Raw genomic sequence first — 54705 nt, 5'->3', positions numbered from 1 at the left:
CGCCGCGCCTCTTCGGGGGTCGCCGCACGCTCATCGCGCAACCGGTCGATCTCGCCGTGCAGGGCGAGCAGCGCCTTCAGCGCATCCGTCGGCATGCTCTTGGCGATGCGGAAGGGCTCGATCCCGAGCGCCTGGAACGTCTGCCCCCTCATGGCTCGCTCGAGGGCGATCTCGACCGCGCTGCGCTCATCGAGCGGCTCCCCCTCGAGCAGTGCGTCGATCGTGACGCCGAGAGCGCGCGCGATCGCCTGCAACTGCGTGAGCTTCGGCTCGCGCTTGCCGGTCTCGATCATCGACATCTGACTCGGTGCCCGGTCGACGGCCGCTGCCAGGTCATCGAGGGTCATCCCCCGTGCGGTGCGCAGCTGACGGATGCGCCGCCCGATCGTGAGGGCGTCGGCGTCTTCTTCGACCACTGAGGTGCTCATGCGGCCGATTCTGTCACAGAAACAGAATTTCAGCCGATCTTCTCCTGTTGATTGGCCAAGTTCGGGCCAGATCTTCACCCACAGTGGAAACACGCCACCCGGCTTCACGGTCCGGGCATCCAACGGAGGAGACACCATGACGAACACCGCTCAGAACCACACCCCGCGACCCGCAGGTCTGCGTGCCGGCGACCAGGTTCAGACGGCCGCCGAGCTCCGGGAGATCTGGGAGACGGATCCTCGCTGGGACGGCGTCGCGCGCACCTACTCGGCAGAGGACGTCATCCGCATCCGGGGCTCGGTGCGAGAAGACGCGACCCTGGCCCACCGCGGTGCCGAGAACCTCTGGAACCTGCTGCACACCGAGGACTACGTGCGGGCGCTCGGCGCCTACACGGGCGGCCAGGCCGTGCAGCAGGTGCGGGCGGGCCTCAAGGCCATCTACCTCTCCGGCTGGCAGGTCGCGGCCGACGGCAACCTCGCCGGCCAGACCTACCCCGACCAGTCGCTCTACCCCGCCAACTCGGTGCCGGCGGTCGTGCGTCGCATCAACAACGCGCTGATCCGCCAGGATCAGCTCGAGCATGCCGAGGGAGAGGTCACGCAGGACTGGCTCGCACCGATCGTCGCCGATGCCGAGGCGGGTTTCGGTGGGCCACTCAACGCCTATGAACTCGCGCAGTCGCTGATCCAGGCCGGAGCAGCCGCCATCCACTGGGAGGACCAGCTCGCGAGCGAGAAGAAGTGCGGCCACCTGGGCGGCAAGGTGCTCGTGCCGACTCAGCAGCACATCCGCACGCTGAACGCGGCGCGCCTCGCTGCCGACGTGTCGGGGGTGCCGACGGTCATCATCGCCAGGACGGATGCTCTCGCCGCCGACCTGCTGACGAGCGACGTCGACGAGCGCGACCAGCGGTTCACCACCGGCGAGCGCACGACTGAGGGCTTCTACCGCATCCAGCCCGGCATCGAATCGGTCATCAGCCGTGGCCTCGCGTTCGCGCCGTACGCCGATCTGCTGTGGGTCGAGACGGGCGAACCCGACATCGAGCTGGCCCGTGCTTTCGCCGCGGCCATCCACGAGCAGTTCCCCGGCAAGATGCTCGCCTACAACTGCTCCCCGAGCTTCAACTGGAAGCGTCACCTGTCGGACGCCGAGATCGCGACGTTCCAGCAGGAGCTGGCTGACCTGGGCTACAAGTTCCAGTTCATCACGCTCGCCGGCTTCCACGCCCTGAACCACTCGATGTTCGACCTCGCCCGCGGCTACGCCGATCGCGCCATGAGCGCGTACGTCGAGCTGCAGGAGGCCGAGTTCGCCGCAGAGGCGAACGGCTACACCGCCACCAAGCACCAGCGCGAGGCGGGCACCGGCTACTTCGACGTCATCTCGACCGCGCTCAACCCCGACAGCGCGACCCTCGCCCTCGCCGGTTCCACCGAAGCCGCGCAGTTCCACTAAGCCACTCCAAAGGACTCAGATCATGACCACTCCCACCGCTCCCCCGACGACCGCTCCCATCCAGACGACGCAGCAGGGCCCGGCGATCACCGTCACCGGCCCACTGCGAGAGCGCTATGACGAGATCCTCACCCCCGAGGCGATCGCGTTCCTCACCGAACTGCACCACCGCTTCGCCGCCCGCCGTCACGACCGGCTCGCCGACCGCATGCGCCGCCGGTTCGAGATCGGCAACGGGCACGACCCGCGCTTCCGCGACGACACCGCGCACATCCGCGCGGATGCCGACTGGCGGGTCGCGGGCCCCGGACCCGGGCTCGAAGACCGTCGGGTCGAGATCACCGGGCCCACCGACCCGAAGATGACGATCAACGCACTGAACTCCGGAGCGCGGGTGTGGCTCGCCGATCAGGAGGACGCCACGAGCCCCACCTGGAAGAACGTCGTCGAGGGTCAGCTGTCATTGCGCGACGCGATCCGCGGCGAGCTCTCCTTCACCGGTCCCGCGAGCGAATCGGGACCGGGCAGGGAGTACCGTGTCACCGCCGAGCGCACGCCGACGATCGTGATGCGCCCTCGCGGCTGGCACCTGCCCGAGAAGCACCTGCAGTTCACCGATCGCGCAGGGCGGCGCACCGCGGCTTCGGGGTCGCTCGTCGATTTCGGACTCTACTTCTTCCACAACGCGGAGGAGCTGATCGCGAACGGCCGCGGACCGTACTTCTACATCGCCAAGCTCGAATCGAGTGAAGAGGCGAAGCTGTGGGACGACGTGTTCTCGTTCAGCGAGGAGTACATCGGCATCCCCCATGGCACGATCCGCGCCACGGTGCTCATCGAGACTCTGCCGGCGGCGTTCGAGATGGACGAGATCCTCTACGAGCTGCGCGACCACTGCGCCGGCCTGAACGCCGGGCGCTGGGACTACATCTTCTCGATCATCAAGAACTACCGCGGCCGCGGTGCTCGCTTCGTTCTTCCCGACCGCAGCGAGGTGACCATGACGGTGCCGTTCATGCGGGCGTACACCGAGCTGCTCGTGCAGACCTGCCACAAGCGGGGCGCCTACGCGATCGGCGGCATGAGCGCCTTCATCCCGAACCGTCGCGACCCCGAGGTGACCGAGCGTGCGATCGAGAAGGTCTCGGCCGACAAGAAGCGCGAGGCCGGCGACGGCTTCGACGGCACGTGGGTGGCCCACCCCGACCTGATCCCGACGGCACAGGCCGAGTTCGACGCCGTGCTCGGCGACCGCCCGAATCAGGTCGATCGGCAGCGCCCCGAGGTCCTGGTGACCGCGTCGCAGCTGCTCGACCTGCACATCGGCCGTCCGATCACGGCTCAGGGCGTGCGCGACAACGTCTCTGTGGCGATCCGCTACCTCGAGGCGTGGTTGCGGGGGCTCGGTGCGGTGGCCATCGACAACCTGATGGAGGATGCAGCGACCGCGGAGATCAGCCGCTCGCAGGTGTGGCAGTGGATCCATCAGGACCGCTCCACCGAGGACGGCACACCGATCACCGCCGAGTACGTCGAGGGCCTGATCGTCGAGGTGCTCGGCGAGGTCGAGCGACGCGACGGCGACCGCTTCGACGACGCGGCGTCGGTGTTCCGCGACGTGGCGCTGCACGAGGAGTTCCCGGCGTTCCTGACGCTCGGCGCCTACAGCCGCTTCCTCGTCGAGGAGGCCTGACCCTCTCTGCACAGGGGCCCTTCGGATGCCGCGGTTCGGCATCCGAAGGGCCCCTGCCTACGCACATCGACGGCCGAGCCTTCTTCGATCCGCCCCTCGAGAACGGGCGTAGCCTGAGATCATGAGCGACGTCTGGTCCGACATCTCCTCCGAATTCCTGCACCTGTACCCGCGCGGCCGCCGACTGGTCGTCGTCGCCGGAGCGGATGCCGAGCGCTCACACCGAGCAGCGGACGACTTCGCCTCCGCCCTGACATCGGCAGGTCAGCAGGTCGAGCGGGCCGACAGCAGAGACGGCGACGAGCAGGCTCTGCGCGCCGCCGTCATCGCGCCGTTCCGAGCCTCGCCCGACAGCGGCGCCGTCCTGATCGTCTCGGGGCCGCCCGCGCTGCTCAGCACGACAGCGCGCGGACTCTGGAACTTCATCGTGTGGCAGCTCGCCGGCGACGAGGCGCCTCACTCGATCGCCTCTGCGATCGTCGATGTCTCAGATCCGGCGCATCCGACGCGGCGCTTCGCAGACTACTGCGCACTGCCCTCGTCGTTCGGCGCCTGACGGCGGCATCCGGCCTCGTTCGCGTGCGGAGCGCGGCGGTCGCTCCGGGTTTCGCGGGTGCCCCGGTCCCCCCGACCGAGGCACCCGCACGTCCGCCGGCGCTGTGCGCCGACGATCCGTAGTGCCCGACGCTCACGCGCCTTCCCCCGAGCTTCCGGACGGGCGATCCCGCCTCGTCCGGAAGCCGTGACGACCGGCGTATGGGAAGTCGCGGCTCCCGCACCACCTGCCGTCATGGCCCGCCTGGGGACACGGGCAGGTTCAGGTTATGCACGCACCCAGGCTGCCGGAAGCACCGCGGAGCGTCCCGTCACCGGATGAACGGACCCCGGCACGCTGTGCGACAGATGGCACCGGAATCGCGATCGGGTGTCGCTCTGCGCACCGCGCTCAGCGAGCACTTCACCTCGGCCCGAGACGCCGGTCTCGGGCAGGACACCCCCACGCTCAGCGCGGGCGCACGGCGCACGGCGCCGCAGACTCAGGCCGAGGGGCCCGACTGCTCGCCGCTCAGAAGCATCGCCTCGGCGAGGCGCGGGGGCTGCGTGCGTGCGGCCATCCGGAACGCACTCGGGCTCACCCCGACGTGACGGGTGAACTGGGCGCGAAGCGCTGCCGCATCCGCGAAACCCGACTGTGCCGCGACCGTCGCCAGATCCTGGGGCGGAGTGGACACCAGCTGCTCCCGTGCCGTCACCAACCGCCGGCGAAGCAGACGCGCGGCGAGACTCTCGTCCATCCCGGCGTACAGCCGGAAGAGCTGGCGACGGCTGACGTGCAGTTCCGCTGCGAGTTCCGCGATTCCGAATGCCGCATCCCGGTGGCGTCGTTCGATGATCCGATCCGCCGCAGCACGCACCAGACCGGCGCGATCCGTCTCGCCGTCACCGGGAAACTGGCGGAACAGACTGCGCACGAGCGCGACGAGCGCCGCTTCGGTGCCCGCCAGAGCTCCCTCGCCCTGATCGGGATCCTTCGCCCACTCGAACAGCATCCGCCCCAGGGCCGCTCCCGCAGCCCTGGTCAGCGGAGTATCGGGGAACATACCGGCTCCTGCCGCGAGCGCGTGCTGGTATCCCGGCACCGCGGAGACCGGCACGACCACACCGGTCGTCTCGCTCACCCCGAAGTGCTCGATCGATGACGCCCCCAGACTCGACATGAACCCCATCCGCCCGACGCTCATCAGCTGCACGCCCGCGGCGGTGCGCAACCGCTGCCCTCCCTGGTTCGACGTGCCGAGGATGATGATGTCCATGCCCTCCGGAGCACCGACCTCGTAGCTGACCGTGTGCGAGGTCTCGAGCGTGCTGTAGAGCATCGTGGCACCGATGGATCTGCGCAGCAGGGCAGCCTCGAACGCATCCGGATCAGCGGCGCTCATGGTGCCGAAGTTCGAGAGCTGCAGCATGCCGAGCGGGCCATCGAGTCGCATCACCTCGGCGGAGAACCACTCGGGCACCGTCGCGCCATCGCGCGCGCCCTCACCAGCGGCGGGCGGCACCCACAGTCCGCCCGAGAGTCGGCCCAGCCACGCGACCATCTCCGCATCATCGAGTGCTCGTGCCATCTCATCCCCCAGAGGGTGCGAGCCGCCTTCTGCGTGCGCCCCAGTCCCCGCCCTCACGATAATTGCGCGCGGTGAGGCACAGCAATATATACGTTCCTCGGAGCCTCAGCGGAACGATGCGGCGACCGAGTTGCGGTGGTAGTCGAACACGATGCTGGTGCGTGTCGACGCGACGCTGCTCTGCGCCGACAGGTGCTCGAGCACGAACTCTCGCATCTCCGACGAGTCAGCGACGGCGATGTGCAACAGGAAGTCGTCGTCTCCGCCGAGGAAGAAGACCTGGATCACCTGCGCCAGCGCCCGCACGCGATCGGCGAACTCGACGATGCTCTCGCGCCGGGCGCTCGGTCGAAGGCTGACGCCGATGATGGCCTGGAGGCCGGCGCCCAGCATCCGCTCGTCGACGCTCGCGTGGAAGCCGCTGATGACTCCCCGATCCACGAGTGCACGCAGTCGGGCGTGCGCCGTCGACGGTGCCACTCCGAGCTGGCCTGCGAGTTCTGCGTTGGTCATCCGCCCATCGGCACTCAGCAGCTGTACGATCCTCGCATCGACCGCGTCGAGTGCCGGCGCCCGAAGGGTGTTCGTCTGAGGGGCTTCGGATGACGTCTCCATGCGAATAATTATGCAGGATTCACGAGTGGGGCGAATGTTCTTCAGGCATTCTGTCGAATCATCGACGTTTCTGCGATTCTGAAATGCACTCACGCAACCGCAATCTGGAGGATCGATGAAGATCGGCGTGCCGACCGAGGTCAAGAACAACGAGAACCGCACCGCGCTCACCCCCGCGGGCGCCGACCGGCTGGTTCACGAGGGCCATCGCGTGCTCGTGCAGTCGGGAGCGGGCGTCGGATCCGGCATCTCCGATGAGGCCTACCGGACCGCAGGCGCCAAGATCGTCGCGACGGCCGAGGAGACCTGGGGCGAGGCAGACCTTCTCCTCAAGGTGAAGGAGCCGATCGCCCAGGAGTACGGCTTCCTGCGCTCCGACCTCACCCTCTTCACCTACCTGCATCTCGCCGCCGACCGGGCGCTGACGACTGCGCTCGTCGACGCGGGAACCACGGCCGTCGCCTATGAGACGGTGCAGCTGCCCGACCGCAGCCTGCCTCTGCTTGTGCCCATGAGCGAAATCGCCGGTCGTCTCTCCGTGACGATGGGCTCATACTCCCTCATGCGATCCGCCGGCGGACGCGGAGTGCTGATGGGCGGCATCGCCGGGACCCCTCGCGCCAAGACGGTCGTGATCGGCGGTGGCGTCGCCGGTGAGCATGCGGCAGCGAATGCCCTCGGCCTCGGATCCCAGGTGACGGTGATCGACATCTCGCTTCCGCGTCTGCGCGAGCTCGAGCACCGTTACGGCGGCGCCCTCGAGACCCGCGCGTCGAGCCGCTACGACATCGCCGAAGAGCTCGCGACGGCGGATCTGGTGATCGGATCCGTGCTGATCCCCGGTGCCGCCGCGCCGAAGCTCGTCACCGACGACATGGTCGCCGGGATGAAGCCGGGCTCGGTGCTCGTCGACATCGCGATCGACCAGGGCGGATGCTTCGAAGGTTCGCGTCCCACGACGCACGACGACCCCACCTTCGCGGTGCACGACTCGATCTACTACTGCGTCGCGAACATGCCGGGTGCCGTGCCCGAGACCGCCACCCGGGCACTGACCAACGCCACTCTCCCCTACGTCTCTGCCATCGCCGGCAAGGGCTGGGAGCGCGCGTCCGCAGAGGACGCCGCGCTCGCCAAGGGTCTCAACGTGCAGGGCGGACGCATCACACTCGATGCCGTCGCGAAGGCCCACGGCCTGACGTCCGCCTAACGCGCACGAACACGCAGAGAGGCGAAGACGCGTCGGTTCCGCGGCGAGCGCCGGAAAGAACCGCGATTCTTGACGGCATCCGACCCGTCATCGACCCGTCCCGCCCGAGTACGCTCGTAGTCGTGACCGAACGCGCTCCTCTCTCTCGCAAGCTCTCCGCCATCGCCGAATCCGCGACCCTCAAGGTCGATGCCAAGGCAAAGGCCCTCAAGGCCGAAGGCAAGCCCGTCATCTCGTATGCCGCGGGCGAACCCGACTTCGCGACGCCGCAGTTCATCGTCGACGCAGCGGCCGAGGCTCTCGCCGACCCGGCGAGCTACCGCTACACCCCGGCCCCGGGCCTTCCCGCTCTGCGGGAGGCGATCGCTGCGAAGACGCTGCGCGACTCGGGTCTCGAGGTGTCGCCGAGCCAGGTCATCGTGACGAACGGCGGCAAGCAGTCGGTCTACCAGGCGTTCCAGGCCGTGGTGAACCCGGGAGACGAGGTACTGCTGCCCGCTCCGTACTGGACCACCTACCCCGAGGCGATCCGCCTCGCCGACGGCACCCCCGTCGAGGTGTTCGCGGGCGCCGACCAGGACTACAAGGTCACGGTCGAGCAGCTCGAGGCGGCCCGCACCGAGCGCACGACCGCGCTGGTGTTCGTCTCCCCCTCGAACCCCACCGGCTCGGTGTACACGGCCGAGGAGACCACGGCCATCGGAGAGTGGGCTCTCGAGCACGGGATCTGGGTCATCTCCGACGAGATCTACCAGAACCTCACCTACGAGGGCGTCAAGGCGACCTCGATCGTCGAGGCCGTGCCCGAGGTGGCGGGTCAGACGATCCTCGTGAACGGCGTCGCGAAGACCTACGCCATGACCGGATGGCGCGTGGGCTGGATGGTCGGCCCCGCGGATGCCATCAAGGTCGCCGCCAATCTGCAGTCCCACCTGTCGAGCAACGTGAACAACGTCGCCCAGAAGGCCGCGATCGCCGCACTCAACGGCCCGCAGACCGAGGCCGAGCAGTTCCGCGAGGCATTCGACCGCCGTCGCCGCCTGATCGTCTCGGAGCTGTCGAAGATCGACGGACTCGTGGTGCCCAACCCGCTCGGCGCGTTCTACGTCTACCCCGACGTGCAGGGTCTGCTCGGTCGCACCTGGGGCGGCAAGACGCCGACCACATCGCTCGAACTCGCCGACCTCATCCTCGAGCAGGCCGAGGTGGCGGTCGTTCCCGGCGAGGCTTTCGGCCCATCCGGGTACATCCGCATGTCGTACGCGCTCGGCGACGACCAGCTTCTCGAGGGCGTGCAGCGCCTGCAGCGCCTGTTCAGCTGACGGGCGTTTCGTCTCGTCACGCCTCGTCGTGGAATCCGATCAGCCAGCGGATGCCGTAGCGATCGATGACCGTGCCGTCGTAGTCGCCCCAGGGGCGCTTCTGCAGGGCGTCGATCACTCGGCCCTCCTTCGAGAGCTGGTCGAACCAGCTGGTCAGCGTCGACGCATTCGCCGTACCGAGCAGCGAGAGGAACATCCCGCTCATCTGCACGGCGTCGTCGTCAGCACCGGCATCGGCACCCGCGAGTTCGACCGGGCCCGCGAGCTGCCCGTGCGCGATCGCATCCGCCGGCCCGTCGTGGCGTCCCGCGCCGGCGTAGTCGAGGAGCTGGAGCTCGCCCCCGAAGACCGAACGGTAGTGCTCCAGCGCTTCGGCCGCGTTGCCGGGGAACAGCAGGTAGGGGATCAGTCCGCTCATGCCGCGAGTGTACGGCCAACGGACGACGTTGTCAGTCGGGCACCATGCTGCGGTAGCGCCGCGGCTTGCCCTCGCCGAGGTCGATCAGGCGCGTGACCCGCCGCAACTCGATCTCGGCCCCGAGCAGTGCGTGCAGAGCCGCGCGGATGCCGGGCTCGTCCCCTCCCGCGATCACGGCGTGCACACGACCGGCGGCATCCTGGTCGATCGACCATCCCTGCGCACCGTGTGCCTGCAGATGCTGCGTGAGCTCGACACAGGGCACGAGTGTGCCGTCGCCGGCCCGGAACCGCGTGTTCTCCCGCCCCTCGAGGTCGGCGATCCCCACTGCCCCGTCATCGAGCCGCACCAGGCGCCCGTAATCACCCGTGCGGTATCTCACGAGCGGCAGCAGCGGGTTCTCTCCCGCGGTCACGACGATCTCGCCCATCGCCCCCGGCGGCAGCGCGACCTCGCGTCGAGGATCCCACACCTCGACGTGCACTCGGCGGTCGAGCACGCGGAACGGCCCGTCATCGGTGCGCGCGGCGATCGGGCGTGTCTCGTGCAACCCGTACACGTCGATCACGGGGCACTCGAACGCCGTCTCCAGCCGTGCGCGCAGCGCGGCCGACAGCGCCATCGCGCCGGAGAAGATGACGGCGGGATGCAGCACAGAGTCGAGTCCGGCGTCGAGCAGCTCGGCGAGACTCGTCGGGTGCCCGCTGAGGATCTGCGGATCCGCCTCGGCCAGGAATCGCGAGCGGGCGTCGAGACCGCTCCACGACATCGGATGCAGGTTGAGTCGTGCCATGGCCCGGTGCGCGAAGCTCGAGATCACGGACACATACGTGAAGGCCTGCCGCTGGAAGACGAGGTTCGCCACCGCCATGCGCTCGCCGTCGATCGTCACCGCGGCACCCGCAGACGCCGCGAGCGCGACGAGCAGGTGAAAGCCGCGCGCGACCTCCTCGACGTCATCGGGGATGAGCAGCGCTGCGCCGGTCGAGCCGGAACTCGTGCCGTGCAGCATCCGGGAGAGATCCACGTCGAGCGGCACGAAGGCCGCGAGGTCGTCGACGAGGTCCGTCCGCGAGATCGTGGGGAAGTCGTCGAGCGCGGAGTCAGCCGGCATCCCGCGATAGCGCAGCGTGCGTCGTGCGGTGGCGAGATGATCGATCAGCCAGTCGTCGGTCGACAGCGGATGCCGCACCCGCTGCACCTGTTCGGCGGTGAGTCGGTCGCCCGTGGCATGCGTCCAGCGCGGGGCGTCGGGGTGTTCTCGCCAGTGCGTCAACCGCACGATGCCTGCGGCGTCGAGCGTCGGCCAGCGCTCGGCGTCGGAGAGCACCGCGGCCTCCCCCGGTGCGTATTCGGCGAGCGCGAGCGCCCCGCTGAGGTCGGGATCACTCACTGGAGTACCGCGCAGCCGCTTCCTTGCGTCGCGCTTCGGCGAGCTTGCGGGCGATCTCGGCCCTGTGCCGGTGCCCCTCGAACGCATCGGCGAGCGCCCTGTTGCGAGCGAGCGAGTCGCAGGCCGCCAACAGCGAGGCGGCGGTCGCGGCGTCCTCGCCCGCCGGAAGGAATCCGCACCAGAGCAGGAAGGTGCGCGCGGCTTCGGTGCGCCGTTCATCGTCTGAGGTCCAGTCCGACGGCGACGCGACCGGGGCGACGCGCAGTGCGAGCGCGTCGACCGCGAGGCCGGCCCACCCGCTCGCGAGCGCCGGCTGCAGCGGCTCGATGACGCCTTCGCTGGCGACGAGCCACAGGCCGATCGCGGCGCCCTGGCGCACCCGCGGGTCGTCCTCGAACCTCGACGCGACGATCTGCCCGCCCAGGACGTCTCCGGCGAGCGCTCGGAGCGAGATGCGCTCGTCGAGGAACTCCTGCGGGATGCGGGAGATCCGCGCGGCGACGGACTCCAGCGCCGGCCCGGGCCTCGCCCGAGCCCAGGCGTCGACCTCTCCGTCTGCGCGCTCGCTCCAGGCGGCGAGAAGCGCCTCGGTGTCAGCCATGCAGCGCCGCCGCCAGCGCCGCGCACGCCGCGGGTGCCTCGGCCATCGTGCGGAGGTACACCACGTCGTAGCCGTCGCGTTCGGCGAGCGTCGCGACCTGGTGCCGGGGGTCCATGAGCACGAGCGTACCGGTCGTGAGCACCTCGCGAACGGCCCGGGCGACACCGGCATACGGCTCGTTGCCCACCCCGAACATCGACACCAGTCCGTCATCCGACAGCACCACCACGTGACGAGGCGCGCCTTCTCCGACCGCAGGAAGGCCGGCGTACCTGGCGGAGTAGAGATCGAGCGGGAACGACGTGGACCGACCGAAGTACAGCGCGATCGCGGCGATGATCTCGGACGGATCTCGGCCGAAGCGCGGCATCCCCGCCACATCGCCGGCTCCTGAGAAACTGGTCACCCTGACTCGGCCACCGCCGCGGAGGATCGAGAGAGCGAGGATCGTCCCCGCGAGCACTGCGGGCGAGCCCTGCCGCGGATGCGTCATGGAACCGGACGAGTCGATGTAGAGGTCGAGCTCGAGACTCGTCTCCTGCACGAGCGGTTCGTCGTCGAGCTCGGAGCGCCGGCGGGTGGTGACGCCGGGGATCACGGCGCCCGAGCGCATCGTCAGCGGCCAGTCGAGGTCGGCGAGCGCATCGCCCACCTCCCACAGCTCGTCAGGACCGGGGATGCCGCCCACCGGCTTCGCGGGTGCGGGGCGTGTGTACGGACGCACCCACCTGGCCGCCTCGTTGCGGTACCAGGCGGCGAGCACGGCATCCTCACCGCTCTCGCCGTACAGCGCGAGCGTCCGCGCGATCGTCAGACGCTGGCCGTCCTTGCGCGGCCCCGTCTTCGACGCCTCATCCGCGGAGTCCTCGCCATCGGGGTCGAGCATCATCCCCGGATGCCGCGGCAGGTCGTCTCGCAGCCGCTGGTCGGCGAGGATGCGACCGAGTTCCTCGGCTGTCGCCGGTGCGTCGTCGACGCCGCATCCACTGACCGGCGCCGACGGGCCGCTGTGCGCAGCCCCCTCCAGCTCGGCCAGGTACGGCGCGGCGATCACACCGAATCGGGCGGCGCCCGACACCGGGTCGGTGCCGAAGGTGCGCACGGTGTCGGCGATGAGTGCGGCGTCCACTCCGGGGTTGGTGGCGGTCGCGCCGGCGAGCTCGGCGGCCACCCGTGCGCTCTCGGCCTGCGCCGCACGCAGCAGGCGCTCCTTCTCGCGGTGCTTCTCGGGGATCCGGCTCAACGGCACGAGGTCGGTCTGCGTGATCGCCCGCGCCGGCCGCCTCGGCGGCTCGAGCGCGCAGAGGGTGCCGGCGGGCAGCTGCCACAGCAGCTCGTATGCCCGGCAGCACACCCACCACAGCCGGTCGGCGCTTCCCTCCGGCGCCGGATAGAGTGCACGGCCGAGGCGCACGATGCCCAGATCGCGGGTGGCGGTGGCCGTGCTCCCCGGCTCCGCGCGCTGCAGCTGCGCGAGGCGCGTGTTGACCAGCAGATCGCTCCACAGGTTCGACAGGCGTCGCGCGCCCTCCCCCGGGTTCGAGCGCAGCGACACGGCGGCGATCGCCTTGGCCATCTGATGGTCGATCTTCAGCGCATCGATCCGTGTGCTGGGGGCGAGCACGTGGTGGCCGATCTCGTGGGCGAACATGCTCCACAGTTCATCGGCCAGGCCGCGCTCGGCGAGATAGCGAGGGTCGACGGTCACCGACGGCGGGAACGAGAACCAGGCCGGTGCCCCGTGCTCGTCGGCGGCGCCCGGAAGCACCGCCGGGTCGTCGAGCCGCACCCGCCAGAGAGCCAGCGCGCGCTCCCACGCCGCGCGGGCGTCGTCGGTGAGCGGCACTCGATCAGCAGGATCCCTCACGCCGGCTCCCTGACGTGCACCCACGCGAGATGGGTGTCCGGTCCGATGACGATGCTCACCCCGTCGTCGCGGGAGCGCACCGTGCTCGGCGCCTCGGAGAGCGCGGAGAGCCGCGCGCCCCACGCATCGCTGTCGAGTCGCCACCACGAGCCCGCGACCAGGAAGGCGAAGGCTCCGGCATCCGCCAGGGTCTCGACGCGCTCGGGAGGCCGGATCCACGCACCTCCGATTCCGCGGAACCCGCCGACGGCGAGCACATACCCGCGCTGGTCGGCGCGACCGGGCCACCAGAAGCGATCCGCCCGCTGTCGGCGCCGGAACTCGTCGAGCACATCGACTCCGACTCCCAGCGTCGCTGAAGCGGCCAGACGCTGCTCGGGGCTGTCGAGATGCTCGAGACGATCGAGGGCGTCAGCGCGCAGACCGAGAGCGCCCGCGCGCCAGGCGGCGACCGCGACGAGATCGAGAGCCCGATCGCGAACGGTCACCGCCGCGGGATCCTGCGCCACGCCTGCGGCGAGCGCTCCGGCGAACAGGAGCGGATCACCGTGAGCGCCCCGCACCGAGATCGATGCGAGCGCGGAGTCGAGACCGGCGGCGGAGAGATCGGGCAGCTCTGCGGGAGGGAACGGCGCCTGGGCATTCGCCAGCTGCACGGGGACGCGATTCACCCGCGCAGCTCCTGCCAGCGCACATAGGCCGTATACCGCTGATGCAGGTACTTCAGCGCGATCACGTCGTCGAAGTCGCGTCCGTACAGCTTGCCCACCGTCGCGATCCGGCGCAGCTGGGCCTCGACGGCGGTGATGCGTCGAGACGCCTCGAGCGCCGGGAGGCCGTCGAGCCCGCGGTCGAACTCCGCGAGCAGGGCGGCGACCTCATCGTCGGATTCGCGCCCGAGCGCGTCGTACTGGCGACACGACTGCGTGAACAGGTCGGCCAGCCAGCTCACCGTGTCTGTGCTGAGCTCACGCTCCGCCCCGACATCGAACCGAGGATGAGTGGCGTTCGGCAGCAGCTTGCCTCGGAGCACGAACGGCAGCACCGCGGCGACGTCGTCGAGCTCGACGGCATCCGCGCCCCGGAACCACGCGATCGCCTTGGCATAGATGATGAGCGTCTGCAGGGCGCGCACCGACAGGCCGTTGCGGGTCTGCGCGCCGAGATCGATCTCGAGGTCGGCGCCGCTGTTCGCCTCGATCACCTCGCCCACCCGGCCACCAGCCGTGGTCACCACGTCTTTCGTGCGGTACTCGAAGCGGCGCCCGCCATGCTGCACGAACTCGAAGTGACTGAGGAAGAAACGCAGGCGCTCGCGCACGGCATCCGGAATCGGCACCCCGCGGATCTGCGCACGCATCTCGGTCTGCTCGGCCGGATCGAACGTCAGCTCGGCGGGCACATGCTCTTCGGGCTTCTCCCCCGCCTCGACGCGGGTGATCAGCTCGTCGAAGAACCGGCTGTTGAATCCGGCCGCCTGCACCGTCACGTCCATCCGGTCGCGGAGTGCCTGGATGACAGGGAAGGTGCCGCCGCCCGCGTCGTCGTTGGCCGTGAAGAACCAGCTCTCCACTCCGCCGTCCGGCGCGGTGCGGCGCATCTGATCGTGGCTCTCGACGTACCCCTCGGCCACCATCGTCAGCAGCGCCGACTGGGTCTTGGTGGGGATGCGGTTGTACTCGTCGATGATCTTGACGGGCAGCCCGAGCCACTCACGCCAGGCGATGCGGATGTCGGCGAGACGTTCGGCGGCGACCAGGTCGCGAGGAAGCGGGATGCCGACGAGATCGCTGACCGTCAACTGCGGCTGCCCCTGCTGCACGCTTCGCCGCACATCGTCGGAGGCTGTGCCGGCGAGCACGCCCATGAGCACGGCGACGGTGGTCTTGCCGCGCCCCGGTCCGCCGATGAGCAGGCACTTGCCGCCGACCGCGAAGGTGAGCAGCGGCACCAGGACGTTCGACGAGAACGACGCCTGCGTCGGAAGCGACACCGTGGCTCCGGCATCCCCGAGCCCGATCGACAGCGGCTCCGTGTGTGAGAACTCCATGTCGTAGTAGGGCGAGATGACGGCACGGTTGACGATCCAGTAATAGACCTGGCGCAGCTTCTCATCCAGCGGCACAGCGCCGCGCGCGACCGGGCGGAAGAGGTCTTCGGCTGTCAGAGATTCGACGCCGTGGCCGGTGCCGGGGTTCGTGGGTGATGCGGACACTCGGTTCCAGCGGTCGGGCATGCGATCATCCTAACGATGTCGATCGGGCGACCTGCTGGAGCGCCCGCTGCTCGTCGAGCGGCCGCGCCTCGAGCGGAACAGCGAAGCTCAGGTGTGCGGCGAGGAGAGGCTCGAGAGCGGATGCCGCGGCCTCGACCCGCGTCGGAACATCGCCCCGCACCTCGACCCACGGCACGTCCCGCGCGGCGAGCACGTCGCGGAAACGCTGCTGCATGTCGTGGCGGATGTGCTCCCCGTCGCGCAGGCCGTCCTGCTCGAAGGGGATCTCATCGCCGGTGAGCACGTAGAGGAGCGGTGGGTGCGCGGTGGCCGCCTCATGCAGGCGCGGCGCCACGGAACCGACGTAGCGCTCGTGCCACAGGGCGGTCGCGAGCACGTCCGTGTCGCAGACGAGAACCGGCACCGGCACCTGCCTGAGCGCATGCTGCTCGAGAGCGATCTGCCTGTCGACGATCAGGTCGAACTCGTCGCTGCGCCACGGCGCGGTCAGCCCGCCGACGCGGGTCACGGAGTGCTCACGGCCGTACTCCGACACCCAGAGCGTGCCCAGACGACCGGCGAGGGCCTCGGCGAGAGTCGTCGACCCGGTCGACTCCGCGCCCAGCACCACGACGCGCGCGGTCAGCCACGCGCGCACCGCCGGTGCGAGCTCGTGCCAGTTGCCGGCGACGTCGGCACGGATCGCCGTGCCCGAGACGGGATTGATCCGCCGCCCCTCGTCGATCTGCACCCACCGCGCATCGAGGCGCCTGGCCAGCTCGCCGCCATACGAGTCGCAGGAGAACACGGTGTCGACGGGACCGTCGAGCAGAGAAGCGATCAGCGCCATGTGCTCGTCCCACGCCGCCTCCGACTCGAAGTCGACCGGTGCATCGTCCATCGCTGCGACGACGCGCACTCCCGGGTGCGACTCTCGGATCCAGTCCGCTCGCACCGCCAACGGGATCGACTCGACCGACGCACCCAGCACCTGCACCGTGACCCGGTCGCTCTCTCGCTGCGCCTGACGGATCAGGTGCGAATGCCCGCCGTGGAAGGGATAGAACTTGCCGAGGACGAGACCGTGTCCGCTCATGCGCGTCGCCTCATCCTCGGGCGGGCGCCATGACCGCGGAGGTCTCTCGGTCGACAGCGGCCGCCTGACGCCACGAGCGGTAGCCGATCACGCACAGGGCGATGAAGAGCGCGTACAGCGCTGCGATGACCCAGAGCCCCGCGGCGATCGAGAGGCCGACGAAGGCGATGTCGACCAGGATCCACACGAACCAGTTCTCGATCCATTTGCGGTTCAGCATGTACTGCGCCACGAGGCTCGCGGCGGTGGTCGCGGCATCGGCGATCGCGACCTGCGAGTCGGTGAACGACATGAGCACCCACACCATCACGGCCGTGCCGGCGACTGCGGCGAGCGCGAGCCATGGCCACGCGCGACGAGGCGTGTTCACGACGTAGGTGCGGCTCTGCTCTGCGCCCCGCGTCCACCGCCACCACCCGTGCAGACCCATCAGCAGGTAGACGACCTGCAGCACCGAGGTCGCATAGAGCCCCGCGCCGATGAACACGATGAACAGCACCACGTTATTGGCGATGCCGATCGGGTAGTTCCAGACATTGCGTCGGCCGGCGAGCCACACGCAGATCGCGCCCGTGACGAAACCGAGAACCTGAGGCCACTCGGCCTGGAGCCACTCGAGCACGGGCCGCTACAGTTCGACGCCGAGCAGCACGGGCTCGGGCTGCAGCACGAGCCCGAACTCCGCATGGACGCGGCTCTGGATGAAGCGGGCGAGCTCAGAGACCTCGGCCGCCGTGGCTCCGCCCCGGTTGGTCAGGGCGAGAGCATGCTTGGTCGAGACGGATGCCCGCGACCTCGGCAGCTTGAAACCCTTGCGGATCCCGGCGTGCTCGATCAGCCAGGCGGCACTCACCTTCACATCCGGCGCCTCCGTCTTCGCGGCGGGCACGAAGCCCTCGTACGAGGCGAGCGGGATCACCGTGACGGTGTCGAGGTCGGGCGTCACCGGCCACCGCGGGCACTCGGGCGGCAGAGCGCGGGCCACGACCTCGGGCACGATCGCGTTCTGGAAGAACGAGCCGACGCCGTGCGTGTCGGGGTCGTTCTCGTCGAGCAGCATCCCCTTCGAGGCGCGGGTCGCGAGAATCCGCTCGCGCACCCAGGTGAGCGGCACAGGGGCGTCAGAGTCGAGACCCAGCGCCCTGCGCAGCTGCTCGCCGCGGACGACGCGCTCTTCGGCGACGAGCAGATCGACCGTGACCGACAGGATGACGGCCCGGCGCTGCGGCACACCGCCGTAGTGGTGCTTGAGCACAGAGGTTCGGAACCCGAGCCCGAGCTCGGACGCAGGGACGACAGACACCTCGCCCGTCGCCTCGTCGATCAGCTGGACCTCGACGAGGGTCTCCTGGATCTCCTGACCGTACGCACCGATGTTCTGCACCGGTGAGGCGCCGACGGTGCCCGGGATGCCGCTCATCGCCTCGAGTCCCGCATACCCGTGTTCCACGGCGTAGGCGACGAGATCGTCCCAGCCGTGACCGGCCTGCACACGAAGCCGGATACGTCCGGCGTGCGGCGACGGGAGCTCCTCGATGCCCCGGGTGAGGATGCGGATGACGGTGCCCTCGAACGGGTCGTCGCCGATGAACAGGTTGGAGCCGCCGCCGAGGACGAACCACTCCTCGCCGCGCGACCACACGTCGGTGAGCGCATCGATCAGCTCGGCGGAGGTCGACGCCTCGAGCATGCGCTCGGGAGCCCCACCTGTGCGGAGCGTCGTCAGGGTAGCCAGCTCGAGCGGTTCGACCTCGTGCACCACGCGGTCGCCCATCAGGCGGCGACGCGCAGCTGCGCCTTGACGAGCACCGTCGTCTCGCCGAACGTGACCTTGAGGTCGATGCGCGTCGATTCCTCGTCGACGGCGCCGACGGTGGCGGCGACGTGAAGGTCGGCTCCGTCTGCGGGATCGACCACGACCGGCTTGGTGAATCGCACGCCGTAGTCGATGATCCGCGCGCCCGGATCGAGAGCGGCGACGACCACCGACGAGGCGATGCCCATCGTGAGCATGCCGTGCGCGAGGACGCCGGGAAGGCCCACCTCGGCGGCGATGTCGTCACGGTAGTGGATCGGGTTGAAGTCGCCCGACGCCCCTGCGTACCGCACGAGCGACTCGCGGGTGATGTGCACCGTGCGCTCTGCGACGATGTCTCCGACAGCGAACGGCATCACTCTGCTCCTTCTTCCGCGCCGACCAGCAGCACGCTGGTGGCGGTGACGACATGCTCGCCGGCGGCATCCGTGATCTCGGCCGCACTGGTGATCATGGCGTTGCCCCCCATCATTCGGATGGCGGTCACCCGCAGCTTTCCGGTGAGCTCGTCGCCCGCGACGATCGGTCGGGAGTAGGTGAACTTCTGCTCGGCGTGGATCGTGCGCGCCAGCACGATGCCCGAGTCGGGTTCGGCGAGCAGCTGCTGCAGCGTGAGGTCTTGGATGACCATCGCGAAGGTCGGCGGTGCCACGACATCGGCGAATCCGGCCGCACGGGCGGCTTCGACATCGGTGTGCTGCGGAGCGTCGGCGAAGACAGCGCGCGCGAACTCGCGCACCTTCTCGCGGCCGACGAGGTAGGGGGACGTCGGCGGGAACTCCCGGCCGAGAAGATCTTGGTTCACTGCCACCCCTCGATCCTACCGAGCACCCGCGACAGGGCCGCCCTCAGTCCTTCTTCTTGCGCCCCTTGATCGCCTTCATCGCCATCTGCACCGCGATGACCACGAGGTAGGCCGCGAACAGCATGTTCCCCACCATCGGGTCGATCAGCGTTGCCAGCCACGCGCCGAGCGCGGTGGTCGTGCACGCGGACACTCCGACGATCGCCGCGGCGAGCAGGTCGACGTTGCGGTTGCGCAGGTTGCCGATCGTGCCCGAGATCGCGGTGGGGATCATCATGAGCAGCGATGTGCCCTTGGCGACGAGGTCGCTCGTGCCGAAGGCGAGCATCAGGATCGGCACGACGATCACACCGCCGCCGACCCCGATGAGCCCCGCGAGGATGCCCGTGGCGACGCCCACCACCACGAGGGCGAGCCCGTTGAGCAGCTGCAGCTCGAACTCCGCGTCGCGCGACGGCACGACCAGGAACAGGCTCACGATGACGACCACGAGGAAGCCGACGAAGAACCATCGCAGCACCGTCTGCGAGATCTTCGGCAGCATCCGGGTGCCGATCTGAGCGCCGACGACGGAGCCCGCTGCGAGGATCAACGCGGGGATCCAGGCGACGGAGTCATTGATCGCGTACGAGATGACGCCGACCGTCGCCGTCGGAACGATCGCCGCGAGCGACGTGCCGGCGCCGAGCCGCTGGTTGAAGTGCAGGAAGAGCACGAGCAGCGGAACGATCACCGTGCCGCCACCGACGCCGAAGAGGCCGGAGAGGAGGCCCGCGATCAGGCCGATGCCGATGAATGCCGTGTAGGCGCGAGGCCCTCTGCTCAGGGTCTCTGCATCAGTCACCGGATCAGCCTACTCGCAGGCCTCCGCCCCGTTCTGCCGTCAGACCTCGGAGTCGGCCCTGACAGGCACCGAGATCGACTCGGTCAACGCCTGCTCGTAGCGGCGCTGGCGTCGGCGCAACCACAGGCCGCCGACGATCAGGAGCGCCAGCAGGACGTACGCGGTCGCGGCGAACGGCTGCGCGACGAGCGTCGTCAGGTCTCCCTGGCTGAGCTGGAGCGCGCGACGCAGCTGCGCCTCGCCCATCGGCCCGAGGATCATGCCGACCACGAGAGGTGCGACCGGGAACCCGTACCTTCGCATGAAGAACCCGAGCACCCCGATGATCGTCAGGATGAGGATGTCGACCACCGAGTAGTTCAACGCATAGGCGCCGAAAGCGGCGAAGACGAGGATCCCCGCATAGAGGTACGGACGCGGGATCTGCAGGAGCTTCACCCACATGCCCACGAGCGGCAGGTTCAGCACGAGCAGGATGACGTTGCCGATGTAGAGGCTCGCGACGAGCGCCCAGACGAGATTCGACTGGCTCGTGAACAGCATCGGTCCGGGTTGCAGGCCGTACGACTGGAACGCCGTGAGGATGATCGCGGCGGTCGCCGTGGTCGGCAATCCGAGTGTCAGCAGTGGCACGAGCACCCCGGCGGCCGCGGCGTTGTTCGCGGACTCGGGCCCGGCGACGCCTTCGATCGCGCCGCGTCCGAACTCGGACTTGTGCTTCGAGAGCTTGCGCTCCGTCGCATACGAGAGGAAGGTCGCCACATCGGCCCCACCCGCGGGGATCGTGCCGATCGGGAAGCCGATCGCGGTGCCGCGCAGCCAGGGCTTCCACGAACGACGCCAGTCGTCCTTCTTCATCCAGCTGCGCCACCCCCGCGTGACGGGGATCACGTCGATCGCCCCGTGCCGCAGCCGTGCGGCGATGTACAGCGTCTCTCCGACCGCGAACAGCCCGACTGCCACCAGCACGATGTCGATGCCGTCTGCGAGGGGGAGCAGTCCGAGCGTGTAGCGCTGCTGCCCCGAGAGCCGGTCGGTTCCGACGAGGCCGAGGAACAGCCCCACGCCGAGCGAGAGGAGGCCGCGTGGAACGGACGACCCCATCAGCGCTCCGACGGTGATGAAGGCGACGACGATGAGTGCGACGTAGTCCGCCGGTCCGAGATTGACGGCGAACTGCGCGAGCACGGGGGCCAGCAGGGTGAGCCCGATGGTCGCGAGGGTTCCGGCGACGAACGACCCCAGCGCGGCAGTGGCGAGGGCCGCCGCGCCGCGTCCCATCTTGGCCATCTTGTTGCCCTCGATGGCCGTGACGATCGAGGCCGACTCCCCCGGGGTGTTCAGCAGGATGCTCGTGGTCGACCCGCCGTACATCCCGCCGTAGTAGATCCCCGCGAAGGTGATCAGGGCGGCCGCCGGTTCGAGCATGTAGGTGAGCGGCAGCAGCAGCGCCACCGTCATCGCGGGACCGATTCCGGGGAGCACGCCCACCGCCGTGCCGATGAGCACGCCGAGGAACGCGAAGACGAGGTACTGCGGCTGCAGCGCAGTCGCGAATCCCTCGAGGAGCAGAGACCAGCTGTCCATCAGAACATCCTCCCGAGCCAGCCCAGAGCAGGACCCCAGGGCAACGACAGCCCGAGCAGACCGCCGAAGACGACCTGGACGACGAGCGCGAGGGCGATTCCGACGCCGAAGGCGACCCACCACCGCTTCGCTCCCAGCGACCAGGCGACACCGCCGAACAGGATCGCGGCGGCCGGTGCCCAGCCGAGGGGTTCGATGAGGAAGAGGTGCGCCACGAGGAACGCGGCGATCTTCACGAGTGTGATCCAGTCGGTCGGGAGGGACTGATCGACGTCCTCCCCGTCCTCGGGAACACCCCTCTGGCCGCGAAGGATGCCGACGAGTACGGCCACCGCTGAGCCGAGAAGCAGGATCGCGACGAAGACCGGGAACACGGTCGGCCCGACCTGGGCGCCGACCGGGACATGGATGGAGAAGACTCCGATCAGGGCGAAGGCGCCCAGCGCGACCATCAGCAGCGCGAAGACGAGTTCGCCCACCGGCACGGGGCCGACGATGAGTGCGGACCGGCGTTCGCCGATCCGCACACCGTCGGGCCCGGAGGACCCGATACTCATGTCAGCCGACCAGACCGATGTTCTGCAGGGTCGCCGTGACCTCTTCGACGTTCCCCACGAGGAACTTGTCGAACTCGCCGCCCGTGAGGAACGCATCCGCCCAACCGCGCGTCTCGAGTTCGGCCGTCCAGGCCTCCGACTCATGCAGCTCCGTGACGATCCGCGTCAGCTCCTCGCGGTTCGCGTCAGCGATGTCTCCCGGTGCGATCACGCCGCGCCAGTTCGTCAGCACGACGTCGTAGCCCGCATCCGTGATCGTGGGCACGTCGGTCAGCTGCTCGACCGGCTCGTCCGATGACACCGCGAGAGCCTTCATCGTGCCCGCGTCGATGTGCTGCAGGAACTCGCCGACACCCGAGATGCCCGCGTCGACCTTGCCGCCCAGTATCAGCGACGTCGCCTCGCCGCCACCGGAGTTCGGCGTGTAGTTCAGCTTCTCGGCGATCTCGGCGCCGTCGAGTCCGGCCTCCTCGAGCATGAGCCCGGCGAGGATGTGGTCGGCGCCGCCGGCAGAACCACCGGTGATGGTCACCTCCTGTCCCTTGTCGACCACGTCGTCGATGAGATCCTCGAGCGTGTCGTACTCCGAGTCCGCCGGCACGACCACGACCAGCGGTTCGTCGGTCAGACGGGCGATGGCCGTCATGTCCTCGATGCGGACGGCCGAGGCGTTGGTCTCGACCGCGCCGACCATCACGAGCCCCATCACCATGAGGGTCGCCGGATTCTGCTCGTTCGCGAGCTGGGCGAGACCGACGGTGCCGCCGGCACCTCCGACGTTGGTGACCGGCGCCGAGCCGACGATGCCCTCCTCGGTGAGGAGCTGCGAAAGTGCGCGGCCGGTCTGGTCCCAGCCTCCGCCGGGGTCCGCGGGGACGACGATGTTCACGTCGCTGATCGTGACCGCCTCGTCCGCGGCGTCGTCGCCTGCGGGCTCGGTGCTGCCCGAGCACGACGTCAGTGCGAGTGCGGTTGCCGCGGCGAGTGCCACCGCCGTGCCGATGCGTGACTTCTTCATGTGCGCTCCTCCTTGAGCGTTCGTGGTGCTGTCCGTCCACCCTGGGAGGACGCCCGCCGCTGCTCAAGCTTCGGAAACCATTGGTCGCGTTCCGAAACTATTGGTCACGATCGCCTCTCGCCCCGCGTCGCGGCGCACGCGCACAGCGAGGAGAATGGGCGCGTGGCCTCGAAGATGACGCTCCGGGTGCAGCTGCTGGCTCTGCAGGCGCTGATCGTGTTCTTGGTGACCCTCGCCACCGGGATCGTCGCCGGTGCTCTGCAGGAGCAGGCGCTCCGCGAGGCCTACAAGGATCGGATGCAGGCTGTCGCCCAATCGATCGCGGCGCTTCCTCCCGTCCTCGATGCCTTCGACGACGTCGATCCGGCCACTGCGATCCAGCCGATCGCCGAGGTCATCCGCGAAGCGTCCGATCTCGCATACGTGGTCGTGGCGAACGCCGACGGCATCCGCTACTCCCACCCCCACCCCGACCGCATCGGCGAGCGGGTGTCGACGGATCCGTCGGTGCCGCTCTCGGGCGAGATCTACGTCGGCACCCAGACCGGCACACTCGGCACGTCCTGGCGCGTCAAGGTGCCGATCCGCGAGGACGATGGAGAGGTCATCGGCACGGCATCCGTCGGGATCCTCGAGTCGGAGCTCAACGAGGAGTTCACCGCCAACCTCACGTGGCTGATCTCGGCGATGCTCGCGGCCGCCGTGCTCGGCGTCTTCGGCTCGGCGTGGGTGACCTCGGTGATCAGACGACGGATCTACCGACTGGAGCCGCATCAGATCGCGGCCCTCGTGAAGAACCAGGAGACGACCCTGCATCGCCTCAGCGAGGGCGTCATCACCGTCAACGGCGCCGGCAGGATCACCCTCGCGAATGACGCCGCCGCGCGCCTGCTCGAGAAGGACTCAGGTGATCTCGACGACGCGGTCGCGGCCGACGTCCTCGACGAGGAGCTGCTCGAGGTGCTCAGGGTCGGCGAGAACGAGGGCCGACCGGTGATCGTCGGATCGCACGTCCTGGTGGCGCGCAGCACCGGGAGCCGCGTCGACGGCACGGATGTCGAGGCCACTCTGCTGCTGCGCGATCACACAGAGTTGCACGACGTGGTGCAGCGCGTCGAGGCTGCCGACGCGATCATCGCGTTCCGTCAGCGCTTCGGGCTCCCCAAGGGACTGAGCCCCGAAACCCTCGACCGGATCTCGTCGGCCCTCGCGGCTCGACCCGACGCCTCCGCCACCGACATCGGCGACGACCTGACCATCTCGCGCGTCAGCGCCAGGCGCTACCTCGAACACCTCGCGAGCACGGGGCGCGCGATCCGCACCCTCGACTACACGACGAAGGGTCGACCCGGCACACGGTATCGCGCAACCGGACCGGTGTGATCTCCGCGCAGGATCACGTCCGATCACCCTGGGACTCGATCTCCTCGTGTGCGACACTGGATCGCATCCGACGGCGTCGTCGATGACCCGGATCGAAGGAGATCTCATGGTGCGCAGCTCTTATCCCGATGTCGAGATCCCTGCGGTCTCGATCCACGACTTCCTGTTCGGTGACGTCGAAGAGGACCGGCTCGATGCGATCGCGATCGTCGACGGCATCAGCGGTTCGACGACGACCTATCGGCAGCTGATCGCGCAGATCGATCTCTTCGCGGGAGCCCTCGCCGCCCGCGGAGTGGGCGTCGGGACCACGGTGGGCGTCCTGTGCCCCAACATCCCCGCCTTCGCGACCGTCTTCCACGGCATCCTCCGCGCCGGGGCGACGGCCACCACGGTCAATTCCCTCTACACGCCCGATGAGATCGCCAACCAGCTGACGGATGCCGAGGCGACGTGGCTCATCACCGTCTCGCCGCTGCTCGCCTCTGCGAGTGCCGCCGCAGCCGCGGTCGGTCTCGACGACGACCACGTGATCGTCCTCGACGGTGCAGACGGGCATCCGTCGCTTCCCGATCTGCTCGGCGAGGGCCGCACCGCCCCCGACGTGAGCTTCGACCCGGCGACGCATCTCGCCGTGCTGCCCTACTCCTCCGGGACCACCGGTCGTCCCAAGGGCGTCATGCTCACGCACCGCAACCTGATCGCCAACGTCAGCCAGTGCCGCTCCACGATCTCGCTCGGAGATGACGACCGCGTGCTCGCCGTCCTGCCCTTCTTCCACATCTACGGCATGACGGTGCTGCTGAACTTCGCGCTGCGCCAGCGCGCAGCTCTCGTCACGATGCCCAGGTTCGACCTTGAGGACTTCCTCCGCGTCGTCCAGGAGCACCGGACCAGCTGGGTCTTCATCGCCCCGCCGATCGCCGTCGCCCTCGCGAAGCATCCGCTCGTCGACGAGTACGACACGTCGGCGATCAAGGTCGTCTTCTCGGGTGCCGCGCCTCTCGACGGCGCTCTGGCATCTGCGGTGGCGACACGCCTCGGCTGCACAGTGTGCCAGGGATACGGCATGACGGAGACGAGTCCGGTCACCCATGCGATCCCGTACGACCGACCGGACATCGACAGATCGTCGGTCGGCATGCTGCTCGCCGACACCGAGGCGCGGCTCGTCGCAGAAGACGGCAGCGACGTCGTCGCCCCGGATGACGGTGCGAGCGAACCCGGAGAGCTGCTGATCCGTGGCCCCCAGGTGATGGCCGGCTATCTGAACCGGCCGGATGCCACGGCCGAGATGCTCGACGCCGACGGCTGGCTGCATACCGGCGATGTCGCGACCGTGACGCACGACGGCATCTTCCGCATCGTCGATCGCCTCAAGGAGCTCATCAAGTACAAGGGCTACCAGGTGGCACCGGCGGTGCTCGAGGCGGTGCTGCTCGCGCATCCGTCGATCGCCGATGCAGCGGTCATCGGCGCCCCCGACTCAGACGGCCAAGAGGTGCCGAAGGCGTTCGTGGTGGTGCAGCAGGGCGCGGAGCTCGACGCGGATGCCGTGATGGCATACGTCGCGGCACACGTCGCACCTCACGAGAAGGTGCGTCAGGTCGAGTTCATCGACGCGATTCCGAAGTCGGCATCGGGGAAGATCCTGCGCAAGGACCTGCGCACACGCTGACTCCGGTGGCGCAGCAACGAAGAAGCCCGCCGTCCCTCTCGGGGCGGCGGGCTTCTCAGAACGAGCGAGGCGCTTACTCGGACTTCTTCTCGACAGCGTCCTCGGCGGCAGCCTCGGCTGCCTCTCCCTCGGCCTGCGACTCGGCGCCGGCGTCGGTGGTCTCCGCTGCGGGAGCCTCCTCTGCGGGAGCCTCCTCGACGACCTCGGCAGGCTTCTCAGCCTTGGCGGACTTCTTGGTGGACTTCGCCTTGGGGGTGACGGGCTCGAGAACGAGCTCGATCACGGCCATGGGAGCGTTGTCACCCTTGCGGTTGCCGACCTTCGTGATGCGGGTGTAGCCACCCTCACGGTCTGCGACGAGCGGAGCGATCTCGGTGAAGAGCACGTGTCCGGCGTCCTTGTTGGAACGCAGCACGGTCATCGCACGACGACGCGCGTGCAGGTCTCCGCGCTTGCCGAGCGTGATGAGACGCTCCGCGAGCGGACGCAGGCGCTTCGCCTTGGTCTCGGTCGTCTTGATCGACTTGTGGATGAAGAGCTGTGCCGCCATGTTGGCAAGCAGCAGACGCTCGTGTGCGGGGCCGCCTCCGAGGCGGGGACCCTTAGTGGGCTTGGGCATAATCGTCTAACTCCTGGTCAGAAAGGTCGGGTTTCAGAAGGACTCGTCTTCGCTGCCGCTGTAGAAGTGGGCGCCGTCGAAACCGGGCACCGAATCCTTGAGCGACAGACCGAGCGAGATGAGCTTGTCGCGCACCTCGTCGACCGACTTCTGGCCGAAATTGCGGATGTTCATGAGCTGCGTCTCCGACAGGGCGACGAGCTCGGAAACAGTGTTGATGCCCTCACGCTTCAGGCAGTTGTACGAGCGGACCGAGAGGTCGAGGTCCTCGATCGGCATCGACAGCTCGCTGGAGTTGACTGCCTCCACCGGCGCCGGGCCGATCTCGATGCCCTCAGCCTCGACGTTCAGCTCGCGAGCGAGACCGAACAGCTCGGTGAGCGTCTTCGCAGCCGAAGCGACGGCGTCACGGGGGCTGATGGCGGACTTGGTCTCGACGTCGAGGACGAGCTTGTCGAAGTCGGTGCGCTCACCCGCACGGGTGGCGTCGACGCGGTAGCTGACCTTGAGCACCGGCGAGTAGATCGAGTCGATCGGGATCTGACCGGCCTCGGCGTACTCGTTGCGGTTCTGCGTCGCCGAGACGTAGCCACGGCCACGCTCGATCGTGAGCTCGAGCTCGAACTTCGCGGTCTCGTTGAGCGTCGCGATGACGAGCTCGGGGTTCTGGACCTCGACACCGGCCGGAGCCGAGATGTCAGCGGCAGTCACTTCGCCCGAACCGGTCTTGCGCAGGTACGCCGTGATGGGCTCGTCGCGCTCCGACGAGACGACGAGCTGCTTGATGTTGAGGATGATCTCGGTGACATCCTCCTTCACGCCGGGGATGGTGCTGAACTCGTGCAGCACGCCGTCGATGCGAACGCTGGTGACCGCGGCGCCGGGGATCGACGACAGCAGGCTGCGACGGAGCGCATTGCCGATCGTGTATCCGAAGCCGGGCTCCAGAGGCTCGATGATGAACCGGCTACGGTTCTCGACGATCTTTTCCTCGGTCAGTGTGGGACGCTGTGCAATAAGCACTCTGTGTTCCTTTCGATCACATGCCCGCTATATGACATGTGGTGGGGTGAGGTTTTGAGTTTTGGGAGTCGATGCCCGCGCTGGCGGGCGTCGAGCCGCTCGGCCCCGAAGGACCGAGCGGCTCAACAAGCCGGATCAGACGCGGCGACGCTTCGGCGGGCGGCAGCCGTTGTGCGCCTGCGGGGTGACGTCCTGAATCGAGCCGACCTCGAGGCCGGCGGCCGTCAGCGAACGGATCGCGGTCTCGCGACCCGAGCCCGGTCCCTTGACGAAGACGTCGACCTTCTTGACGCCGTGCTCCTGCGCCTGACGGGCAGCCGACTCGGCTGCCAGACCAGCGGCGTAGGGGGTCGACTTGCGCGAGCCCTTGAAGCCCACGCCACCCGACGATGCCCAGCTGATGACAGCGCCGGACGGGTCGGTGATCGAAACGATGGTGTTGTTGAACGTCGACTTGATGTGGGCATGGCCCAGCGCGATGTTCTTCTTTTCCTTGCGGCGCGGCTTGCGCGCGGCGGCCTTGGGTGCAGCCATGAAAGTGTTCTCCTAGTCCCTGGGGGCCGCGCTTAGCGGGCCTTCTTCTTGCCTGCGACGGTGCGCTTCGGGCCCTTGCGGGTACGGGCGTTGGTCTTGGTGCGCTGACCACGGACCGGGAGGCCACGACGGTGGCGGACGCCCTCGTAGGAGCCGATCTCGACCTTGCGGCGGATGTCTGCGGCGACCTCGCGGCGCAGGTCACCCTCCACCTTGTAGTTGCCTTCGATGTAGTCGCGGAGGGCGATCAGCTGCTCATCGCTGAGGTCCTTCACGCGGATGCTCTCGTCGATCTCCGTTGCCTTGAGGATCTCGACCGAGCGGGTACGGCCGACGCCGTAGATGTAGGTAAGGGCGATCACCACGCGCTTATCGCGCGGGATGTCAACGCCGGCAAGACGTGCCATGCGGTTCTCCTGAGATTGGTAGAGGTGTGGAGCAGGAGCGGTGCTCGGGCCTCTGTCCCGAGGTGTCCTCCACTCGCGTGGAATCTGATCCTGCCGTTGTGTGTATTGAGTTGTGAGTCAGATCCGAAGAGTCCGCCGGCACGGCCGGCGGGCACTCAGCCCTGGCGCTGCTTGTGGCGCGGGTTGCTCTTGCAGATGACCATGACGCGGCCGTGACGGCGGATCACCTTGCAGTGATCGCACATGGGCTTGACGCTGGGGTTGACCTTCATGATGTTTCCTATTCGCTGTCTTCACCGGGCAGGCTGAGTGCCTGGGGTGTTACTTCTCGACCGATCAGCGGTAGCGGTAGACGATTCGTCCACGGGTCAGGTCGTAGGGGCTGAGCTCCACGACCACACGGTCTTCGGGGATGATGCGGATGTAGTTCTGCCGCATCTTGCCTGAGATCGTTGCAAGGACCTTGTGTCCGTTGGAGAGCTCAACGCGGAACATCGCGTTGGGCAGAGCCTCGGAGATCACGCCCTCGATCTCGATGACACCGTCTTTCTTAGCCATAGCCTCGCTGACGCTTCTGCAGACCGGTCGATCTGCGGTGGGTGATTGGATTGCGGTGCTTTCTGCCGATTCAGACACGCCGAATCAAGGCGCAAGGCACCAAGGATCTATGTTATCCGACAACGGGAGTTCCGGCAACCTGAGCAGGATGCCGGAACTCCCGTTGGACGAACGGCGAGGATCAGCCGAAGATCTTGGCGAACTCCGTGGCGATCTCGCTGTTCTCGATGCGGGTGCCGTTGATCTCGACGGTCGGCGTCCCCGAGATCTCGTGCACCTGGGTCTGCGAATCGGCGAACTTGTTGAAGGTGCCGTCGGCGATGCAGTCCGCAGCGGCACCGGCGCCCGCCTGCTCGGCGAGTGCGCTCAGCTCATCGGCGCTGAGTCCGGCGGAGTTCTCCTCCGGCTGGTTCGCGAACAGCAGGTTGAAGTAGTCGAGGGTCGAGTCGGGAGCTTCTTCGGCGACGCAGTACATCGAGCCGGCCGACAGCGAGGAGAACTCCCCCGTCGTGGAGAGACGGTTGAGGATCGACACGGGGTGGATGTTCAGCGTGATCTGGTTGTCAGCCGCGGCGGCCTGCAGCTGCTCGCCGTAGACGTCTTCGAACTGCCCGCACACGGGGCACATGAAGTCGACGTATGTGTCGATCTCGTCCTCGCCTGTTCCGAACGAGATCGCACCGGTCTCCTCGTTCACGATGGAGCTCTGCGGAGCCGTTCCCGGGGCGGTGGCCTGGTTGTTCAGGAACACGACGACGAACGCCAGCACGGCCAGAACGACCACCACTGCCGCCGAGACGCCGATCACGAACCAGTTGGTGTTGCTCTTCGCGGCTGCCATTGCTTTCCGTTTCTGTCGAGGCCCGCCCGCGGCGGGCCCGGCCTGAAGTCCTCGGGTGCATGCGCACCCATACACCCATTGTGCCCGGAGAAACCTATGTGCGCGTTGTGACCAGGTCGTGCCCCGCTCGCGACCGCCCCTGATTCGCGAGACCGACATCCTCGCACGAGAACCTCACCCTCGCACGAGACCCTCGCCCTCGCACGAGAGCCTCGCCCGTGCACCAGACCCTCATCCTCACACGAGACCCTCGCCCGCGCCGTGGGTCTCACCCCATCTCGTGGGTCTCACCCCATCTCATGGGCCTCACTCCATCCCGTGGGTCTCACCCGACGGTATAGGTCTCACGCGACCCCGCGCCTCCCCCCCAGCCCGAAGCCGGCATCCGTGCACGAGACCCTCGAGCACGACATGGGTTTCGTGCTGCACGGTCGGTCTCATGGCGTGCGAGCTGTGGGCGCACCGTGGGGGCGAATAGACGACCACCGACGACGGCTCCTGCACGGCACAGCATCCAGGACCACTCCCCCACAGCATCCGGGTCCGCCCGTGCACTCGTCTGCCCGCGCCCCAGCTCAGCGCAAAGGATGCAGTAATGCAGACTCTCGCAGATCGCGCCTTCGCCGCCTCGCCCGTACCACTGTTCATGAGTACGGAGATGCGGATGCTGGGGATGCGCGCAGCGAGCCCGCACCTGCAGCGGGTGCGCTCCGGCGTCTACGCGCGTCGCGACCTGTACGACGCGCTGCGCCCCTGGCAGCGCTACGCGGCGCGAGTGCATGCCTTCGTTCGCACGCATCCGGGTGCGGTCTTGTGTTTGGAGTCTGCGGCGGTGATGCACGGATTGCCGCACTTCGGCGAGACCGCCCTGATCCATGTGCTGGCGGATGCCGGCGAGAAGTCGCGACGATTCGGCGACGTCATGGTCCACTCCTCCGCGGACCCTCGTGGGGTGACCTCGATCGCCGGCATCCATTGCACCGACCTTCTCGACACGGCCGTCGATCTGACGAGAGTCCTGTCATCGGCGAAGGGATTGGCCGTCGCCGATGCGGCGATGTCCCCGTTCCAGGGCGGTGATGTGCGGCGCTCGACCGCTGACGAGGCTCTGTGCGGTCAGATGAACAGCCGCGGCCGCGCCCGCGCACGATGGGTCTGGACCAATGCAGACGAACGCTCGGAATCACCCGGCGAGAGCGTCAGCCGGGCAGTGATCGCGTGGTGCGGATTCGAGACACCGCAGCTGCAGACCGAGTTCACGCACGAGGGAACGAAAGACCGTGCAGACTTCTTCTTCCCGTCATGCCGGGTCATCGGCGAGGCGGACGGATGGGGCAAGTACCGCCTCGAGGATCCGAACGCTGCCGCTCAGCACCTCGCCGATGAGAAGCGCCGGGAGGACAGACTCCGTCGCAACGGGCATCCGGTCGCCCGCTGGGACCTCGCCGACGCGTGGAAAGTGGATCCGCTTCGCTCCGCGTTGGCAGCGGCCGGCGTGCCTCTCGTTCGGCCTCCGCAGGAGGGGATGCTCGCCTCGCTGCGACTCGCCCTGCGCGAGGCGCCGCGGCTGCGCCCCTGAGCCGCGCCGCACCCCTGACACACGCAGGCGAAATCACTCTCGCCGGGCGAGACCCGCGTTCTGCACATGGGTCTCGCGCACAAGCCACGGTCTCGCGCACTGACCCGGGCCCGTCCTGCCCTTCACACGGCGAGACCGGCATCCGTCGACGAAACCCACGTTCTGCGCCTGGGCCTCACGCACGATCATGGGTCTCGCGCACAAGCAACGGTCTCGCGCACTCGCCCTCGCGCACAAGCAACGGTCTCGCGCACTCGCCCTCGCGCACTAGCAACGGTCTCGACGCAGCAACAGACAGCGACAGCGCACGTCCGCGGCGTCGCCGCCGAGAGGTCAGGCGATCGGCGTCGGCGTGACGCCGAAGGGGGCGAGGCCTGCCGCTCCCCCATCGGGCGCGGTGAGCACCCAGATGCCGTCTTCGTGCAGCGCGACGGAGTGCTCCCAGTGCGATCCGTCGGTGCCGTCGACTGTGGAGACCGTCCAGTCGTCGTCCTCGACGAAGGTCTCGTCGCTGCCGGCGGTCACCATAGGCTCGATGGCCAGCACGAGACCCGGCTTCACCTCGGCGCCCGGATCAGGGGTGCGGTAGTTGAAGACGCTGGGCGCCTCATGCATCTTGCGGCCGATGCCGTGTCCGACGTACTCGCGAAGGATGCCGTAGGTCTGGCCCGAGACCGCTGACGGTCCCTGAGCCTCGATGTAGCCCTGGATCGCGGCGCCGATGTCACCCAGGTGGGAAGCAGACGCCATGGCGGCGATGCCGGCCCACATGGACCCTTCTGTCACGCGCGACAGCTCCTGGCGCTGGGAGACGATCTCGGGGCGGGTGTCGTCGGGCACGACCACGGTGATGGCACTGTCGCCGTTCCACCCCTGGAACTGCGCGCCGCAGTCGACCGAGACGATGTCGCCGGCCTGCAGGATCCGCTCGCCGGGGATGCCGTGCACGACCTCCTCGTTGACCGAGATGCAGGTGGTGTGGCGGTATCCGCGAACCAGCTGGAAGTTCGACTCCGCGCCACGGGCCAGGATCACGCGGTTGGCCTCGGCGTCGAGCTCGAGGGTCGTCACCCCCGGCCGGATCAGCGGCCGGACGGCATCCAGAGCCGCGGCCGTGATGAGGCCGGGTTCGACCATCGCGCGCAGCTGAGCCGCGTTCTTGTAGATCGACTTGCGGAACATCGTGCCGGTGTTCAGGCCGCGAGACGCAGGCCGCGAGCGACCAGAGCTGCGAACACGCGCTCGGTGATCTCGTCGAGCGAGCCGACGCCGTCGATGCGGTCGACGATGCCACGAGGGCCGTAGACCTCGAGGATCGGGGCCGTCTCGTGCTCGTAGATGTCGAGGCGGTGTGCGATGGCCTCGTCGGTGTCATCCGAACGACCCTGCTCTGCCGCACGGAGCTTCAACCGCTCGATGCTCTCTTCGCGAGGCACGTCGAGGAGGATGACAGCGTCGAGCGATTCGCCGCGACCGGCCAGGAAGGCGTCGAGGTGCTCGACCTGAGCAGCGTTGCGGGGATACCCGTCGAGCAGGAAGCCGTTCTCCGCGTCATCCTGAGACAGGCGATCGCGGACGATCTCGCTGGTCAGCTCGTCGGGAACGAGGTCGCCCTTGTCGAGGATGGCCGTGACCTGCTGGCCGAGCGGCGTCCCCTCCTTGATGTTGGCGCGGAAGATGTCTCCGGTCGAGACGACCGGGATGCCGTAGGACTCGGCGATGCGGACACCCTGGGTGCCCTTGCCCGAGCCCTGCGGACCGACGATGAGAAGACGAGCTGATCGAGTCATCGGAGGAGCCCTTCGTAGTGACGCTGCTGAAGCTGAGCATCGATCTGCTTGACCGTCTCGAGACCGACACCCACGATGATGAGGATCGACGCGCCGCCGAACGGGAAGTTCTGGTTGGCACCCACGGTGGCGAGAGCGATCAGCGGGATCAGCGCGATCAGGCCGAGGTAGATCGAGCCGGGCAGCGTGATGCGGGTGAGCACGTAGTCGAGGTACTCGGCGGTGGGACGACCGGCACGGATGCCGGGGATGAACCCGCCGTACTTCTTCATGTTGTCCGCGACCTCGACCGGGTTGAAGGTGATCGCGACGTAGAAGTACGTGAAGCCGATGATCAGCAGGAAGTAGACCGCCATGTAGATGGGGCTGTTGCCGGTCGTGAAGTTCGCGCTGATCCAGGTGACCCACGCCGCCGGCTCCGAGCCGTCCTGCGGGGTGTTGAACTGCGCGATGAGCGCCGGGATGTAGAGCAGCGACGAGGCGAAGATCACCGGGATCACGCCGGCCATGTTCACCTTGATCGGGATGTACGTGTTGGTGCCGCCGTAGGTGCGGCGACCGACCATGCGCTTGGCGTACTGCACCGGAATGCGGCGCTGCGACTGCTCGACGAACACGACGAGAGCCATGACGATGATTCCGACCAGGAGCACCAGGAGGAAGACCTCGAAGCCCTTGCTCTCCCAGATGAGCCACATGGCGCCGGGGAAGGTCGCGGCGATCGAGGTGAAGATCAGCAGCGACATGCCGTTGCCGATGCCCCGCTCGGTGACGAGCTCGGCGAACCACATGATCAGACCGGTACCGGCGGTCATCGTCATGATCATGAGCAGCTGCGCCCACCACACGTCGTTGGTGAGGAGGTTCTGGCAGGCGGCGATGTCGGTCGTGCCGAAGAGCTGGCCGCTGCGGGCCACCGTCACGAGCGTCGTCGACTGCAGCAGCGCCAGCGCGATCGTGAGGTAGCGCGTGTACTGGGTGAGGCGGGCCTGGCCGGCCTGACCCTCTTTGTGCAGAGCCTCGAAGTGAGGGATGACCACGCGGAGGAGCTGCGTGATGATCGTCGCGGTGATGTACGGCATGACGCCGAGCGCGAAGATCGAAAGCTGGAGGAGCGCGCCACCCGAGAACAGGTTGACGAGCCCGAGGAGTCCCTCTGTCCCGGAGTTCAGCGCGAGGCACTCTTCGACGTTCGGGAAGTTCACGAACGGAGCAGGCACATTCGAGCCGAGCCGATAGATGGCGATGATGGCGAGGGTGAAACCGATCTTCCGACGCAGGTCGGGCGTGCGGAAGATCCGCGCGATGGCGCTAAACAAGGACGTCCTCCTGAAAGGTTGCCGATCCCTGAAGGACGGCTGAAAGAACAGGCTAACCCATAAGAGGGGCCGGAGAATCTCCGACCCCTCTCATGAAGTGGTTACTTGACGGATCCGCCGGCCGCCACGATCTTCTGCTCGGCAGAACCCGAGACCTTGTCGACCGCTACGGTGAGCTTCACGGCGATGTCGCCGTTTCCGAGAACCTTGACCTTCTCGTTCTTGCGAACGGCACCCTTTGCGACCAGGTCGCCGATGGTGACGTCGCCACCCTTGGGGTACAGCTCCGCGAGCTTCTCCAGGTTCACGACCTGGTACTCGACGCGGAACGGGTTCTTGAACCCGCGCAGCTTCGGGGTGCGCATATGCAGCGGCATCTGCCCACCCTCGAATCCGACGCGAACGGTGTTGCGAGCCCTCGTGCCCTTGGTACCACGACCCGCAGTCTTACCCTTGGAGCCCTCACCGCGACCGACACGGGTCTTCGCGGTGTTGGATCCGGGGACCGGACGCAGGTGGTGCACCTTCAGCACGCCGGGGCGGGATGCCGGAGCATCCTTCTTCGGCGCAGCCTTCTTCGCAGCAGGCTTCTTGACGGCGTCGGCCTTCGCCGAAGACGCCTTTGCAGCTGCCTTCTTGGCGGCGGGCTTCTTCTCGGCTGCGGCCTTGGGAGCGGCAGCCTTCTTCGTGGCCTTCTCGGCCTCGACGGCTTCGTTCTTCTCAGCCATTAGTCGATCTCCTCAACCTTTACGAGGTGGGCGACGGTCTTGACGTAACCGCGCGTCTGCGCGTCGTCGGGGCGAACGGTGGTGTCACCGATGCGCTTCAGACCGAGGCTCCGCAGCGTGTCACGCTGGTTCTGCTTCTCGCTCACCTTGGACTTGACCTGCGTGACCTTCAGGCGCGCAGCCATCAGGCACCTACCTTCTGTGCGGCGATGGCGTCTGCCTCCGCACGGACGAGACGCGCGGGTGCGACCTGATCGAACTCGAGGCCACGACGTGCGGCGACCGCACGGGGCTCCTCGAGCATCTTCAGGGCGGTCACCGTCGCGTGCACGATGTTGATCGTGTTCGACGAGCCGAGCGACTTCGACAGCACGTCGTGGATACCGGCGCACTCGAGCACGGCGCGGACCGGACCACCGGCGATGACACCGGTACCGGCAGCGGCGGGACGAAGCAGGACGACGCCTGCTGCGGCCTCACCCTGCACGGGGTGCGGGATGGTGCTTCCGACGCGCGGAACGCGGAAGAAGTTGCGCTTGGCCTCTTCGACACCCTTCGAGATCGCCAGGGGGACCTCGCGAGCCTTGCCGTAGCCGACGCCCACCAGACCGTTGCCGTCACCGACGACCACGAGAGCGGTGAAGCTGAAGCGACGACCACCCTTCACGACCTTCGAGACGCGGTTGATGGTGACCACGCGCTCGAGGAACTGGTTGTCCCCACGGTCGCGGGAGTTGCGGTCACGGCCACCCTGGTTGCGGTCACCACGGCCACCGCCGCGGCGGTTGTCGCGCTGAGACGGCTCTGCCTGCGTGGTGCCGGTGGCAGTCTCGGAAGTGGCAGCTGCCGCTTCGGTCACTTCGTTCTCCTTGTTGTCACTCACAGTGCCAGACCCCCTTCGCGGGCGCCGTCGGCGATGGCGGCGACACGACCTGCGTAGCGGTTGCCGCCACGGTCGAACACTGCCTCGGAAACGCCGGCAGACTTCGCACGCTCGGCGAGAAGCTCGCCGACCTTGCGGGCCTTGGCGGTCTTGTCACCCTCGAGCGAGCGCAGGTCGGTCTCGAGCGTCGATGCCGACGCCACGGTGTGACCCTTGCTGTCGTCGACAAGCTGCACGAAGACGTGGCGAGCCGAGCGGTTGACGACGAGACGCGGACGCGACTCGGTGCCGACGACCTTCTTGCGAAGGCGGGCATGACGACGCGCGCGGGCGTCAGACTTTGACTTGAGAGCCATGGTTACTTACCACTCTTTCCGGCCTTGCGACGCACGATCTCGCCGGCGTAGCGCACGCCCTTGCCCTTGTACGGCTCGGGCTTGCGGATCTTGCGGATGTTCGCAGCTGCCTCGCCGACAGCCTGCTTGTCGATACCACTGACCGTGAGCTTGTTGGTGCCCTCGACCGTGAGCGTGATACCGGCGGGCGGGTCGATGAGGACCGGGTGCGAGAAGCCGAGAGCGAACTCGACCGAGCTGCCCTTCTGCGCCACTCGGTAACCGGTACCGACGACCTCGAGACCCTTGGTGTAGCCCTGGGTCACGCCGATGATGTTGTTGTTGATGAGCGTGCGGGTCAGGCCGTGAAGCGACCGGGACTCGCGCTCGTCGTCGGGACGGGTGACGAGAACCTGGTTCTCCTCGACCGCGACCTCGATGGGCTTGGCGACCGTCAGGGTGAGCTCACCCTTGGGGCCCTTCACCGCGACCTCACGGCCGTCGACCGAGATGGTCACGCCCGCGGGAACGTCGATGGGAAGTCGTCCAATACGCGACATTTTCGATTACCACACGTAGGCGAGAACTTCTCCGCCCACGCCCTTCTGCTCTGCCTGACGGTCGGTGAGAAGACCGGAGGAGGTGGACAGGATGGCCACGCCGAGTCCGCCGAGGACCCTGGGCAGCTCGGTGGACTTCGCGTACACGCGGAGGCCGGGCTTCGACACGCGCTTGATGCCCGCGATCGAGCGCTCACGGTTGGGGCCGTACTTCAGCTGCAGGGTGAGGTTCGTGCCGACGCGAGCGTCAGACGTCTCCCAACCGGCGATGTAGCCCTCCTGCTGGAGGATCTCGGCGATGTGCGTCTTGAGCTTGCTCGACGGCAGGGTCACGGAATCGTGATGCGCCGAGTTCGCGTTGCGCAGACGGGTCAGCAGATCTGCGACCGGGTCTGTCATTGTCATTGTTGTTTTCCTTTGTTCATGAGGTTCCGGCTGCCGTTACACGACAGACGGCCTGCGATGACACGCAATCTTCAATTGTACGGGATCGGGCGGGGCGCTGTGCGCCCCGCCCGAAACCGCTTACGCCTTGGCGTCTTCCGTACGGAAGGGGAAGCCGAGGTGACGCAGAAGCGCGCGACCTTCGTCGTCCGTCTTCGCGGTGGTGACGACAGTGATGTCGAAACCGCGAACGCGGTCGATCTTGTCCTGATCGATCTCGTGGAACACGCTCTGCTCCTGGAGACCGAAGGTGTAGTTGCCGTTCCCGTCGAACTGCTTGCCCGACAGACCGCGGAAGTCGCGGATGCGGGGCAGAGCGAGCGAGACGAGACGGTCCAGGAACTCCCACGCACGGTCACCGCGGAGGGTGACGTGTGCGCCGATGGCCTGGCCCTCGCGCAGCTTGAACTGCGCGATCGACTTGCGAGCCTTCGTGACGAGCGGCTTCTGACCGGTGATCTTGGTGAGATCGTCGATCGCGCCGTCGATCACCTTGCTGTCGCGGGCCGCTTCACCGACACCGGTGTTCACGACGACCTTGACCAGACCGGGGATCTGCATCACGTTGGTGTAGCCGAACTCATCCTGCAGCTTCTGCTGGATCTCGGCCTTGTACTTCGCCTTCAGGCGGGGCTGGATCTTGCCAGCCACCGCAGCGTCGGTGGTTGCCATCAGAGGTCCTTACCTGACTTCTTCGCGTACCGCACACGGACGGTGCGCTTGACGCCGTCCTTGGTCTGCTCCTCGACCCGGTGGCCGACCTTGGTCGGCTTCTTGGTCGAGGGGTCGACGAGTGCGACGTTCGAGATGTGGATGGAGGCCTCGACAGTCTCGAGGCCGCCCGTCTTGGTGCCACGCTGCGTCTGACCGACGCGCGTGTGCTTGGTGACGTAGTTCACGCCTTCGACGATGATGCGGTTCTTCTCGGCCAGGATCTCGAGGACCTTGCCCTGCTTGCCGCGATCTCCGCCACGCTCCTGCGTCGCTCCGGTGATGACCTGAACCAGGTCACCCTTCTTGATCTTCGCCATGACTTAAATAACCTCCGGCGCCAGCGAGACGATCTTCATGAACTTCTTGTCACGAAGCTCGCGACCGACCGGTCCGAAGATACGGGTGCCGCGAGGCTCCCCGTCGTTCTTCAGGATCACGGCGGCGTTCTCGTCGAACTTGATGTACGAGCCGTCGGGACGGCGCGTGGACTTGACCGTACGGACGATGACGGCCTTGACCACATCGCCCTTCTTGACGTTGCCGCCCGGGATCGCGTCCTTGACGGTCGCGATGATGGTGTCACCGAGACCGGCGTAACGGCGGCGCGAGCCACCGAGCACACGGATGGTGAGCAGTTCCTTCGCGCCGGTGTTGTCGGCGACCTTGAGGCGGGATTCCTGCTGGATCACTTGGCCTTCTCCAGAATCTCAACCAGACGCCAGCGCTTCGTGGCGCTGAGCGGGCGGGTCTCGTTGATCAGGACGAGGTCGCCGATGCCGGCGGAGTTCGCCTCATCGTGCGCCTTGACCTTCGAGGTGCGGCGGATGACCTTGCCGTAAAGCGGGTGCTTCACGCGGTCCTCGACCTCGACCACGATGGTCTTGTCCATCTTGTCGCTGATGACGTAGCCACGACGCGACTTGCGGTACCCACGGGCATCCGCATCGCGAACATCGTGTTCTGCGTGCTCAGCCTCGACGGCAGCTTCCTTCTTGGTGGCCATCACTCAGCCTCTTCCTTCACGGCGTCGTCGGCGGAGTCCGCCTTCTTCGCCTTCGACTTGGTCGCCTTCTTGGCCGGAGCCTCGACGGGAGCGGGCGTCGCGCGGATGCCCAGCTCACGTTCGCGGATCACGGTGTACAGGCGCGCGATGTCGCGCTTGACGGCGCGGATGCGGCCGTGGCTCTCCAGCTGGCCGGTGGCCGACTGGAAACGGAGGTTGAACAGCTCCTCCTTGGCCTTACGCAGCTCCTCAACGAGGCGCTGGTCTTCGAACGTGTCGAGCTCTGCCGGAGCGAGCTCCTTGGTGCCGATCGCCATTACGCGTCGCCCTCCTCGCGCTTGATGATGCGTGCCTTGAGAGGCAGCTTGTGAATGGCACGGGTCAGTGCCTCGCGAGCGAGTTCCTCGCTCACGCCTGAGACCTCGAAGAGGACGCGACCCGGCTTGACGTTGGCGACCCACCACTCGGGGGAACCCTTACCGGAACCCATGCGGGTCTCGGCAGGCTTCTTCGTGAGGGGACGGTCAGGGTAGATGTTGATCCACACCTTGCCGCCACGCTTGATGTGACGCGTGACCGCGATACGAGCGGACTCGATCTGACGGTTCGTCACGTAGGCAGGCGTGAGCGCCTGGATACCGTAGTCGCCGAAGGAGACCTTCGTGCCACCAGTCGCCTGGCCGCTGCGACCGGGGTGGTGCTGCTTACGGAACTTGACCTTGCGGGGAATAAGCATCAGGCAGACGCTCCTTCTGCGACAGGGGCCTCGTTGCGAGGCGCGCGGCGGCGGTCGCCACCACGGTCGTCGCGACGGGACTTCGGGGCGTTGGCCTGCTCGCGAGCAAGCTCCTTGTTGGTCAGGTCACCCTTGTAGATCCAGACCTTCACGCCGATGCGGCCGAAGGTGGTCTTCGCCTCGTAGAAGCCGTAGTCGATGTTCGCGCGCAGCGTGTGCAGCGGCACACGACCCTCGCGGTAGAACTCCGAGCGGCTCATCTCGGCGCCGCCGAGGCGGCCGGAGACCTGGATGCGGATGCCCTTGGCACCAGCGCGCTGCGCGCCCTGGAGACCCTTGCGCATCGCACGACGGAACGCCACGCGAGCAGAGAGCTGCTCGGCGATGCCCTGTGCGACGAGCTGAGCGTCGGCCTCGGGGTTCTTGACCTCGAGGATGTTCAGCTGGATCTGCTTGCCCGAGAGCTTCTCGAGGTCGCCGCGGATGCGCTCGGCCTCGGCGCCACGACGACCGATCACGATGCCCGGACGGGCGGTGTGGATGTCGACGCGGACGCGGTCACGGGTGCGCTCGATCTCGATGTTCGAGACACCGGCGCGGTCGAGCTGCGTCTTCAGCAGGTTGCGGATCTTGATGTCCTCGGCGACGTAGTCGGCGTAACGCTGACCCGGCTTCGTCGAGTCCGAGAACCAACGCGACACGTGGTCCGTGGTGATGCCGAGGCGGAAGCCGTACGGGTTTACTTTCTGTCCCATTACTTGCTCGCCTTCTTGTTGCTGTCGCTTGCAGCGGCCGGAGCCGCCTCAGGCGTCGAGAGCACGACCGTGATGTGGCTCGTGCGCTTCTTGATCTGGAAAGCGCGACCCTGTGCACGGGGGCGGAAACGCTTGAGCGTCGACCCCTCGTCTACGTAGGCGTTAGCCACGTACAGGTCCTGCTCGTCGAGGTATTCGCCGTCACGATCCGCCTTGACCTGCGCGTTGGCCATGGCCGACGCGACAAGCTTGTAGATCGGCTCACTGGCGCTCTGCTGTGCGAACTTCAGGATCGCCAGAGCCTCCTGGGCCTGCTTGCCCTTGATGAGCGCGACGACACGACGAGCCTTCTGAGGGGTCACGCGGATGTGTCGCACGCGTGCGATGGACTCCACCATTTCTCTCTCCTCTATCGCCACCGCGTCAGCGGCGGCGGCCCTTCTTGTCGTCCTTCTCGTGGCCGCGGAAGGTGCGGGTGGGCGCGAACTCGCCCAGTTTGTGGCCGACCATGGTCTCGGACACAAACACGGGGATGTGCTTGCGACCGTCGTGGACCGCGATCGTGTGACCCAGCATGGCCGGGATGATCATGGACCGGCGAGACCAGGTCTTGATGACGTTCTTGGTGCCGGCTTCGTTCTGCACGACCACCTTGCGAAGCAGGTGATCGTCGACGAAGGGGCCCTTCTTAAGACTGCGAGGCATCTTCTCTTACTCCTACTTACGCTTCTTGCCGGCGTTACGACGACGCACGATGTACTTGTCGCTTTCCTTGTTGGCGTGACGGGTACGACCCTCAGCCTGGCCCCACGGGGAGACGGGGTGACGTCCACCGGACGTCTTGCCCTCACCACCACCGTGCGGGTGGTCGACCGGGTTCATCGCGACACCACGGACGGTCGGGCGGACGCCCTTCCAGCGCATACGGCCGGCCTTGCCCCAGTTGATGTTCGACTGCTCGGCGTTGCCGACCTCGCCGATCGTCGCGCGGCAGCGCGAGTCGACGTTGCGGATCTCGCCCGAGGGCAGACGCAGCTGGGCGAAGTTGCCGTCCTTGGCGACGAGACGGACGGATGCACCGGCCGAACGCGCCATCTTCGCGCCGCCACCGGGACGGAGCTCGATCGCGTGGATGACGGTACCCGTCGGGATGTTCTTCAGCGGGAGGTTGTTGCCCGGCTTGATGTCGGCACCAGCACCCGACTCGATGACGTCGCCCTGCTTCAGCTTCGCCGGCGCGAGGATGTAGCGCTTCTCGCCGTCGAAGTAGTGCAGCAGCGCGATGCGAGCCGTGCGGTTGGGGTCGTACTCGATGTGAGCGACCCGGGCGTCGACGCCGTCCTTGTCATTGCGACGGAAGTCGATGACACGGTACTGGCGCTTGTGGCCACCACCGATGTGACGGGTCGTGATGCGGCCCTGGTTGTTGCGACCACCGGTCTTCGAGAGCGGGCGCAGCAGCGACTTCTCCGGCGTCGATCGGGTGATCTCGGCGAAGTCAGCCACCGACGAGCCGCGACGGCCCGGGGTCGTGGGCTTGTACTTGCGAATAGCCATTATTGTCCTTATCCCCCGGATCAGCCGATTGCCGTGAAGATGTCGATGGTGCCCGACTTCAGGGTCACGATGGCACGCTTGGTGTCCTTGCGCTTGCCTGCGCCGAAGCGGGTGCGACGAGCCTTGCCGACGCGGTTGAGGGTGTTGACCCCAGCGACCTTGACGCCGAAGATCTTCTCGATGGCGAGCTTGATCTCGGTCTTCGAAGCGCGCGGGTCGACGAGGAAGGTGTACTTGCCTTCGTCGATGAGCCCGTAGCTCTTCTCGGACACGACCGGCTTCAGGATGATGTCGCGCGGGTCCTTGTTCAGGGCCGTCTGGAGAACAGCTGCCTGCTCGCTCATGCGGAGACCTCCTGGTTGGCGCCGGACTTGGAGGCGATGAAGCCCTCGAGCGCGGCCTGGGTGAAGACGATGTCGTCGGAGACGAGCACGTCGTAGGCGTTGAGCTGGTCGAACGTCAGCACGTGCAGGTTCGACAGGTTGCGGATGCTCTTCAGCGTCACGTCGTCGTTGCGCTCGATGACGACGAGCACGTTCTTCGACGAGACGACGTTGGTGAGGAAGTTCACCGCGGTCTTGGTCGAAGGCGTGCCGTTGATGCCGAACGACGCGATGGCGTGGATGCGGTCTCCGCGGAAGCGGTCGCTGAGCGCGCCCAGAAGGGCGGCGGCGATCATCTTCTTGGGGGTGCGCTGCGAGTAGTCGCGCGGCTTGGGGCCGTGCACGATTCCACCGCCGGTCATGTGCGGCGCGCGGATCGAGCCCTGACGGGCGTTACCCGTGCCCTTCTGCTTGAAGGGCTTGCGGCCTGCACCCGAGACCTCACCGCGACGCTTGGTCGAGTGGGTTCCCTGGCGAGCCGCCGCGAGCTGCGCGACGACGACCTGGTGGATGAGCGGGATGTTCGTCTTGGCGTCGAACAGCGCGGCGGGAAGCTCGATCGAGCCAGCCTTCTTGCCGTCTGCGTTGAGGACGTCAAGCGCGAGAGTGGAGTCAGCCATGATCAGGCACCCTTCACTGCGTTGCGGACGTAGACGATACGGCCACGAGCACCGGGGACAGCGCCCTTGACGAGCAGCAGACCCTTCTCGATGTCGACGGCGTGCACCGTGAGGTTGAGGACGGTCACGCGCTCGCCACCCATACGGCCGGCCATGCGCATGCCCTTGAAGACGCGGCTCGGGGTCGACGATGCGCCGATCGAGCCGGGCTTGCGGTGGTTGCGGTGCGAACCGTGCGAAGCCGAGACGCCCTTGAAGTTGTGACGCTTCATGACACCGGCGAAGCCCTTGCCCTTGCTCGTGCCGACGACGTCGACGAGCTGGCCTGCTTCGAAGGTGCCGTCGACCGTGAGCTCCTGGCCCAGCGAGTAGTCGCCGGCATCCGCGGTGCGGATCTCGGTGACGTGACGACGCGGCGTGACGCCAGCGGCCTCGAAGTGAGCGGTCAGCGGCTTGTTCACCTTGCGCGGGTCGATCTGGCCGTAGGCGATCTGAACGGCGTTGTAGCCGTCCTTCTCGGGGGTACGGATCTGCGTGACCACGTTCGAGGCGAGCTCGATGACGGTGACGGGAACGAGCTTGCCGCTCTCGTTCCAGACCTGGGTCATACCGAGCTTGGTGCCCAGCATGCCCTTGGAAATCTTGGAGTTGATATCAACCATGGCCGACCTCAGAGCTTGATCTCGATGTTGACATCGGCAGGCAGGTCGAGACGCATCAGCGAGTCGACAGCCTTGGGCGTCGGGTCGATGATGTCGATCAGACGCTTGTGGGTGCGCATCTCGAAGTGCTCGCGGCTGTCCTTGTACTTGTGGGGCGACCGGATGACGCACACGACGTTCTTCTCGGTCGGCAGGGGCACGGGTCCGACGACCGTTGCGCCCGCGCGGGTCACCGTGTCGACGATCTTGCGTGCGGACGTGTCGATGACCTCATGGTCATACGACTTCAGGCGAATGCGGATCTTCTGTCCCGCCATTGTCTGCTCTCTCTCTTTAAGCGTCTTACCGACCTGGGCCGGGTGACCCAGGGGCATTGGACGCACGTCGGCGCTGTTCGCGCCTCGGCACTCAGACGGCTCTCGCGAGTCGATCTGCTGCACCACTGTTCTGCTGTCATCCCGCACGCCTCGCAGCGAGCGGGTTTCCGACCTCCGCCGCGCACGGCGAAGCCCTCGTGATGAAGATGTCGGGATCGTTCTGCCACCCGCGGCCTAGGTCCCTGCGCGTCTGCGCCGCCTATGCACTGTCGTGATGGTGATCCGGACACGCTGAGCACGCCGGAATGTCGAACCTGTCTATTCTGCCACGGCCGATTTCACTTGCGCAAACCCGGGCGTGTCGCGTTCGCTGTGCATCCCCTGGGCACGTCCGTCAGGAAGAGCGGGAGAGCGGGGCGAGGCATCCCCATGCCTCGCCCCGCTTGGGGAGGGCGTTCAGTGCGAGGGGGCACACCGAACGCGAGAAGCCCGGCGTGAAGGGACGCCGGGATCCTCGACCGAGGGCGCGGCGAAGCGACCGCCGCGCGGGCGGGATGACGTCAGAGCGCACAGAGTGCGCGCGTCGCACGATGATCCCCAAAATCGTTATCCCCAGTTTGACGCGGCGAACCGCGTGAGTTCAGGATGTCGAACCCCTTCGGCATCCCTGATCGCAAGTTCCCCAGGCGATCGTCATCCATTCTAAGGGGACGCCGCCCTGAAACGCGATACCGCCGGACGGAATACCTGGTGCCGGATGCAGAAGAGCGGCGGCTCCCCCGTCGGGAGGAGTCGCCGCTCTCGGTGCCAGTCGCGAGTTCTACTCGTTGCCGACGGCCTTGTCGGCGGTGTCGCGGATCTCGTCGATCTTGTCGGCGGCCCCGGGCGCGATCTTCTTGGCGAAGTCGGCGACGCCGTCGAGCACCTTGTCGCTGATGTCCTCGGCCTGCTCGCTCTTCACTGCCTCGGCGATCTTGTCCTTGTTCTGCTCGTACAGATCCTTGCCCTTGTTGACAGTCTCATCGATACCCATAGCGGGCCCCCTTGTATCCGTTCTGATGCGCCGGATCCCGACGCACGTTCATTCTGCACGCAACGGGTGGCCGGCGGAAGTATTTCAGAAGGCGGCCGTCGGTTCTACGAGACCCAGTAGTTCTTCTTGACCGTCACCTGCTGGATCCGAAGCCCCCCGTTCAGTGCACGGACCTCCGCGAACAGACGAATCGGGGCCGAGAGCGAGTAGGGAAGGGAGTAGTGCCCGTAGGTCGGTGAGTTCCTGGTCGTGGCTATCGTCCCGTGAATCTCGAGCGCCGGTTGAGGAGTGACGTTCGTGACCCCTCCACTCGCGTTGAGCGTCTCCGCCACCACTCGAACCTGGAAGCCTCTCGTGACACCGCTCGCGGTGAAGTAGATCGTGAGGTCGCCGGTCTCTTTGACTGTCGCGCTGCTGTGCGCGAGCCAGTACAGGTCTGCGGCGACCGGCACTCGAGTCCAGACGCCGACCGGCACTATGGCGTTCCACGAATAGGTGCTGGACTGATGAATGGGCACGGGGTCCTCCGGTTGGGCGTAGTTCTCGAAGTCGACGGAGTTGGTGAATCCCATCTGCAGCGGAGTACCGCCGATCCACAGGGACACGTGCACATGAGGGCCGTACCCGTTGTCGCTGCCGAAGCCGGACGCGCCCGAGTAGGCGATCACCTGTCCGCGCACGACACGCGAGCCCAGGGGCACCGTGCTCGATCGCAGATGCAGATAGCGGATGTAGTTGCCGTCGTCGGTGCGGAGCGCCAGGTAGCGTCCGGTCGCGGTCGTCGTGGAATCCTTGCGATCGACGATCACTCCGTCGGCGGCCGCCCGGATCTGCGTGCCGACGACGACCGCATAGTCGGTACCGGGCTCGCCGGATGGCGGATTCCGATTCTTATGCCCCTGCCAGGAGCTCGAGATGGGGACGTTGCCACAGGGCCGAAGGTAGGTTCCTGCCGCGGTCGCGCTGAGCCCCGGAGAGAACACGTCCCAGCCGACGGCGGATGCCCCGAGCGCAGTGCCCGCCGCTATCAGCATCACGCGCCGCGAGAAGATCGGCTGCGGCGTGTGGCTCCTCGAGGGCTCTACGTCCCCCGCGTCGCACACTAGCGATCGCCGCCTTCATTCTCGCCGCGGATCAGGTTCTGGATCTGCTCCTCCGGCAGCGGCTCGAGCGACGCCGATGACATGCCGAGCTCGGGTGCAGAGGGCGTACCGCCGATCGTGCACTGGGCCTGCGCCTCGAGCCCGGAGGCCTGCGCAGGAACCAGCACGAGCCATTCGGGCGAGACCAGTCGCTGCTCGATGCGGGTGTCTTCGATCGTGAAGGCGACGTCGGCCGGGAAGGCCGAGAGCGTCGCGTCGATGCAGATCTGCGCCAACTCCGCACTGGCGAATCCGCCGAAGTCGTCGGACGCGGTCGGCGTCGGCTCCGGGGCGACCGACGGCTCGGAGGTCGGCTGAGCGGTCGATGGCGTGGGGTCGGGAGTCGAAGCCGTCGAGGTCGGAACGGGGCTCGACGCGCCCGGAGCCGCAGCGCAGCCCGAGGCACCGCCGACGAGGAAGACGACCAGAGCACTCGCGGCGACACACCGGGCAAGGGGGGATCTCATGTTTTTGAATGTACCCAGCGACCGGCCTCAGCCGTGGATGCGACGCGGACAGTCGCCGGGAATCTTCGCGACCCGGACTCAGTGCGCCGTGGCACCGGGGGCGACCACCGTGCGCACCGTGCGGAACAGGATGATGAGGTCCTGCATGAGCGACCAGTTCTCGACGTAGTACAGGTCGAGGCGGATGGTCTCCTCCCACGACAGCGACGAGCGCCCGCTCACCTGCCAGAGTCCGCTCATGCCCGGCTTGACGAGCAGGCGGCGATGAGCGAAGTCGTCGTAGAGCGCGACCTCCGTGGCACGCTGCGGCCGCGGTCCGACGAGGCTCATGTGCCCGAGGAACACGTTCACCAGCTGAGGGAGCTCGTCGATGGAGTGTCTGCGGAAGAAGCGTCCGACCTTCGTGATGCGAGGGTCGTCGTTGATCTTGAACAACGGCGTGCCGGCGGCGCCCTGCAGATCGAGAAGCGTCGCCAGTTGGTCGTCGGCGTCGGCCACCATCGACCGGAACTTGAGCATGCCGAACGTATGTCCTCCGCGGCCGATCCGCTCCTGACGGAAGAAGATGCTGCCAGGTCCGTCGATGCGGATGGCGATAGCCGCGACGAGGAAGACCGGAGACAGGGCGACGAGGAGCAGCGAGGATCCGACGATGTCGAAGGCGCGCTTGAGGAAGCGCTTCGCGCCTTCCATGCGGGGGAAGTCGACGTGCACGAGGGGCAGACCGGCGACGGGAGTCGCATGCATGCGCGGCCCGGCGATATCCGTCAGCACCGGGGCCATGATGAGCTGGATGTCACGGTCAGACACCGAGTATCCCAGGCGGCGCATCGTCAGGGGGTCGAGGTCATCCGACCCGACGATGATCAGCGCATCGAAGCGCACCTCATCGAGCACCCGCTCGACGTTGGCGATGTCGCCCAGCACCTCGAAGCCCGAGATGTCGGCAGCGGAGGTGTTCTCGGTGATCACGCCGAGGATCTCGTACCCGCTGCTCTTCGCCCGCCGGATCTCGCGCCCGACGAGGGCCACCTTCGACGGCTCGCCGATCACGACCGCCCTGTGCAGATACTGCCCCGTCTTCTGCCGACCACGCAGCCACTGGCGGCACATCCATCGCGACAGCAGCAGAAGCACCAGACCGAGGGGGAAGACGACAGCGACGAGGGCGCGGGAGAGCTCCATCCCGAGGAAGAACGCGATCGCGACGGTGACCGCGAACACTCCGATCGACGCGTTGACGATGCGTCGGTATTCATCCGCTCCGTGCCCGACGGTGTGGCGGTCCCGCGAATCCGCCACGTCCAAGGCGATCAGCCAGAGGATGCCGATCGATGCGAGCACGACCAGGTACGACACTCGGGGTCCGCTGGGCCAGGACACACCGGTCAGAAGCCCGGGAAGCACGATGATCGCGGCGACGATCAGCGTGACCAGCACGACCACCACGTCGTTGTAGAAGAGGCGACTCGCGTAGAGCCGAGTCCACGCTGCTCGCCGCATCTTCTTCACACGAACCTGGGCGGTGCTCGTCGACTCACGCGGGGCGCTGAAGCCACCGTGCTCGACTTGAACGACGACGACTCTCACCCCCCTCGGCTGTACTGACGCCAGAACGCGAGCAAGTATATCGGTCTGCCCGGAATCGGGGACAGGCCTCAGCCGGAGCAGCCGTCCGTGACGACGGGCTTCGCGCCCCGCACCATCGGGTTGGTCCTCACCTCGAGAGGGCCGTAGTCGTCATCGCCGCCGACGAACGTCGCGGTGACGTCGACCGAATCACCCGGGTCGAACCAGGCCTCGAACGCGACCACCGGCCGACCGAGATCATCGATGTCACGATGCATGACCGACACCTCGTCACCGTTGAAGGTCGCATCGGCGAGCGTGGTCCCCGGAGGACCGTAGACGAAGATCCAATCGCGGAACCGGGCGCCGAAGGTCATGCTCTGCACATAGCGCGGCAGCGCCTCGGCCTGGCGCTGCGTCAGCGGCAACGTGAGCGATGCGGTGGCCGTGAACGTCGCCGTGTCTGCTTCGCACACGGCAGTGGCCGTCGTCGCCGTCTCCGTGAAGTAGTCGATCTTCGAGCCGTTGCTGTTGTTGAAGTAGATGCCCATGGTGGTCACGTTGGAGTTGTCCGCCGGAAGCACCCCGCTGATCTTGGCCCCTTCGATCGCCTCAGCCACCTGCTCGTCGTCGCTCCAGACCAGCACACTGCCGTGAGACGCGCTCTCCGTGATGGCCCACAGCATGTCCTTCAGATCGAAGTCACCGGCGGCGATCTTGTCGAAGACCGCGGCAGCCGTGTCGGCGAAGAATCCGTCGACGAGTTCGGGCTCCTTGTACGAGTCCCAGCGCCCGTAGACCTCGCTCAGCAGCAGGGAGACCGCGTTCTCTTCGGAGAGGACCTCGCCCGAGGCGAGCTCGATGGGGCCCGTCGCCTTGAGGATGCGCCCCAGCGCCAGCGGATCGATCGAGACCACACCGGCGATCTCGTCGTCTGCGATGTCACGCTGCCACCAGGCACGCATGATCTTCGCTGCGGTGGGGAAGTCGGGGCGGCTCATGCTCGTGTTGATGTGGTCGACGAGATAGCGCGTGTACAGCTGGATGGCGTTCGGGGGCACCTCCACGTCGACAGCGACGCCGTTCTGATAGTTGCCGCTGTCTCCCTGCGCGCCGATCGCGATCGACCCTTCATCGACCTTCACGAGAGTCTGGGCTGCGGCGCTGCCCCCGAGTGCGAGCGTTTCGGCGTTGTTCTGGAAGACGAGGAGATACTTGCGCTCGCCGTCGCCGCCGAGCAGTTTCGGAAGGACCCCGATCATCGGGGCGGCCGCCGACATCACCTCGTCGACCTGATCGACTCCCTCGCGCACGACGGAGACCAGGAAGGGCGACTTGGAGACGGACTCCAGTCCGTCGGCGAGCTCGGTGATGTGCGTCGCCTGGTCGTCTGTGGCATCGAGGAGCCGCTCGGTGATCGATCCGGTGGAATCCTCGTCACCCATCACCGGCACGGCGACGCCGTTGACGAGTGCGTCGAGCGACTGCGCCGCGAGGCGCACACCTTTGAGGTTGTCGCCCACGACCGGGACCCACTCCATGACCCACCACACAGGGTCGGACGCCGCGGCACCGGCGCTGGCGGCGCTTTCGGAGAGCTGAGGGAGCGCATCGTCGACGTCGCCGCCGCCCTGGATCTCCGAGATGAGGTCCTGGCTCTGGACGAGTCCGTCCTTCACCGTGATCGCGCGCAGTCCCACCCAGCACACCGCGATGAGGAAGGCGATGATGACCAAGATGACAACGGTCCAGATTCGGCGCCGCCTCCGCTGACGGCCCGGCATCCGCTCGTCGATGCCCTGCGCATCCTGACGCTCTGCGCTCATGGACGACGTACCTTTCGTGCGGGGGTGATCTGGTGAATTGTACCGGCGACGCCTGAAGCCGCCCCGTCCGCGCTCACTCGGACTCCGAGGAGATGAAGATCGGAGACGCGCCGAGAGTCAGCGAGACCTCGCCGTCCTCGGGCTCGATCGTCTCGGTGTTTCCGGACATGTCGGTGACAGTCAGGGGAACGTCGGACGTGAAGGTGCGCTGCACCTCGCCCTGCGGCGCCCACGCGATGCGCGTCGCCTCATCTCCTGAACCGAAGACCTCGACCGAGGTCTGCTCATCGGATTCATCCGAGGTGAAGGCCTTGTCGCGCAGCTGAGTGATCATCAGCGCCTGGGCGAAAGCCCCGGGCTTCGGAGCGAGAGCGACGACGCCTGCACGTGGTGCGTTCTCATAGAGCCCGAAGTTCGCTTCGCCCGCAGCGGGGTCGGGGGTGTCGTTCACCAGGTCGTACCAGAAGTACTTCTCGACGCCGTTGGCGAAGGCAAGCGCCTGGTTGCGCACCATCATCTGCCCCTGCTCGAGCAGCGAGACTCCTGCATAGTGCGTCGGGAACCCCATCTCGGTCACCCACACGGGCCGGGTCTCCCCCGCGGTCTCCTGCATGTCGGCGTAGGACTGCTGCACGGTTCCCGCGATCAGATCGGCGTCGCGGTTGATCCACGATTCGTACGGGTGGTAGCTCGCCACATCGGTCACGCCCATCCCGCCGGCCTGCCAGAACCCGACGAACCAATCGCGGTCGTAGAGTGCCGTGGAACCGGTGACGATCGGGAGCTCCGGATACGCCGTGCTGACGTGGTCGCGGACCGACTGCGCGATGGGCACGTAGCATGCAGGCGCCGCCCCGCACGCCGTGTCGTTCTCACGATGGTTGAACTCGTTCAGCACCTCGAGTCCGACGAGGTCGAACCTGTCGGCGACGGCCTTCGCATAGGCGCCGTATGCCTGGATCGAGGTCTCATTGCCCGGTGCCTTCCTGGCGCCGTAGAGCCTGTTGCCGTAGACGACGAGGCCCAGCAGCTTCACGTCGTTCGCGTGCATGCGCTCGAACTCGCGCACATAGTTCTCATCCCACGCGTACTGCCCGGCGACCTTCTCGTTCCGCTCCCACGAGATGTCGTTGCGCACCTCGGCGAAGCCGATCGCAGCCGCCAGCGAACCCGTGCCGACGAAGGCCTCCTTCTCGACATGCGCTCCCACCCCGAAGCGGCCGTCCTGGGCCACGGCGAAGCCGTCGGCGTCGATCACAGCGACATCCGTCTGGATCTGCCGACCCGCGGAGTCGTTGACGGCGACCGTGTAGTGTCCCTGCGATACGCCGGTCAGGGGCAGGGCGGAAAGCGGACCCGTGGAACCGAACTCGCCGGTGATCGGCTCACCACCGGACGTCGACGTGGCGCTCCACTGCACGGGCCCTTCAGCGAGCGAGACGGCGAGCAGAGCGGATTCGTCGGTCATGATCAGAGAGTCGTTGACGATGCCGGCCGGCGTCTGCACGGCCTCGAACGATCCGTTGGGCACGAGGTTGTCGCCGCCGGCCGCGGTGATCGACACGTCGTCGATCCCGAAACCTCGCACGGCACCGGAGAACGCGACGTCGAACGTCGACTCGGCGGGCTGATCGCTCGCCGACGTGAACGGGAACTCGATCGTCTCCCACTCCGCATCCAACTCGGGAAGCGTGAAGGTCTGACCCGCCACGTTCAGGCGAACCCCGGTCTCGGTCTTCTCCTCGGCGAGCACCCGCACGGATACTCGGAGCGTGTAGTCCGTGCTCGGAGCGAGCGCGACGGGTGCGGACGCAGCGATGATGTCCGCATCGTCGGCCGGCGCATCCACGCGCAGCGACACGGCGCCCTGCGCCGCGTCGCCGACCTCGGGAAGGACCGTGCCTACTACTCTGCGGTCCGCGAGCGTCCATCCGTCGACCGAAGCCCGCGCGACGTTCGTGACAGGGACCACGGCCGGCTGTTCGGTCACGACCGGCTCGGGAGTGGCCTCCGGCGATGGCGATGCCTCGGCGCGAGGCTGAGCCTGCTGCCCGGAGATCACCATCGCAGCCGCGGCGCCCCCTCCGACAAGGAGCACGGTGACCGCGCTCGCGATGATGATCGTCTTCTTCGTCGCGCGCAGAGCCATCATGTCCTTCCCCCGTAGTGTTCGCCTTCCAACATATCGGGTGGAGTCGAGACGAAGCTGACAGCCCATCGCAGCCGTGTGCGCAGAACTTCCCTAGACTCGACGCATGCTTGCAGAGGCCCCGCCGACACTGCGCGCCCGCGCACGACGGGGTGCGAGGTCGGCGCTGTGAGCGGCGTGCTGGTGCACGAATGGCTCGCGCCGAGAGGCGGCTCCGAGAACGTCTTCGAGGCCATGAGCGAGGTGTTCCCGGACGCCGCGCGCTATTGCCTGTGGAATGACAGCGAAGGTCGCTTCGAGGTCGACGGCGAGACGTGGTTGGCTCGCACTCCGCTGCGCGGGCGCAAGGCCGCAGCCGTGGGACTGATGCCTCTCGCGTGGCGGACTCTTCCGAACGTGGAGGCGGACTGGATCCTCGCGAGCTCGCATCTCTTCGCACACCACGCGAGATTCGCAGGAGCTGGGCACAGCGCCCCGAAGCTGGTGTACGCCCACACCCCGGCGCGCTACATATGGAATCCCGAGCTCGATGTGCGCGGCGACACCTTCGCCGCGAGGACCGCAGCGAAGATGCTGAAGGGGCTCGATCGCAGGCGCGCCCAGGAGCCGATCGCGATCGCGGCGAACAGCGTGTTCGTGCAGAAGCGCATCGCTCAGGCATGGCACCGCGAGAGCACCGTGATCCACCCTCCCGTCGACGTGACCGGCTTCCTCCGCGCACCGGAGCCGGACGCACGCGATGAGGCCGCCCTCGCTCTCCTGCCTGAGACCTTTCTCCTCGGCTTCTCTCGATTCATCCCCTACAAGCGGCTGGATCTCGTGATCGAGGCCGGCGTCGCCGCCGACGTGCCCGTCGTGCTCGCGGGTGCGGGCCCGGACGAGGCTCGTCTCCGTTCGATCGCCGAGGAGCGCGCGCCCGGTCGGGTCTTCTTCGTGCGGTCGCCGGGAACAGAGCTCTACCGGGCACTTCTGCAGCGCTGCATCGCCCTCGTCTTCCCCGCCGTCGAGGACTTCGGCATCGTCCCCGTGGAGGCCATGGCAGCAGGGCGACCTGTGATCGCCACCCCCGTGGGCGGGACGGCCGAGACGATCGTCGACGGCAGCACCGGCGCGTTCGTCGAGCACTGGTCGCGCGACGAGCTGCGCCGCGCGGTCGACGTGGCCGGCGGCGTGTCCCCCGAGGCATGCCGAACGCAGGCGAAGAAGTTCTCCGAAGCGGTGTTCGCCGATCGCATCAGGGAGTGGGTGGCGGAGTCGGTCGACGGGGCGCGCCTGCCGGAGACGAGGAGCGCGTGACCGTCCTCGTCGACGACCGGTACCGCGGTACGCACGGCATCGGCCGCTACGCCGCGGAGGTCCTCCCCCGGCTGGCGCTGCCCTGGGAGTCGCTGAACCTCGGCGGCACCCCGTTCTCGGCGGTCGACGCGTTCCGCTCGGTGGGTGCGGCGGCCGTGCCCGGTGCCCTCGTCTACTCACCGGGGTACGGCGCTCTCGTGCGCGCTCGGAAGCAGCTGCTCACACTGCACGATCTCATCCAGCTGAGCAGCCCGGGCCTCGACCGCTGGAAGTTCGCGGCCTACTACTCCGGTCCGGTCAGAGACGTCATCCGCAGAACCGGCGTCGTGCTCACCGTCTCAGAGACGTCGGCTCGAGCGCTTCGTTCGTGGGTACGGGATGACGGGGTCGAGATCGTCAATGCCGGCAACGGATGCTCTGATGCCTTCCGCCCGCGCGCAGACGCGCTCCCACAGTCCGACCCCTACGTGCTGTTCGTCGGCAACGGCCGCGCACACAAGAACCTCGACGTCGTTCTCGACGCGCTGGCCTCGGCACCCGACCTGCGCCTCGTGGCTGTCGTCCCCGAGCGCGAGATCGCAGACCTCGAGGCCAGGGCGACGCACCGGCTCGTCGACGCCAGAGTGCGCTGGGTGAGCGGTATCGACGATGAGGAGCTGGCGGACCTCTACCGCGGCGCTGCGGCGACAGTGATGCCCTCGACGCTCGAAGGGTTCGGGCTT

At 67.3% G+C, this 54705-nt stretch carries 64 protein-coding genes (2 of these 64 only partly in view); 10 read left to right on the top strand and 54 right to left on the bottom strand.

The window, feature by feature from the left end:
• Positions 1 to 428, bottom strand: partial view of a helix-turn-helix domain-containing protein gene (locus QMA07_RS00835; protein WP_290159238.1) — the 5' end (the start) only. 1024 nt of this gene lie to the left of the window's left edge; 428 of the gene's 1452 nt are visible here — the first part of the coding sequence; its start codon is at positions 426 to 428; its stop codon lies off the left edge, out of view.
• Positions 429 to 564: 136 nt separating this feature from the next.
• Between QMA07_RS00835 and aceA the strand changes: the two genes are divergently transcribed.
• From aceA to QMA07_RS00820, 3 genes are all read left to right on the top strand, one after another.
• Positions 565 to 1890, top strand: a complete 1326-nt coding sequence (aceA, locus tag QMA07_RS00830) for an isocitrate lyase (protein WP_290159237.1) — start codon at positions 565 to 567, stop codon at positions 1888 to 1890.
• A 22-nt stretch (positions 1891 to 1912) separates the two neighbouring features.
• Positions 1913 to 3583: a malate synthase A gene (gene aceB, locus QMA07_RS00825; RefSeq protein ID WP_290159235.1), complete on the top strand. Its 1671-nt coding sequence runs from the start codon at positions 1913 to 1915 to the stop codon at positions 3581 to 3583.
• A 121-nt stretch (positions 3584 to 3704) separates the two neighbouring features.
• Positions 3705 to 4139 (top strand): hypothetical protein, encoded by a 435-nt coding sequence (locus QMA07_RS00820; protein ID WP_290159233.1) that lies wholly within the window; start codon positions 3705 to 3707, stop codon positions 4137 to 4139.
• A 481-nt stretch (positions 4140 to 4620) separates the two neighbouring features.
• On the opposite strand, the gene QMA07_RS00815 is transcribed toward QMA07_RS00820, so the two are convergent.
• Together QMA07_RS00815 and QMA07_RS00810 are read right to left on the bottom strand one after the other, a co-directional pair.
• Positions 4621 to 5709, bottom strand: a complete 1089-nt coding sequence (locus QMA07_RS00815; RefSeq protein ID WP_290159231.1) for an AraC family transcriptional regulator — start codon at positions 5707 to 5709, stop codon at positions 4621 to 4623.
• A gap of 105 nt (positions 5710 to 5814) precedes the next feature.
• A complete protein-coding gene (locus QMA07_RS00810; protein WP_290159229.1) occupies positions 5815 to 6324 on the bottom strand; it encodes an Lrp/AsnC family transcriptional regulator in 510 nt (169 codons plus the stop codon).
• A gap of 115 nt (positions 6325 to 6439) precedes the next feature.
• Between QMA07_RS00810 and ald the strand changes: the two genes are divergently transcribed.
• The gene (ald, locus tag QMA07_RS00805) at positions 6440 to 7534 is read left to right on the top strand and encodes an alanine dehydrogenase (RefSeq protein ID WP_290159227.1); all 1095 of its coding nucleotides are present in this window, start codon (positions 6440 to 6442) and stop codon (positions 7532 to 7534) included.
• 122 nt (positions 7535 to 7656) lie between these two features.
• The gene (locus tag QMA07_RS00800) at positions 7657 to 8856 is read left to right on the top strand and encodes a pyridoxal phosphate-dependent aminotransferase (RefSeq protein WP_290159225.1); all 1200 of its coding nucleotides are present in this window, start codon (positions 7657 to 7659) and stop codon (positions 8854 to 8856) included.
• Between the two features lie 16 nt (positions 8857 to 8872).
• Here QMA07_RS00800 and QMA07_RS00795 read toward each other — a convergent pair whose 3' ends face one another.
• The 15 genes from QMA07_RS00795 to QMA07_RS00725 are packed head-to-tail and all read right to left on the bottom strand — an operon-like array spanning position 8873 to position 23073.
• Positions 8873 to 9274 carry a VOC family protein gene (locus QMA07_RS00795; RefSeq protein WP_290159223.1) on the bottom strand — a complete coding sequence of 134 codons (402 nt, stop codon included), beginning with the start codon at positions 9272 to 9274 and terminating at the stop codon, positions 8873 to 8875.
• A 31-nt stretch (positions 9275 to 9305) separates the two neighbouring features.
• Positions 9306 to 10667 carry an AMP-binding protein gene (locus QMA07_RS00790; RefSeq protein WP_290159222.1) on the bottom strand — a complete coding sequence of 454 codons (1362 nt, stop codon included), beginning with the start codon at positions 10665 to 10667 and terminating at the stop codon, positions 9306 to 9308.
• Entirely contained in the window at positions 10660 to 11268 is a 609-nt protein-coding gene (locus tag QMA07_RS00785) for a phosphohydrolase (protein ID WP_290159221.1), read from the bottom strand. Before QMA07_RS00785 ends, QMA07_RS00790 begins: the two co-directional genes overlap by 8 nt.
• The gene (locus tag QMA07_RS00780; protein WP_290159219.1) at positions 11261 to 13135 is read right to left on the bottom strand and encodes a vWA domain-containing protein; all 1875 of its coding nucleotides are present in this window, start codon (positions 13133 to 13135) and stop codon (positions 11261 to 11263) included. The genes QMA07_RS00785 and QMA07_RS00780 overlap by 8 nt, the downstream gene beginning before the upstream one ends.
• Positions 13132 to 13806, bottom strand: coding sequence for a potassium transporter Kef (locus QMA07_RS00775; RefSeq protein ID WP_290159218.1), 675 nt, complete (start codon positions 13804 to 13806; stop codon positions 13132 to 13134). The genes QMA07_RS00780 and QMA07_RS00775 overlap by 4 nt, the downstream gene beginning before the upstream one ends.
• Positions 13803 to 15371, bottom strand: a complete 1569-nt coding sequence (locus QMA07_RS00770) for a MoxR family ATPase (RefSeq protein ID WP_290159217.1) — start codon at positions 15369 to 15371, stop codon at positions 13803 to 13805. The genes QMA07_RS00775 and QMA07_RS00770 overlap by 4 nt, the downstream gene beginning before the upstream one ends.
• Positions 15372 to 15375: 4 nt before the next feature.
• Entirely contained in the window at positions 15376 to 16446 is a 1071-nt protein-coding gene (locus tag QMA07_RS00765; protein WP_290159215.1) for an AAA family ATPase, read from the bottom strand.
• A 10-nt stretch (positions 16447 to 16456) separates the two neighbouring features.
• Complete coding sequence (pnuC, locus tag QMA07_RS00760) at positions 16457 to 17068, bottom strand: nicotinamide riboside transporter PnuC (protein WP_290159213.1); 612 nt, start codon at positions 17066 to 17068, stop codon at positions 16457 to 16459.
• A gap of 6 nt (positions 17069 to 17074) precedes the next feature.
• Positions 17075 to 18205: a UDP-N-acetylmuramate dehydrogenase gene (locus tag QMA07_RS00755; protein ID WP_290159470.1), complete on the bottom strand. Its 1131-nt coding sequence runs from the start codon at positions 18203 to 18205 to the stop codon at positions 17075 to 17077.
• A gap of 14 nt (positions 18206 to 18219) precedes the next feature.
• The gene (locus QMA07_RS00750; RefSeq protein ID WP_290159212.1) at positions 18220 to 18618 is read right to left on the bottom strand and encodes a MaoC/PaaZ C-terminal domain-containing protein; all 399 of its coding nucleotides are present in this window, start codon (positions 18616 to 18618) and stop codon (positions 18220 to 18222) included.
• Positions 18618 to 19073 carry a MaoC family dehydratase N-terminal domain-containing protein gene (locus QMA07_RS00745; RefSeq protein WP_140037874.1) on the bottom strand — a complete coding sequence of 152 codons (456 nt, stop codon included), beginning with the start codon at positions 19071 to 19073 and terminating at the stop codon, positions 18618 to 18620. Before QMA07_RS00745 ends, QMA07_RS00750 begins: the two co-directional genes overlap by 1 nt.
• A 37-nt stretch (positions 19074 to 19110) precedes the next feature.
• On the bottom strand, positions 19111 to 19911 hold the full coding sequence (locus QMA07_RS00740; RefSeq protein ID WP_290159209.1) for a sulfite exporter TauE/SafE family protein: 801 nt from the start codon (positions 19909 to 19911) through the stop codon (positions 19111 to 19113).
• 39 nt (positions 19912 to 19950) lie between these two features.
• Positions 19951 to 21498: a tripartite tricarboxylate transporter permease gene (locus QMA07_RS00735; protein ID WP_290159207.1), complete on the bottom strand. Its 1548-nt coding sequence runs from the start codon at positions 21496 to 21498 to the stop codon at positions 19951 to 19953.
• Complete coding sequence (locus tag QMA07_RS00730; protein WP_290159205.1) at positions 21498 to 22055, bottom strand: tripartite tricarboxylate transporter TctB family protein; 558 nt, start codon at positions 22053 to 22055, stop codon at positions 21498 to 21500. Before QMA07_RS00730 ends, QMA07_RS00735 begins: the two co-directional genes overlap by 1 nt.
• 1 nt (position 22056) lies before the next feature.
• Positions 22057 to 23073 carry a tripartite tricarboxylate transporter substrate binding protein gene (locus tag QMA07_RS00725; protein ID WP_290159203.1) on the bottom strand — a complete coding sequence of 339 codons (1017 nt, stop codon included), beginning with the start codon at positions 23071 to 23073 and terminating at the stop codon, positions 22057 to 22059.
• Between the two features lie 162 nt (positions 23074 to 23235).
• On the opposite strand from QMA07_RS00725, the gene QMA07_RS00720 reads away from it, so the two are divergent.
• Together QMA07_RS00720 and QMA07_RS00715 are read left to right on the top strand one after the other, a co-directional pair.
• Positions 23236 to 24456 (top strand): hypothetical protein, encoded by a 1221-nt coding sequence (locus QMA07_RS00720; RefSeq protein WP_290159202.1) that lies wholly within the window; start codon positions 23236 to 23238, stop codon positions 24454 to 24456.
• A gap of 106 nt (positions 24457 to 24562) precedes the next feature.
• On the top strand, positions 24563 to 26134 hold the full coding sequence (locus tag QMA07_RS00715) for an AMP-binding protein (protein ID WP_290159201.1): 1572 nt from the start codon (positions 24563 to 24565) through the stop codon (positions 26132 to 26134).
• Between the two features lie 73 nt (positions 26135 to 26207).
• Here the strand turns inward: QMA07_RS00715 and rplQ are convergent, their stop codons facing one another.
• The 7 genes from rplQ to QMA07_RS00680 form a co-directional block, all read right to left on the bottom strand.
• Positions 26208 to 26753, bottom strand: a complete 546-nt coding sequence (rplQ, locus tag QMA07_RS00710; protein WP_290159199.1) for a 50S ribosomal protein L17 — start codon at positions 26751 to 26753, stop codon at positions 26208 to 26210.
• Between the two features lie 33 nt (positions 26754 to 26786).
• Positions 26787 to 27776, bottom strand: coding sequence for a DNA-directed RNA polymerase subunit alpha (locus tag QMA07_RS00705; protein ID WP_290159197.1), 990 nt, complete (start codon positions 27774 to 27776; stop codon positions 26787 to 26789).
• A 135-nt stretch (positions 27777 to 27911) separates the two neighbouring features.
• A complete protein-coding gene (gene rpsK, locus QMA07_RS00700) occupies positions 27912 to 28310 on the bottom strand; it encodes a 30S ribosomal protein S11 (RefSeq protein ID WP_042538796.1) in 399 nt (132 codons plus the stop codon).
• A 32-nt stretch (positions 28311 to 28342) separates the two neighbouring features.
• Positions 28343 to 28717, bottom strand: a complete 375-nt coding sequence (rpsM, locus tag QMA07_RS00695) for a 30S ribosomal protein S13 (protein ID WP_290159194.1) — start codon at positions 28715 to 28717, stop codon at positions 28343 to 28345.
• Positions 28718 to 28872: 155 nt separating this feature from the next.
• Positions 28873 to 28989, bottom strand: a complete 117-nt coding sequence (gene rpmJ / locus QMA07_RS00690) for a 50S ribosomal protein L36 (protein ID WP_033106073.1) — start codon at positions 28987 to 28989, stop codon at positions 28873 to 28875.
• Positions 28990 to 29053: 64 nt separating this feature from the next.
• The gene (gene infA, locus QMA07_RS00685) at positions 29054 to 29275 is read right to left on the bottom strand and encodes a translation initiation factor IF-1 (RefSeq protein ID WP_017201569.1); all 222 of its coding nucleotides are present in this window, start codon (positions 29273 to 29275) and stop codon (positions 29054 to 29056) included.
• A 181-nt stretch (positions 29276 to 29456) separates the two neighbouring features.
• On the bottom strand, positions 29457 to 30116 hold the full coding sequence (locus QMA07_RS00680; protein ID WP_290159192.1) for a thioredoxin domain-containing protein: 660 nt from the start codon (positions 30114 to 30116) through the stop codon (positions 29457 to 29459).
• 595 nt (positions 30117 to 30711) lie between these two features.
• On the opposite strand from QMA07_RS00680, the gene QMA07_RS00675 reads away from it, so the two are divergent.
• Positions 30712 to 31695, top strand: a complete 984-nt coding sequence (locus QMA07_RS00675) for a hypothetical protein (protein ID WP_290159190.1) — start codon at positions 30712 to 30714, stop codon at positions 31693 to 31695.
• A gap of 333 nt (positions 31696 to 32028) precedes the next feature.
• Here the strand turns inward: QMA07_RS00675 and map are convergent, their stop codons facing one another.
• From map to QMA07_RS00530, 29 genes are all read right to left on the bottom strand, one after another.
• Positions 32029 to 32877 (bottom strand): type I methionyl aminopeptidase, encoded by an 849-nt coding sequence (map, locus tag QMA07_RS00670; RefSeq protein WP_290159189.1) that lies wholly within the window; start codon positions 32875 to 32877, stop codon positions 32029 to 32031.
• Positions 32878 to 32888: 11 nt separating this feature from the next.
• Positions 32889 to 33485 carry an adenylate kinase gene (locus QMA07_RS00665; protein WP_290159187.1) on the bottom strand — a complete coding sequence of 199 codons (597 nt, stop codon included), beginning with the start codon at positions 33483 to 33485 and terminating at the stop codon, positions 32889 to 32891.
• The gene (secY, locus tag QMA07_RS00660; protein WP_140037887.1) at positions 33482 to 34804 is read right to left on the bottom strand and encodes a preprotein translocase subunit SecY; all 1323 of its coding nucleotides are present in this window, start codon (positions 34802 to 34804) and stop codon (positions 33482 to 33484) included. Before secY ends, QMA07_RS00665 begins: the two co-directional genes overlap by 4 nt.
• 101 nt (positions 34805 to 34905) lie before the next feature.
• The gene (gene rplO / locus QMA07_RS00655; RefSeq protein ID WP_290159186.1) at positions 34906 to 35532 is read right to left on the bottom strand and encodes a 50S ribosomal protein L15; all 627 of its coding nucleotides are present in this window, start codon (positions 35530 to 35532) and stop codon (positions 34906 to 34908) included.
• Positions 35532 to 35717 (bottom strand): 50S ribosomal protein L30, encoded by a 186-nt coding sequence (gene rpmD, locus QMA07_RS00650; RefSeq protein ID WP_140037889.1) that lies wholly within the window; start codon positions 35715 to 35717, stop codon positions 35532 to 35534. The genes rplO and rpmD overlap by 1 nt, the downstream gene beginning before the upstream one ends.
• Positions 35717 to 36391: a 30S ribosomal protein S5 gene (gene rpsE, locus QMA07_RS00645; RefSeq protein WP_258184276.1), complete on the bottom strand. Its 675-nt coding sequence runs from the start codon at positions 36389 to 36391 to the stop codon at positions 35717 to 35719. The genes rpmD and rpsE overlap by 1 nt, the downstream gene beginning before the upstream one ends.
• A gap of 20 nt (positions 36392 to 36411) precedes the next feature.
• Entirely contained in the window at positions 36412 to 36771 is a 360-nt protein-coding gene (gene rplR / locus QMA07_RS00640; RefSeq protein WP_042538778.1) for a 50S ribosomal protein L18, read from the bottom strand.
• A gap of 2 nt (positions 36772 to 36773) precedes the next feature.
• A complete protein-coding gene (gene rplF / locus QMA07_RS00635) occupies positions 36774 to 37310 on the bottom strand; it encodes a 50S ribosomal protein L6 (protein ID WP_042538776.1) in 537 nt (178 codons plus the stop codon).
• Between the two features lie 6 nt (positions 37311 to 37316).
• A complete protein-coding gene (gene rpsH, locus QMA07_RS00630) occupies positions 37317 to 37715 on the bottom strand; it encodes a 30S ribosomal protein S8 (protein WP_140037891.1) in 399 nt (132 codons plus the stop codon).
• A 120-nt stretch (positions 37716 to 37835) separates the two neighbouring features.
• Positions 37836 to 38426 (bottom strand): 50S ribosomal protein L5, encoded by a 591-nt coding sequence (gene rplE / locus QMA07_RS00625; RefSeq protein WP_042538772.1) that lies wholly within the window; start codon positions 38424 to 38426, stop codon positions 37836 to 37838.
• Positions 38426 to 38785 carry a 50S ribosomal protein L24 gene (rplX, locus tag QMA07_RS00620; protein ID WP_140037892.1) on the bottom strand — a complete coding sequence of 120 codons (360 nt, stop codon included), beginning with the start codon at positions 38783 to 38785 and terminating at the stop codon, positions 38426 to 38428. Before rplX ends, rplE begins: the two co-directional genes overlap by 1 nt.
• Positions 38786 to 38788: 3 nt before the next feature.
• On the bottom strand, positions 38789 to 39157 hold the full coding sequence (rplN, locus tag QMA07_RS00615) for a 50S ribosomal protein L14 (RefSeq protein WP_042538766.1): 369 nt from the start codon (positions 39155 to 39157) through the stop codon (positions 38789 to 38791).
• Entirely contained in the window at positions 39154 to 39471 is a 318-nt protein-coding gene (gene rpsQ / locus QMA07_RS00610; RefSeq protein ID WP_053097480.1) for a 30S ribosomal protein S17, read from the bottom strand. Before rpsQ ends, rplN begins: the two co-directional genes overlap by 4 nt.
• Positions 39471 to 39788, bottom strand: coding sequence for a 50S ribosomal protein L29 (gene rpmC / locus QMA07_RS00605; protein WP_017829202.1), 318 nt, complete (start codon positions 39786 to 39788; stop codon positions 39471 to 39473). Before rpmC ends, rpsQ begins: the two co-directional genes overlap by 1 nt.
• Positions 39788 to 40207 carry a 50S ribosomal protein L16 gene (gene rplP, locus QMA07_RS00600; protein ID WP_042538761.1) on the bottom strand — a complete coding sequence of 140 codons (420 nt, stop codon included), beginning with the start codon at positions 40205 to 40207 and terminating at the stop codon, positions 39788 to 39790. Before rplP ends, rpmC begins: the two co-directional genes overlap by 1 nt.
• On the bottom strand, positions 40207 to 40962 hold the full coding sequence (rpsC, locus tag QMA07_RS00595) for a 30S ribosomal protein S3 (RefSeq protein ID WP_042538759.1): 756 nt from the start codon (positions 40960 to 40962) through the stop codon (positions 40207 to 40209). Before rpsC ends, rplP begins: the two co-directional genes overlap by 1 nt.
• The gene (rplV, locus tag QMA07_RS00590) at positions 40962 to 41360 is read right to left on the bottom strand and encodes a 50S ribosomal protein L22 (protein WP_290159178.1); all 399 of its coding nucleotides are present in this window, start codon (positions 41358 to 41360) and stop codon (positions 40962 to 40964) included. The genes rpsC and rplV overlap by 1 nt, the downstream gene beginning before the upstream one ends.
• A gap of 25 nt (positions 41361 to 41385) precedes the next feature.
• Entirely contained in the window at positions 41386 to 41667 is a 282-nt protein-coding gene (gene rpsS / locus QMA07_RS00585; RefSeq protein WP_017829205.1) for a 30S ribosomal protein S19, read from the bottom strand.
• A gap of 12 nt (positions 41668 to 41679) precedes the next feature.
• Positions 41680 to 42519: a 50S ribosomal protein L2 gene (gene rplB / locus QMA07_RS00580; RefSeq protein WP_042538755.1), complete on the bottom strand. Its 840-nt coding sequence runs from the start codon at positions 42517 to 42519 to the stop codon at positions 41680 to 41682.
• Between the two features lie 20 nt (positions 42520 to 42539).
• Positions 42540 to 42863 (bottom strand): 50S ribosomal protein L23, encoded by a 324-nt coding sequence (rplW, locus tag QMA07_RS00575; RefSeq protein WP_042538754.1) that lies wholly within the window; start codon positions 42861 to 42863, stop codon positions 42540 to 42542.
• Positions 42860 to 43522 (bottom strand): 50S ribosomal protein L4, encoded by a 663-nt coding sequence (gene rplD, locus QMA07_RS00570; RefSeq protein ID WP_290159172.1) that lies wholly within the window; start codon positions 43520 to 43522, stop codon positions 42860 to 42862. The genes rplW and rplD overlap by 4 nt, the downstream gene beginning before the upstream one ends.
• 2 nt (positions 43523 to 43524) lie before the next feature.
• The gene (gene rplC / locus QMA07_RS00565) at positions 43525 to 44184 is read right to left on the bottom strand and encodes a 50S ribosomal protein L3 (protein WP_056312872.1); all 660 of its coding nucleotides are present in this window, start codon (positions 44182 to 44184) and stop codon (positions 43525 to 43527) included.
• 8 nt (positions 44185 to 44192) lie between these two features.
• Positions 44193 to 44501: a 30S ribosomal protein S10 gene (gene rpsJ / locus QMA07_RS00560; RefSeq protein WP_005050520.1), complete on the bottom strand. Its 309-nt coding sequence runs from the start codon at positions 44499 to 44501 to the stop codon at positions 44193 to 44195.
• A gap of 820 nt (positions 44502 to 45321) precedes the next feature.
• Entirely contained in the window at positions 45322 to 45534 is a 213-nt protein-coding gene (locus tag QMA07_RS00555; protein ID WP_042538748.1) for a hypothetical protein, read from the bottom strand.
• Between the two features lie 104 nt (positions 45535 to 45638).
• Complete coding sequence (locus QMA07_RS00550; RefSeq protein ID WP_290159468.1) at positions 45639 to 46568, bottom strand: peptidoglycan DD-metalloendopeptidase family protein; 930 nt, start codon at positions 46566 to 46568, stop codon at positions 45639 to 45641.
• A 68-nt stretch (positions 46569 to 46636) separates the two neighbouring features.
• Positions 46637 to 47143, bottom strand: a complete 507-nt coding sequence (locus QMA07_RS00545) for a hypothetical protein (RefSeq protein ID WP_290159139.1) — start codon at positions 47141 to 47143, stop codon at positions 46637 to 46639.
• Between the two features lie 78 nt (positions 47144 to 47221).
• Positions 47222 to 48646, bottom strand: a complete 1425-nt coding sequence (locus tag QMA07_RS00540) for a sugar transferase (protein WP_290159137.1) — start codon at positions 48644 to 48646, stop codon at positions 47222 to 47224.
• 155 nt (positions 48647 to 48801) lie between these two features.
• Positions 48802 to 50538, bottom strand: a complete 1737-nt coding sequence (locus QMA07_RS00535) for a DUF4012 domain-containing protein (RefSeq protein ID WP_290159136.1) — start codon at positions 50536 to 50538, stop codon at positions 48802 to 48804.
• 73 nt (positions 50539 to 50611) lie between these two features.
• On the bottom strand, positions 50612 to 52690 hold the full coding sequence (locus QMA07_RS00530; protein WP_290159134.1) for a hypothetical protein: 2079 nt from the start codon (positions 52688 to 52690) through the stop codon (positions 50612 to 50614).
• 165 nt (positions 52691 to 52855) lie between these two features.
• On the opposite strand from QMA07_RS00530, the gene QMA07_RS00525 reads away from it, so the two are divergent.
• Positions 52856 to 53983: a glycosyltransferase gene (locus QMA07_RS00525; RefSeq protein ID WP_290159133.1), complete on the top strand. Its 1128-nt coding sequence runs from the start codon at positions 52856 to 52858 to the stop codon at positions 53981 to 53983.
• Positions 53980 to 54705, top strand: partial view of a glycosyltransferase family 1 protein gene (locus tag QMA07_RS00520; RefSeq protein WP_290159131.1) — the 5' portion only. The gene runs 240 nt beyond the window's last position; 726 of the gene's 966 nt are visible here — the first part of the coding sequence; its start codon is at positions 53980 to 53982; its stop codon lies beyond the right edge, outside the window. Before QMA07_RS00525 ends, QMA07_RS00520 begins: the two co-directional genes overlap by 4 nt.

Origin of the sequence: Microbacterium sp. APC 3901, from assembly GCF_030407765.1 — a bacterium.
GTDB lineage: Bacteria > Actinomycetota > Actinomycetes > Actinomycetales > Microbacteriaceae > Microbacterium.
This window is presented reverse-complemented; position numbering and strand designations above follow the sequence as displayed.

What these genes read in the sequence shown, in the direction of transcription:
- QMA07_RS00785 (WP_290159221.1), bottom strand. Translation starts at nt 11,268, where the DNA reads ATGGCTGACACCGAGGCGCTTCTCGCCGCCTGGAGCGAGCGCGCAGAC.
- rpsQ (WP_053097480.1), bottom strand. Translation starts at nt 39,471, where the DNA reads ATGGCCACCAAGAAGGAAGCTGCCGTCGAGGCTGAGCACGCAGAACAC.
- rpmD (WP_140037889.1), bottom strand. Translation starts at nt 35,717, where the DNA reads ATGGCTGCGCGCCTGAAGGTCACGCAGGTCAAGTCCAAGGTGAGCGAG.
- rplX (WP_140037892.1), bottom strand. Translation starts at nt 38,785, where the DNA reads ATGGCGAAGATCAAGAAGGGTGACCTGGTTCAGGTCATCACCGGAGCG.
- QMA07_RS00675 (WP_290159190.1), top strand. Translation starts at nt 30,712, where the DNA reads ATGCAGACTCTCGCAGATCGCGCCTTCGCCGCCTCGCCCGTACCACTG.
- QMA07_RS00665 (WP_290159187.1), bottom strand. Translation starts at nt 33,485, where the DNA reads ATGACTCGATCAGCTCGTCTTCTCATCGTCGGTCCGCAGGGCTCGGGC.
- aceA (WP_290159237.1), top strand. Translation starts at nt 565, where the DNA reads ATGACGAACACCGCTCAGAACCACACCCCGCGACCCGCAGGTCTGCGT.
- rplW (WP_042538754.1), bottom strand. Translation starts at nt 42,863, where the DNA reads ATGAGCGAGCAGGCAGCTGTTCTCCAGACGGCCCTGAACAAGGACCCG.
- rpsJ (WP_005050520.1), bottom strand. Translation starts at nt 44,501, where the DNA reads ATGGCGGGACAGAAGATCCGCATTCGCCTGAAGTCGTATGACCATGAG.
- QMA07_RS00730 (WP_290159205.1), bottom strand. Translation starts at nt 22,055, where the DNA reads ATGAGTATCGGGTCCTCCGGGCCCGACGGTGTGCGGATCGGCGAACGC.
- QMA07_RS00765 (WP_290159215.1), bottom strand. Translation starts at nt 16,446, where the DNA reads ATGAGCGGACACGGTCTCGTCCTCGGCAAGTTCTATCCCTTCCACGGC.
- QMA07_RS00550 (WP_290159468.1), bottom strand. Translation starts at nt 46,568, where the DNA reads ATGCTGATAGCGGCGGGCACTGCGCTCGGGGCATCCGCCGTCGGCTGG.
- QMA07_RS00535 (WP_290159136.1), bottom strand. Translation starts at nt 50,538, where the DNA reads ATGAGCGCAGAGCGTCAGGATGCGCAGGGCATCGACGAGCGGATGCCG.
- QMA07_RS00735 (WP_290159207.1), bottom strand. Translation starts at nt 21,498, where the DNA reads ATGGACAGCTGGTCTCTGCTCCTCGAGGGATTCGCGACTGCGCTGCAG.
- map (WP_290159189.1), bottom strand. Translation starts at nt 32,877, where the DNA reads ATGTTCCGCAAGTCGATCTACAAGAACGCGGCTCAGCTGCGCGCGATG.
- QMA07_RS00555 (WP_042538748.1), bottom strand. Translation starts at nt 45,534, where the DNA reads ATGGGTATCGATGAGACTGTCAACAAGGGCAAGGATCTGTACGAGCAG.
- rpmC (WP_017829202.1), bottom strand. Translation starts at nt 39,788, where the DNA reads ATGGCGATCGGCACCAAGGAGCTCGCTCCGGCAGAGCTCGACACGTTC.
- rplB (WP_042538755.1), bottom strand. Translation starts at nt 42,519, where the DNA reads ATGGCTATTCGCAAGTACAAGCCCACGACCCCGGGCCGTCGCGGCTCG.
- QMA07_RS00545 (WP_290159139.1), bottom strand. Translation starts at nt 47,143, where the DNA reads ATGAGATCCCCCCTTGCCCGGTGTGTCGCCGCGAGTGCTCTGGTCGTC.
- QMA07_RS00680 (WP_290159192.1), bottom strand. Translation starts at nt 30,116, where the DNA reads ATGGCAGCCGCGAAGAGCAACACCAACTGGTTCGTGATCGGCGTCTCG.
- rplE (WP_042538772.1), bottom strand. Translation starts at nt 38,426, where the DNA reads ATGGCAACCACCGACGCTGCGGTGGCTGGCAAGATCCAGCCCCGCCTG.
- rpmJ (WP_033106073.1), bottom strand. Translation starts at nt 28,989, where the DNA reads ATGAAGGTCAACCCCAGCGTCAAGCCCATGTGCGATCACTGCAAGGTG.
- rplV (WP_290159178.1), bottom strand. Translation starts at nt 41,360, where the DNA reads ATGGTGGAGTCCATCGCACGCGTGCGACACATCCGCGTGACCCCTCAG.
- rpsS (WP_017829205.1), bottom strand. Translation starts at nt 41,667, where the DNA reads ATGCCTCGCAGTCTTAAGAAGGGCCCCTTCGTCGACGATCACCTGCTT.
- rplQ (WP_290159199.1), bottom strand. Translation starts at nt 26,753, where the DNA reads ATGCCCAAGCCCACTAAGGGTCCCCGCCTCGGAGGCGGCCCCGCACAC.
- rplC (WP_056312872.1), bottom strand. Translation starts at nt 44,184, where the DNA reads ATGGTTGATATCAACTCCAAGATTTCCAAGGGCATGCTGGGCACCAAG.
- rplD (WP_290159172.1), bottom strand. Translation starts at nt 43,522, where the DNA reads ATGGCTGACTCCACTCTCGCGCTTGACGTCCTCAACGCAGACGGCAAG.
- QMA07_RS00795 (WP_290159223.1), bottom strand. Translation starts at nt 9,274, where the DNA reads ATGAGCGGACTGATCCCCTACCTGCTGTTCCCCGGCAACGCGGCCGAA.
- QMA07_RS00540 (WP_290159137.1), bottom strand. Translation starts at nt 48,646, where the DNA reads ATGCGGCGAGCAGCGTGGACTCGGCTCTACGCGAGTCGCCTCTTCTAC.
- rplO (WP_290159186.1), bottom strand. Translation starts at nt 35,532, where the DNA reads ATGGCTGAGAAGAACGAAGCCGTCGAGGCCGAGAAGGCCACGAAGAAG.
- rplF (WP_042538776.1), bottom strand. Translation starts at nt 37,310, where the DNA reads ATGTCGCGTATTGGACGACTTCCCATCGACGTTCCCGCGGGCGTGACC.
- QMA07_RS00770 (WP_290159217.1), bottom strand. Translation starts at nt 15,371, where the DNA reads ATGCCCGACCGCTGGAACCGAGTGTCCGCATCACCCACGAACCCCGGC.
- ald (WP_290159227.1), top strand. Translation starts at nt 6,440, where the DNA reads ATGAAGATCGGCGTGCCGACCGAGGTCAAGAACAACGAGAACCGCACC.
- rpsK (WP_042538796.1), bottom strand. Translation starts at nt 28,310, where the DNA reads ATGGCTGCACCCAAGGCCGCCGCGCGCAAGCCGCGCCGCAAGGAAAAG.
- QMA07_RS00725 (WP_290159203.1), bottom strand. Translation starts at nt 23,073, where the DNA reads ATGAAGAAGTCACGCATCGGCACGGCGGTGGCACTCGCCGCGGCAACC.
- QMA07_RS00820 (WP_290159233.1), top strand. Translation starts at nt 3,705, where the DNA reads ATGAGCGACGTCTGGTCCGACATCTCCTCCGAATTCCTGCACCTGTAC.
- rplR (WP_042538778.1), bottom strand. Translation starts at nt 36,771, where the DNA reads ATGGCTCTCAAGTCAAAGTCTGACGCCCGCGCGCGTCGTCATGCCCGC.
- aceB (WP_290159235.1), top strand. Translation starts at nt 1,913, where the DNA reads ATGACCACTCCCACCGCTCCCCCGACGACCGCTCCCATCCAGACGACG.
- rplP (WP_042538761.1), bottom strand. Translation starts at nt 40,207, where the DNA reads ATGCTTATTCCCCGCAAGGTCAAGTTCCGTAAGCAGCACCACCCCGGT.
- rpsM (WP_290159194.1), bottom strand. Translation starts at nt 28,717, where the DNA reads ATGGCACGTCTTGCCGGCGTTGACATCCCGCGCGATAAGCGCGTGGTG.
- rpsC (WP_042538759.1), bottom strand. Translation starts at nt 40,962, where the DNA reads ATGGGACAGAAAGTAAACCCGTACGGCTTCCGCCTCGGCATCACCACG.
- QMA07_RS00810 (WP_290159229.1), bottom strand. Translation starts at nt 6,324, where the DNA reads ATGGAGACGTCATCCGAAGCCCCTCAGACGAACACCCTTCGGGCGCCG.
- QMA07_RS00815 (WP_290159231.1), bottom strand. Translation starts at nt 5,709, where the DNA reads ATGGCACGAGCACTCGATGATGCGGAGATGGTCGCGTGGCTGGGCCGA.
- infA (WP_017201569.1), bottom strand. Translation starts at nt 29,275, where the DNA reads ATGGCTAAGAAAGACGGTGTCATCGAGATCGAGGGCGTGATCTCCGAG.
- QMA07_RS00530 (WP_290159134.1), bottom strand. Translation starts at nt 52,690, where the DNA reads ATGATGGCTCTGCGCGCGACGAAGAAGACGATCATCATCGCGAGCGCG.
- QMA07_RS00715 (WP_290159201.1), top strand. Translation starts at nt 24,563, where the DNA reads ATGGTGCGCAGCTCTTATCCCGATGTCGAGATCCCTGCGGTCTCGATC.
- rpsH (WP_140037891.1), bottom strand. Translation starts at nt 37,715, where the DNA reads ATGACAATGACAGACCCGGTCGCAGATCTGCTGACCCGTCTGCGCAAC.
- QMA07_RS00750 (WP_290159212.1), bottom strand. Translation starts at nt 18,618, where the DNA reads ATGCCGTTCGCTGTCGGAGACATCGTCGCAGAGCGCACGGTGCACATC.